This is a genomic window from Capnocytophaga sp. CM59, assembly GCF_000293175.1.
Classification (GTDB): domain Bacteria; phylum Bacteroidota; class Bacteroidia; order Flavobacteriales; family Flavobacteriaceae; genus Capnocytophaga; species Capnocytophaga granulosa.
In genome coordinates, this window is record NZ_ALNN01000023.1 from 1 (window position 1) to 57,671 (window position 57,671).

Annotated in this window: 51 protein-coding genes (1 of these 51 running past the window's edge); 24 read left to right on the plus strand and 27 right to left on the minus strand. The window is 42.9% G+C overall.

The window, feature by feature from the left end:
* Positions 1-501: 501 nt before the first annotated feature.
* The 8 genes from HMPREF1154_RS06410 to HMPREF1154_RS06445 all read left to right on the plus strand — a co-directional run bounded on the left by HMPREF1154_RS06410 (position 502) and on the right by HMPREF1154_RS06445 (position 6,410).
* Positions 502-858 (plus strand): SPOR domain-containing protein, encoded by a 357-nt coding sequence (locus HMPREF1154_RS06410; RefSeq protein ID WP_009641832.1) that lies wholly within the window; start codon positions 502-504, stop codon positions 856-858.
* 100 nt (positions 859-958) lie between these two features.
* A complete protein-coding gene (locus HMPREF1154_RS06415) occupies positions 959-1,618 on the plus strand; it encodes a phosphatidylserine decarboxylase family protein (protein ID WP_009641769.1) in 660 nt (219 codons plus the stop codon).
* 2 nt (positions 1,619-1,620) lie between these two features.
* Positions 1,621-2,661 (plus strand): A/G-specific adenine glycosylase, encoded by a 1,041-nt coding sequence (mutY, locus tag HMPREF1154_RS06420; protein ID WP_009641787.1) that lies wholly within the window; start codon positions 1,621-1,623, stop codon positions 2,659-2,661.
* 33 nt (positions 2,662-2,694) lie between these two features.
* A complete protein-coding gene (locus HMPREF1154_RS06425) occupies positions 2,695-3,153 on the plus strand; it encodes a single-stranded DNA-binding protein (protein ID WP_034567030.1) in 459 nt (152 codons plus the stop codon).
* Positions 3,154-3,204: 51 nt separating this feature from the next.
* Positions 3,205-4,500 carry a gliding motility-associated protein GldE gene (gldE, locus tag HMPREF1154_RS06430; RefSeq protein WP_050999705.1) on the plus strand — a complete coding sequence of 432 codons (1,296 nt, stop codon included), beginning with the start codon at positions 3,205-3,207 and terminating at the stop codon, positions 4,498-4,500.
* Positions 4,497-5,051 (plus strand): gliding motility lipoprotein GldD, encoded by a 555-nt coding sequence (gene gldD, locus HMPREF1154_RS06435; RefSeq protein WP_009641820.1) that lies wholly within the window; start codon positions 4,497-4,499, stop codon positions 5,049-5,051. Before gldE ends, gldD begins: the two co-directional genes overlap by 4 nt.
* Positions 5,052-5,090: 39 nt before the next feature.
* The gene (locus HMPREF1154_RS06440) at positions 5,091-5,486 is read left to right on the plus strand and encodes a hypothetical protein (protein ID WP_232211980.1); all 396 of its coding nucleotides are present in this window, start codon (positions 5,091-5,093) and stop codon (positions 5,484-5,486) included.
* Positions 5,487-6,410 carry a DUF6427 family protein gene (locus HMPREF1154_RS06445; protein WP_009641812.1) on the plus strand — a complete coding sequence of 308 codons (924 nt, stop codon included), beginning with the start codon at positions 5,487-5,489 and terminating at the stop codon, positions 6,408-6,410. It abuts the gene before it with no gap.
* Here HMPREF1154_RS06445 and rseP read toward each other — a convergent pair.
* Complete coding sequence (rseP, locus tag HMPREF1154_RS06450) at positions 6,407-7,726, minus strand: RIP metalloprotease RseP (protein ID WP_009641818.1); 1,320 nt, start codon at positions 7,724-7,726, stop codon at positions 6,407-6,409. The two genes, HMPREF1154_RS06445 and rseP, sit on opposite strands and share 4 nt — an antisense overlap.
* 185 nt (positions 7,727-7,911) lie before the next feature.
* On the opposite strand from rseP, the gene HMPREF1154_RS06455 reads away from it, so the two are divergent.
* Positions 7,912-8,565: a cell envelope integrity protein TolA gene (locus HMPREF1154_RS06455; protein WP_009641816.1), complete on the plus strand. Its 654-nt coding sequence runs from the start codon at positions 7,912-7,914 to the stop codon at positions 8,563-8,565.
* An 85-nt stretch (positions 8,566-8,650) separates the two neighbouring features.
* On the opposite strand, the gene HMPREF1154_RS06460 is transcribed toward HMPREF1154_RS06455, so the two are convergent.
* The 8 genes from HMPREF1154_RS06460 to HMPREF1154_RS06495 all read right to left on the minus strand — a co-directional run bounded on the left by HMPREF1154_RS06460 (position 8,651) and on the right by HMPREF1154_RS06495 (position 14,292).
* Positions 8,651-9,145: a DUF4878 domain-containing protein gene (locus HMPREF1154_RS06460; protein ID WP_009641821.1), complete on the minus strand. Its 495-nt coding sequence runs from the start codon at positions 9,143-9,145 to the stop codon at positions 8,651-8,653.
* A 20-nt stretch (positions 9,146-9,165) separates the two neighbouring features.
* On the minus strand, positions 9,166-10,365 hold the full coding sequence (locus tag HMPREF1154_RS06465) for an acetate/propionate family kinase (protein ID WP_009641814.1): 1,200 nt from the start codon (positions 10,363-10,365) through the stop codon (positions 9,166-9,168).
* Positions 10,366-10,395: 30 nt separating this feature from the next.
* Positions 10,396-10,824 (minus strand): DUF3127 domain-containing protein, encoded by a 429-nt coding sequence (locus tag HMPREF1154_RS06470; RefSeq protein WP_009641772.1) that lies wholly within the window; start codon positions 10,822-10,824, stop codon positions 10,396-10,398.
* A gap of 109 nt (positions 10,825-10,933) precedes the next feature.
* Positions 10,934-11,503, minus strand: a complete 570-nt coding sequence (locus HMPREF1154_RS06475; protein WP_009641827.1) for a threonine/serine exporter family protein — start codon at positions 11,501-11,503, stop codon at positions 10,934-10,936.
* Entirely contained in the window at positions 11,490-12,263 is a 774-nt protein-coding gene (locus HMPREF1154_RS06480; protein ID WP_009641840.1) for a threonine/serine exporter family protein, read from the minus strand. The genes HMPREF1154_RS06475 and HMPREF1154_RS06480 overlap by 14 nt, the downstream gene beginning before the upstream one ends.
* 33 nt (positions 12,264-12,296) lie before the next feature.
* Positions 12,297-13,595 carry a tyrosine--tRNA ligase gene (gene tyrS / locus HMPREF1154_RS06485; protein WP_009641768.1) on the minus strand — a complete coding sequence of 433 codons (1,299 nt, stop codon included), beginning with the start codon at positions 13,593-13,595 and terminating at the stop codon, positions 12,297-12,299.
* Between the two features lie 83 nt (positions 13,596-13,678).
* Entirely contained in the window at positions 13,679-14,086 is a 408-nt protein-coding gene (locus HMPREF1154_RS06490) for a hypothetical protein (RefSeq protein ID WP_009641835.1), read from the minus strand.
* Positions 14,053-14,292 (minus strand): hypothetical protein, encoded by a 240-nt coding sequence (locus HMPREF1154_RS06495; protein ID WP_034567034.1) that lies wholly within the window; start codon positions 14,290-14,292, stop codon positions 14,053-14,055. Before HMPREF1154_RS06495 ends, HMPREF1154_RS06490 begins: the two co-directional genes overlap by 34 nt.
* Before the next feature lie 248 nt (positions 14,293-14,540).
* Here HMPREF1154_RS06495 and HMPREF1154_RS06500 point away from each other — a divergent pair, with 248 nt between their 5' ends.
* Positions 14,541-14,921 (plus strand): hypothetical protein, encoded by a 381-nt coding sequence (locus HMPREF1154_RS06500; protein ID WP_009641815.1) that lies wholly within the window; start codon positions 14,541-14,543, stop codon positions 14,919-14,921.
* Positions 14,922-14,955: 34 nt separating this feature from the next.
* On the plus strand, positions 14,956-16,197 hold the full coding sequence (gene pepT, locus HMPREF1154_RS06505; protein WP_009641804.1) for a peptidase T: 1,242 nt from the start codon (positions 14,956-14,958) through the stop codon (positions 16,195-16,197).
* Between the two features lie 69 nt (positions 16,198-16,266).
* Here pepT and HMPREF1154_RS06510 read toward each other — a convergent pair whose 3' ends face one another.
* Positions 16,267-17,103 carry an OmpA/MotB family protein gene (locus HMPREF1154_RS06510; RefSeq protein WP_009641809.1) on the minus strand — a complete coding sequence of 279 codons (837 nt, stop codon included), beginning with the start codon at positions 17,101-17,103 and terminating at the stop codon, positions 16,267-16,269.
* A gap of 428 nt (positions 17,104-17,531) precedes the next feature.
* Here HMPREF1154_RS06510 and HMPREF1154_RS06515 point away from each other — a divergent pair, with 428 nt between their 5' ends.
* Positions 17,532-20,459 (plus strand): M16 family metallopeptidase, encoded by a 2,928-nt coding sequence (locus HMPREF1154_RS06515; RefSeq protein WP_009641841.1) that lies wholly within the window; start codon positions 17,532-17,534, stop codon positions 20,457-20,459.
* Between the two features lie 69 nt (positions 20,460-20,528).
* Here HMPREF1154_RS06515 and HMPREF1154_RS06520 read toward each other — a convergent pair whose 3' ends face one another.
* Positions 20,529-21,755, minus strand: a complete 1,227-nt coding sequence (locus HMPREF1154_RS06520; protein ID WP_009641777.1) for an MFS transporter — start codon at positions 21,753-21,755, stop codon at positions 20,529-20,531.
* A 130-nt stretch (positions 21,756-21,885) separates the two neighbouring features.
* On the opposite strand from HMPREF1154_RS06520, the gene HMPREF1154_RS06525 reads away from it, so the two are divergent.
* The 8 genes from HMPREF1154_RS06525 (at position 21,886) to hisS (ending at position 39,301) form a co-directional block, all read left to right on the plus strand.
* A complete protein-coding gene (locus HMPREF1154_RS06525; protein WP_009641829.1) occupies positions 21,886-22,479 on the plus strand; it encodes an outer membrane beta-barrel protein in 594 nt (197 codons plus the stop codon).
* 83 nt (positions 22,480-22,562) lie between these two features.
* Entirely contained in the window at positions 22,563-24,089 is a 1,527-nt protein-coding gene (gene guaA, locus HMPREF1154_RS06530; protein WP_009641786.1) for a glutamine-hydrolyzing GMP synthase, read from the plus strand.
* Between the two features lie 120 nt (positions 24,090-24,209).
* Positions 24,210-25,595 (plus strand): dipeptidase, encoded by a 1,386-nt coding sequence (locus HMPREF1154_RS06535; protein WP_009641800.1) that lies wholly within the window; start codon positions 24,210-24,212, stop codon positions 25,593-25,595.
* A 144-nt stretch (positions 25,596-25,739) separates the two neighbouring features.
* Positions 25,740-25,988: a hypothetical protein gene (locus HMPREF1154_RS06540; protein ID WP_009641783.1), complete on the plus strand. Its 249-nt coding sequence runs from the start codon at positions 25,740-25,742 to the stop codon at positions 25,986-25,988.
* Complete coding sequence (locus HMPREF1154_RS06545; protein WP_009641774.1) at positions 25,978-26,301, plus strand: type II toxin-antitoxin system YafQ family toxin; 324 nt, start codon at positions 25,978-25,980, stop codon at positions 26,299-26,301. Before HMPREF1154_RS06540 ends, HMPREF1154_RS06545 begins: the two co-directional genes overlap by 11 nt.
* A gap of 253 nt (positions 26,302-26,554) precedes the next feature.
* The gene (locus tag HMPREF1154_RS06550; protein WP_034567046.1) at positions 26,555-35,536 is read left to right on the plus strand and encodes a gliding motility-associated C-terminal domain-containing protein; all 8,982 of its coding nucleotides are present in this window, start codon (positions 26,555-26,557) and stop codon (positions 35,534-35,536) included.
* A 401-nt stretch (positions 35,537-35,937) separates the two neighbouring features.
* The gene (gene ftsZ / locus HMPREF1154_RS06555) at positions 35,938-37,848 is read left to right on the plus strand and encodes a cell division protein FtsZ (RefSeq protein ID WP_009641780.1); all 1,911 of its coding nucleotides are present in this window, start codon (positions 35,938-35,940) and stop codon (positions 37,846-37,848) included.
* A gap of 79 nt (positions 37,849-37,927) precedes the next feature.
* Positions 37,928-39,301, plus strand: coding sequence for a histidine--tRNA ligase (gene hisS, locus HMPREF1154_RS06560; protein WP_009641797.1), 1,374 nt, complete (start codon positions 37,928-37,930; stop codon positions 39,299-39,301).
* Between the two features lie 71 nt (positions 39,302-39,372).
* Here the strand turns inward: hisS and HMPREF1154_RS06565 are convergent, their stop codons facing one another.
* From HMPREF1154_RS06565 to HMPREF1154_RS06575, 3 genes are all read right to left on the minus strand, one after another.
* Positions 39,373-40,422 carry an NAD(P)/FAD-dependent oxidoreductase gene (locus tag HMPREF1154_RS06565; protein ID WP_009641838.1) on the minus strand — a complete coding sequence of 350 codons (1,050 nt, stop codon included), beginning with the start codon at positions 40,420-40,422 and terminating at the stop codon, positions 39,373-39,375.
* Between the two features lie 98 nt (positions 40,423-40,520).
* Complete coding sequence (locus HMPREF1154_RS06570) at positions 40,521-41,729, minus strand: WG repeat-containing protein (protein ID WP_009641824.1); 1,209 nt, start codon at positions 41,727-41,729, stop codon at positions 40,521-40,523.
* 11 nt (positions 41,730-41,740) lie between these two features.
* Positions 41,741-42,472 (minus strand): biotin--[acetyl-CoA-carboxylase] ligase, encoded by a 732-nt coding sequence (locus tag HMPREF1154_RS06575; RefSeq protein ID WP_009641833.1) that lies wholly within the window; start codon positions 42,470-42,472, stop codon positions 41,741-41,743.
* 47 nt (positions 42,473-42,519) lie between these two features.
* On the opposite strand from HMPREF1154_RS06575, the gene rsfS reads away from it, so the two are divergent.
* Together rsfS and ftsH are read left to right on the plus strand one after the other, a co-directional pair.
* Complete coding sequence (gene rsfS / locus HMPREF1154_RS06580; RefSeq protein WP_009641776.1) at positions 42,520-42,876, plus strand: ribosome silencing factor; 357 nt, start codon at positions 42,520-42,522, stop codon at positions 42,874-42,876.
* A gap of 2 nt (positions 42,877-42,878) precedes the next feature.
* Positions 42,879-44,792 carry an ATP-dependent zinc metalloprotease FtsH gene (gene ftsH, locus HMPREF1154_RS06585; protein ID WP_009641790.1) on the plus strand — a complete coding sequence of 638 codons (1,914 nt, stop codon included), beginning with the start codon at positions 42,879-42,881 and terminating at the stop codon, positions 44,790-44,792.
* Between the two features lie 193 nt (positions 44,793-44,985).
* On the opposite strand, the gene HMPREF1154_RS06590 is transcribed toward ftsH, so the two are convergent.
* The 10 genes from HMPREF1154_RS06590 to bioA form a co-directional block, all read right to left on the minus strand.
* Positions 44,986-45,891, minus strand: coding sequence for a DUF3078 domain-containing protein (locus HMPREF1154_RS06590; RefSeq protein WP_034567037.1), 906 nt, complete (start codon positions 45,889-45,891; stop codon positions 44,986-44,988).
* 160 nt (positions 45,892-46,051) lie between these two features.
* On the minus strand, positions 46,052-47,371 hold the full coding sequence (locus HMPREF1154_RS06595; protein WP_009641834.1) for an NAD(P)/FAD-dependent oxidoreductase: 1,320 nt from the start codon (positions 47,369-47,371) through the stop codon (positions 46,052-46,054).
* A 21-nt stretch (positions 47,372-47,392) separates the two neighbouring features.
* Positions 47,393-47,749, minus strand: coding sequence for an arsenate reductase family protein (locus HMPREF1154_RS06600; RefSeq protein ID WP_034567040.1), 357 nt, complete (start codon positions 47,747-47,749; stop codon positions 47,393-47,395).
* A complete protein-coding gene (locus HMPREF1154_RS06605; RefSeq protein ID WP_009641803.1) occupies positions 47,746-48,525 on the minus strand; it encodes a DUF3298 and DUF4163 domain-containing protein in 780 nt (259 codons plus the stop codon). Before HMPREF1154_RS06605 ends, HMPREF1154_RS06600 begins: the two co-directional genes overlap by 4 nt.
* Before the next feature lie 63 nt (positions 48,526-48,588).
* Positions 48,589-49,245: a metal-dependent transcriptional regulator gene (locus HMPREF1154_RS06610; RefSeq protein ID WP_009641836.1), complete on the minus strand. Its 657-nt coding sequence runs from the start codon at positions 49,243-49,245 to the stop codon at positions 48,589-48,591.
* Positions 49,242-50,081: an orotidine-5'-phosphate decarboxylase gene (gene pyrF / locus HMPREF1154_RS06615; protein WP_009641781.1), complete on the minus strand. Its 840-nt coding sequence runs from the start codon at positions 50,079-50,081 to the stop codon at positions 49,242-49,244. The genes HMPREF1154_RS06610 and pyrF overlap by 4 nt, the downstream gene beginning before the upstream one ends.
* A gap of 39 nt (positions 50,082-50,120) precedes the next feature.
* On the minus strand, positions 50,121-50,657 hold the full coding sequence (locus tag HMPREF1154_RS06620) for a GDYXXLXY domain-containing protein (RefSeq protein ID WP_009641771.1): 537 nt from the start codon (positions 50,655-50,657) through the stop codon (positions 50,121-50,123).
* Positions 50,650-51,864, minus strand: coding sequence for a DUF2157 domain-containing protein (locus tag HMPREF1154_RS06625; protein ID WP_009641819.1), 1,215 nt, complete (start codon positions 51,862-51,864; stop codon positions 50,650-50,652). The genes HMPREF1154_RS06620 and HMPREF1154_RS06625 overlap by 8 nt, the downstream gene beginning before the upstream one ends.
* Before the next feature lie 4 nt (positions 51,865-51,868).
* Entirely contained in the window at positions 51,869-52,579 is a 711-nt protein-coding gene (locus HMPREF1154_RS06630) for an SMUG2 DNA glycosylase family protein (RefSeq protein WP_009641822.1), read from the minus strand.
* A complete protein-coding gene (bioA, locus tag HMPREF1154_RS06635; RefSeq protein ID WP_009641828.1) occupies positions 52,580-53,869 on the minus strand; it encodes an adenosylmethionine--8-amino-7-oxononanoate transaminase in 1,290 nt (429 codons plus the stop codon).
* 209 nt (positions 53,870-54,078) lie between these two features.
* Between bioA and pyrH the strand changes: the two genes are divergently transcribed.
* Positions 54,079-54,786: a UMP kinase gene (gene pyrH / locus HMPREF1154_RS06640; protein WP_009641831.1), complete on the plus strand. Its 708-nt coding sequence runs from the start codon at positions 54,079-54,081 to the stop codon at positions 54,784-54,786.
* An 85-nt stretch (positions 54,787-54,871) separates the two neighbouring features.
* Positions 54,872-55,819, plus strand: a complete 948-nt coding sequence (locus HMPREF1154_RS06645) for a cation diffusion facilitator family transporter (RefSeq protein WP_034567041.1) — start codon at positions 54,872-54,874, stop codon at positions 55,817-55,819.
* A 51-nt stretch (positions 55,820-55,870) separates the two neighbouring features.
* Here HMPREF1154_RS06645 and tpx read toward each other — a convergent pair whose 3' ends face one another.
* From tpx to queA, 3 genes are all read right to left on the minus strand, one after another.
* Positions 55,871-56,368 (minus strand): thiol peroxidase, encoded by a 498-nt coding sequence (gene tpx, locus HMPREF1154_RS06650; RefSeq protein ID WP_009641801.1) that lies wholly within the window; start codon positions 56,366-56,368, stop codon positions 55,871-55,873.
* 75 nt (positions 56,369-56,443) lie between these two features.
* On the minus strand, positions 56,444-56,956 hold the full coding sequence (locus HMPREF1154_RS06655) for a thioredoxin family protein (RefSeq protein WP_009641782.1): 513 nt from the start codon (positions 56,954-56,956) through the stop codon (positions 56,444-56,446).
* Between the two features lie 128 nt (positions 56,957-57,084).
* Positions 57,085-57,671, minus strand: partial view of a tRNA preQ1(34) S-adenosylmethionine ribosyltransferase-isomerase QueA gene (gene queA / locus HMPREF1154_RS06660; RefSeq protein WP_016421146.1) — the 3' portion only. The gene runs 463 nt beyond the window's last position; the window shows 587 of its 1,050 coding nt (coding positions 464-1,050); the start codon falls outside the window, past its right edge — the gene reads right to left on this strand; its stop codon occupies positions 57,085-57,087.

The following is a 57,671-nucleotide window of genomic DNA, read 5'->3' on the forward strand; positions in this document are numbered from 1 at the left end:
AAGACGCAATAAATTGCGTCTCTACCCTAACGCTGGCTAAGACAACTCCTGATGAGCGTAGTCATCCGTAGAGACGCAATTTATTGCGTCTTAATGAATTGGACTATACAATCATTTTTTACTATTGATTGGCATTTGTAGTTTCTTTATAAAGAGCCAAAGGCTCTAATCATAATAGGCACGAGCTGCAAGCTCGCGCCAGCAAAGGGAGGATCCGTGGTCAGACGTTAGTGGTCAGTTTTCAGTCTATTGCGACTAATGGCTGATTACTGACATCAGACGTCTGACCACTGAATAACGCTGTAAAATTACAACATTTCGGTTGGGAAGTCAAGAAAACGCATAGTGAGAAGTAAGAATTTATACAATAAAAAATGGTGTTAAGTATTTAACAGTAGGCAGAGGTCAGCAGCCAGAGCTCAGCAGTTGAAAAAAAATAGAAAAATGTAAAGAGGGTGTTTGAGAAAAAAGTTGTATATTTGCCCCTAAAAATCTTAGTTAATGAAAAGGACTTGTTTTATAGCAACTATAGGCCTACTCCTTTTTGGGCAGTATGCCGTAGGGCAACAGATGAAAATCAATCAAAGCCAGCAGATTAAAGACCTTATGGAGGTCAAAAAAGAATTTGGTCAACAGGAAAAAACCTACCAAATCCAGATATATAACGGCACTATCAACGAGGCAAATGAGGAGATCAAGCGTGCCTCTGGAAAGTACTCTTATCCATGTTTTTTGGCCTTTGAAACCCCTAACTACAAGGTGCGTATGGGGCAATTCCGTACCCGTTTGGAAGCGGAAAAAGCCCTTACTAAGGTCAAAAATATGTATCCAGCAGCATTTGTGATAGCACCTTACTAATGATTAATGCCAATAATGATTAATGCCAGCAATAATGCCATTAATCATTAATCATTAATCATTTAATCATTAACCATTAATCATTTAATCATTAATAAAAATGTTTTACAAAGCCCATAGAGAAGGAGCGAAGATTATATTGGTAAGTACCATTATAGTGGCGTTACTTTTCATACTTATAGACCAGTTTGTTCTAATAGAATGGCTTAGAATCGCCCTTATGCTGGTGGTTTTGGTCTTTTTTATTCTTATCCTACAGTTCTTTAGGAATCCAAAGCGTCAGGCGTCTGTGAACCCTAATCATATCCTTTCCTCGGTAGATGGGAAGGTGGTGGTCATAGAGGAAGTAGAAGAGAATGAGTACTTTAAGGACAAGCGCCGAATGATCTCGGTGTTCATGTCGCCCCTGAATGTACATGTTACCCGCTATCCTATGAGTGGGCGAGTGGTCTATAGCAAATATCACCCAGGGAAGTACTTGGTGGCATGGCACCCTAAGGCCTCCGAAGAGAATGAACGTACCACAGTGGTGATTGAAAATGAGCAGTTTGGAAAAGTACTCTACCGACAAATAGCGGGCGCCTTGGCCAAACGCATTGTCAACTATGCCAAGGAAGGCGATATGGCTGTACAAGGCGCAGATGCAGGCTTTATCAAGTTTGGCTCACGTGTGGATATCTATCTGCCGCTGTCGGCTAAGGTGAAGGTTACCCTTGGGCAGAAAGTGAAGGGAGCCATAGACATTATAGCAGAGGTATAGCCTTGGAAGAAGCACCATTTGCCGATTTCTCACAGATTCTCTGTCGTTGGTATACTGCCCATAAGCGAGATTTGCCATGGCGTGGAGAGCCGAACCCTTATTATGTGTGGCTTTCTGAGATCATCTTGCAACAGACTAGGGTCAGTCAAGGGCTACCATATTACCTGAACTTTGTTGAACAGTTTCCTACTGTTGCCGATTTGGCCAATGCCCCTGAAGAGCAGGTTCTTAAGGTATGGCAAGGCTTGGGCTACTATTCGAGAGCAAGGAATCTACAACAGGCAGCCCAGTATATCATGCGAGAGCTTGGGGGCGTATTCCCAACTACCTATGAGGGCTTGCTTGCACTCAAGGGAGTAGGTGACTATACTGCCAGTGCTGTAGCCTCTATCTGCTATAATGAAGCCAAGGCTGTGGTAGATGGCAATGTATATAGGGTGCTAAGTCGTATTTTTGATATAGAAACACCTATCAATACCACTGAAGGGGTAAAGTACTTTAGGGAGCTAGCCTACCAGCTGTTAGACAAAGAGCGGGCAGGGGAGTACAACCAAGCGATAATGGAGTTTGGCGCTCTCCAGTGCAAGCCACAATCGCCTGATTGTATGAGCTGTGTGATGCAAGCCAAGTGCCTAGCCTACCACAGAGGCAAGGTGGAGCAGCTACCTGTAAAGCTACCCAAGGTGAAGATACGCCAACGCTATTTTCACTATTGTGTACTCTCCGATACACGCGGATATACACGAGTGCAAAGGCGCGGAGAGGGAGATATATGGCACGGACTTTATGAATTTCCATTGGTGGAAACTCAGACCGCTCTATCACAGGAGGAAGTTTGGGCTTTGCTCAAAGAGAAGTACCCCCAAGCAGCGACTATTGCCTACCCCAAGCAAACCTATATGCACAAGCTCACCCATCAGCATTTGCATGTGTCGTTTTGGCATATAACCTTGGCTGAAAATCTTACAGAGGGAATCCCTTTTGTGGACTTGAAACAGTACCCAATGCCTGTAGTGATACAAAAATACATTGATAATTGTTGATTGTCAATGGTTAATACTATTAATTATTGTAAAATGAACGGAACTTTAAATAAAGTCATGCTGATCGGTCGCTTAGGAAGTGATGTAAAACTCACTTACTTTGAGAAGGATAGCTGTGTGGGGCAGGTATCTTTGGCTACCGATGAGTCCTATACTGATAAGGCTACCCAGCAGAAGGTGGAAAACACCCAATGGCATAATATAGTGCTATATAACAAGTTGGCCGAACGTGTAGAAAAATATGCCAAGAAAGGGGACTTGATCTATGTAGAGGGGAGATTGCGTACCCGACAATATCAGGCACAGGACGGCTCTACGCGCTATGTGACAGAGGTGGTAGCGCAGGATACCAGCTTTCTTTCTTCTAAGAGAAATACCCCGCAAGAGGGAACAGCTACAACTCAAGGAACAGTTAGCACCCCTCAAAAGGCAGCTGAAACGCCTGAAAAACTGACGGATACCTCCTCACAAGTGGGCGATGTACCCTTCTAAAAGAGAAAAGGACACTCGTGAAGTCCTTATTGTATAACGAAACATTTAATTTTGGACACAGAATCGTCGATACTCCAATCATTAACCCCCTCTACGGTGGATTTGCTCATCAGAGCGCTTATTTTTATACTACTTTTAGCTTGTTCTGCCCTTATATCGGGATCAGAAACAGCTTTGTTTTCGCTGTCTTCGACCGAGGTGGAAGATGAAGAGCAGCAGGACAGTAGTTCACTCATAGTACAACTACTCAAACGACCACAGAAACTATTGGCTACTTTGCTTATAGCCAATAACTTGGTCAATTTGTCTATCGTTTTGGTCTTTGACCCCTTGGGAGATTTCCTTTTTGGAGGTATGAACGAGTGGGTAAGGGCGATCTTTGAGGTAGGTATCCTTACTTTTGTCATACTTCTTTGCGGGGAAATCTTGCCTAAGATATACGCTAGTCGCAATAATCTTATCTTTGCCCGACACGTAGCCCCCATTATTAAGGTTATGGATCTATGCTTGACCCCAGTGAGTGCTATTATGACCCTCTTTACCTCGTTTGTCAATAATAAGCTCCGCAAGAGTTCTTCTATTTCGGTAGGGCAACTCTCTCAAGCACTGGAGCTTACCTCGCAGGAGGACACCACTCGTGAGGAGCATAAAATTCTCTCAGGCATTGTTTCCTTTGGTAATACCGATATACGAGCCGTCATGCACCCTCGTATAGATATCTCGGCTATAGATGAGACAATGACTTACCCAGAAGTATTGGCTTTTATCCAAGAAAATGGTTATTCCAGAGTACCTGTATATCAGGATAATATAGATAATATCACAGGGATTATTTACGCCAAAGACCTCTTGCCTTATCTCAATGAAAAGGATTTTGACTGGAAGCGAATCAAGCGCAAGGCCTTTTTCGTGCCTGATAACAAGAAGCTCGATGACCTCTTGGCAGAATTTCAACAGAAGAAAATCCACTTAGCCATAGTGGTAGATGAGTATGGAGGCACTCTAGGCGTGGTAACCCTTGAAGATGTCATAGAGGAGATCGTAGGGGAAATCAGCGATGAGTACGATGCAGAAGATGCCTTCTATACCAAGTTGGACGAGAATAACTTCCTTTTTGACGGCAAGACTTCCCTAAAGGATTTCTACCGCGTACTTGCCGTACCAGAGGATGTAGAGGAGCATTTTGAGAAGATACGAGGGGAAAGTGAGACCTTAGCAGGCTTCCTCTTGGAGCTTATTGAGGCTTTCCCAGAGAAAAAACAGGTAATACCCTTTGAAAACTACACCTTTACCATAGAGGATATAGATAAAAAACGAATCAAACAGCTAAAAGTAACCATCAAATGAGGATCAAATTACTAATGAGTTGTTGTATAGGGCTGCTTTTGGTAGCCTGTGGAGGTGATTTACAGCCTAAACCCAAGGCCTTTCTGCGTTTGGATTATCCAGAGGCACAGTATGATACCCTCAAGGGGGAAACGCCTTTTTCGTTTGAGAAAAACACCTATGCCAAAGTAAGCACCAAGCAGAGGTATAGTCTTAATCTGGACTATCCCGCCATGCGAGCCACTATATATATTACCTATAAGCCCGTGAAGGACAACCTTGTAAAGCTGCTCAAGGATGCTCAGAACCTTACCTATGAGCATACAATCAAGGCTACCAATATAGTGGAGCAACCTTACCTAAATACCAAAGACAAGGTGTATGGCATGTTCTATGAAGTAGATGGCAATGCGGCCTCGCAATCCCAATTCTATATTACCGATAGCACGCGGCACTTTCTCACAGGCTCTATCTACTTTAGGGTGCGTCCCAACTATGACTCTATCTACCCGGCAGCGATGTATTTGAAGAAGGATATACGCCGTATTATGGAAACCACTCATTGGAAATAAGAGATGTATAGAAAAGCATTATTCATATTTGTCATAGTCATGCAACTATGTAGTTGCCAGCGAGAGCACTATCAGCGGAATCCCTTTTTGCAAGAAGCCAGATTCAGCTGTTGGCTGAATATGCGCCTGCCAGAGTATATCAAGCTTCGTCTTCCGGGGAGGAGTGCGGTTTTGGTTGATAATGTAGGACTTAGGGGGATCGTGGTAGCCCATATAGGTGAGCAGTATATGGCTTGGGATAGGGCTTGTCCCTCGCAAGTGCTTTCTGCTTGTAGTCAAATGACTCTTGAGAGCGACCATACCTTCATGCGCTGTCCCTGTACGGGGGTGAAGTATAACCTGCTCAATGGCCAACCTCAGTCAGGAGCGAGTACTTATCCTATGCTTAACTATCAAGTGGAAAAGCAAGGCGATGTCTTAATAATATCCAATTAGATGCTTTATAACTTTCTCCAAACCAACAAAAACAGCCATTTTTTTCTGCTCTATGGGCTGGGTGTCTTGCAGATGATACTCTATAGGTATCTGCTGCTGGAGCTACCTATAACACCATTTTCCATAGCAGAAACCCTACTGATGTGCTTGCTGCTTTTGGTTAATACCTCTACTATAAGCTTTATAATTAGAAAAAACCAACTCAGTGAGGGCAATCTCTTAGTCTTGTTTTTTTGGTTAGCTCTGAGTATGCTTTTCCCAGAACTGTATAAGGATAGTATGGTTATGCTGGCCAACACCTGTATTCTACTGGTTATTCTCCAAATTATGCAGTCACATAGTATTGCGGATGGCAGACAGGCTTTTTTTGATATTTCGGTACTGATTTTCTTAGCCAGTTTGTTCTTTTTGCCGTCCTTGTTGGCCTTATTGCTACTTTGGATACAGATACTTACCTCTGGAGGGAAGAAGTTTCGTAATTTTCTGATTCCTTTGGTTGTTTTTGCGATGCTTTTTGTCATTCTTTTGGCAGCAGCACTTCTTTTGGGCTGGCAAAATGAGTTGTTTTTACGTTTTTATTACCTACCTACCTTTGATGTTTTTTCATTTTTACAATACAAATATGTACCACTCTTAGGGATTCTTTTGTTCAATCTCTTTTTTACCTCATGGCTACTGAAGAAGACCTATAAGCGCTATTATGCCACTTTCTTTATCAGTTTAGTTTTGGTAGGTATCGTAGGGGTAGTGCTATATGAAAACAAAAATGCTGTAGGATGGCTTTATTTTACCTTTCCTACAGCACTTTCGGCTATGATGCTCATAGAAGGCCTTAGGCGACCTTGGCTTAGAGAATCCTTGTTGTGGTTCTTTGTCTTATTACAAGTGGCCGCTGTTATGATAGGCCGCCCTTATTTGCTCTAATGACCGCCTGTAATCCACCGGTAGATATCGTTACCATTGGCATAGAGTAGTAAGGCCAAAAGGATAAAGAAGCCTACCATTTGGGCATATTCCAAGACCTTTTCGCTGGGCTTTCTGCCTGTAATCATCTCATAAATGAGGAAAACAATATGCCCCCCATCAAGGGCAGGGATAGGGAGTATGTTCATGAATGCCAATATAATAGAAATCAGCGCTGTACTCTCCCAGAAGCGTTGCCAATCCCAAGAGATGTCAAACATCTTGGCCATGGAAGCAAAGCCCCCTACTTGGTTAGCGCCTTTCTTGGTGAAGATATACTTGAACTGTACGGCATAATCATGTAGTGTCCAGTAACCATAGCTAATCCCCTCGGAGATAGAGGAGAAGAAGGAGTAATCCACATGGGTTGTTTTGTTGTCATAGTATTGTGTGGCTATAACCCCTAAGATTCCCTCTTTAGGTGTGATGGTAAGGTCTTTGAGCTGGCTACCACGAAGGATTTGCAAGGTGTTCTCTCCTTCCTTGATAAGCGGCTTGAGCTGGTCAAAGAAGGCAATTTTCAGCCCATTGATCATCACGATATGGTCGCCCTTTTCAAGTCCTGCTTTGCTTGCAGGAGAGTTTACCAGAACACTATCAATCTCGGTCGTACGGCGCTTTATGAAGGGCAAAGGCACCTTATCGGAGTGGAAAACCTGCATGCCGAGACTATCAGGTACTGCAATGGTCTGCACGGAGCCATCGGCTTTCTGTACGGTGATGTTCTCTATATGGCGGGTGAGGATCATACGATTGATAGCGAAAGTGTTGGTAAGGTCTTTCCCATTAACTTTTAGGGGAATATCCCCATCCGAGAAGCCATAGGACTTCATAGTTTGGCTTACTTCATACCCATTGGGTACATCGGAAGGGCGGATTTCGTCTTTGCCCCATACGCTGAAGATCATGGCGTAGAGAAGGATACCCAAGATAAGGTTCACCGTAACCCCACCGATCATAATAATCAAGCGTTGCCATGCGGGTTTGCTACGGAACTCCCAAGGCTGGGCGGGTTGCGCCATTTGTTCCTTATCCATACTCTCGTCAATCATGCCAGCTATCTTCACATAGCCTCCTAAGGGTAACCAACCGATACCATAGACTGTTTCCCCTATTTTCTTCTTAAATAAGGCAAACTTGACATCAAAGAACAAGAAGAACTTCTCTACCCTTGTTTTAAATAATTTGGCGGGTATGAAGTGCCCTAACTCGTGGAGAATCACTAAGATAGATAAACATAACAGTAGCTGACCTGCACGAATAAAAAATGCTTCCATTAGTATTATTTTTAGGCTGCAAAAATAGGAATTAATTAGCTAATTAGCAAAATAATTTGACAATGAGTCAATGAGCTAATTAGAAAATTGATAAATCAATCAAATTCTTGTTAATTAACAATTCGCGATTAATCATTAACAAATAAACTTTGTACTTTTGTCCCGAAAATTTAAAGATTAATATGATGAAGAAAATTACATTATTATTATTTTTGGCAGTAGGTTCTTTTGCCTCTGCACAGTCTTTGGACACTCTAAAATTGGATACAACTAACGAACAAAGATTAGAAGATCTTAAAGCAAAAGCAGACGCAGAAAAACAACAATTAGAAGCTCAAAAGGAAGCAGAAAAGGTTGCAAAAGCACAGCAAAAACAAGCTGAGAAAGAGCAAAAGCTCAAAGAAAAACAACTAAAAGAAGCTGAAAAAGCAGCAAAAGAGCAAAGAAAACAAGCTGAAAAAGAGCAAAAGCTCAAAGAAAGACAGCAAAAAGAAGCTGAAAAGGCTGCAAAAGAGCAAAGAAAACAAGCTGAAAGAGAGCAAAAAGCCAAAGAAAAAGAACAGAAAGCAGCAGAAAAGGCTGCAAAAGAGCAACAAAAACGTGCAGAGAAAAAACAGAAAGCACAAGACAAGCTCGCTAAGGCGAAATTAAAGGTTAGCAAAGTACAAGCTGAGTACGACAAGCAAGACTTAAAAATAAAAGAGCAATCAGCAAAAGGTAAGCTCTCCGCTGAAAAAGAGTTAAAGCTACGTACTAAACTATTGAAAACAAAGTCTAAACTCATCGACGCTCAATCTAAAGTAAATGACTTAGAGATAGAAGTACAAAGACTTAATTAGTGACTAATGACAAGTGACTAATAATCACTAAAAACTAAAAGGTTGCCTGAAGTGGGCAACCTTTTTTAGTACATGTTTTTAAGTTCTATTGTGCAGCAGGAATACTATCTTGAGCTTCAGGTGCATCGTCAGGAGTAGTGTCGTCCTCTTCAGGGATATTTGTCTCATCTTCATCATGGTCATGCATACCACCGCCTTGCTCTTTGCCTCCTTGTTCTTTGTCGATAGAGACAAGCCATTTGCCATCTACCTTCTTTAGATCAAGCGAAGTCTCTTTCTCAGATTCCTTTGTTTTGTAATATACCTTTGCCTTGTCACCATTTTCCTCTACTTTGGTAATAATAAAATCGTCATCATGGGCATTGGCTTTTGCTTTATCAGCTTCCTCACCTTTGGAAAAGCTTTCCATAAGGGAGAGGAGATCCTGAGTGTCCTTGTCACAATATTTCTTTGCTTCTTTAAAATCAAGTTTGTTGACTGCTTTTAGGAATTTCCCGGCCACTGCTTTAGGGTTGTTACTTGAACAAGAGACCAAGAAAAGCCCTAAGAGAAGCGAAAATGTTAAAAGAATTTTTCTCATGTTTATAAGGGATTAAAGGGTTATACAAGAGAGAGGACATCGCGAGCGATTTGGATTTCCTCATTGGTAGCTACTACTACAATTTTCACTTTGCTATCGGCAGCTTCTATTTCTACAATATCGCTTGGGTGATTGAGTTTTACGTTTTTCTCTTTATCCACTTTGATACCGAAATACTCTAAGCCTTCGCATACAGCCTCGCGGATCATAGCAGAGTTTTCACCCACTCCAGCGGTGAAGATAAGTGAATCCAAGCCTCCGAGTGCCATAACATAAGCACCGATGAATTTTTTGATACGGTAAGCATACATATCCAAGCAGAGCTTTCCTTTTGGATCTCCTTGATTGACAAGCGTTTCGAGATCACGTGCGTCAGGGCTACCGATAAGGCCTTTCATACCACTTTCGCTATTGACAATCTTAGAAATCTCTTGGGTAGAGAGTCCTTTTTCGCCAAGGAAAAAGATCACAGTACTATCTATATTTCCCGCACGGGTACCCATGATAAGTCCGTCACCAGGGCCGAATCCCATAGAGGTATCTATACAGTGGCCTTCTTCGTTCACAGCAGCCATACTTGCTCCATTACCAAGGTGAAGGGTGATGTTTCTCATCTTAGGGTTGTTAAAGTGGCGACGTGTACGCGCATCTACATACTTGTGGCTGATGCCATGGAACCCATATACACGGATTTTGTCTTCTGTATAGTAGTGGTTAGGAATGGCGTAGCGGAACGCCTTTTCAGGCATGGTTTGGTGAAAGGCGGTGTCAAATACAGTGAAGTGCTCTGTTTCCTTAGGGAATATCTTCTGAGCGGCTTCTATACCGATGATACTAGCAGGGTTGTGCAAGGGAGCCAAAGGAATCACTTTGCGAAGTTCTTCAATCACCTCAGGAGTTACTCGTACAGGTGCGGTGAATTTACCCCCGTGTACCACTCTGTGACCGATGTATTTTACCTCGCTAGTGGATTTGATCACCCCGAATTCTTTATCGGTAAGATACTGAGCAATTACTTTGAAGGCTTCTTCATGGGTAGGGAAGTGTGTTTCTTTGCTGATCTTATGCTTTTCTCCTTTTTCCCAGTATTCGTGTGTAATTTTACTTTGTTCTAAGCCAATACGTTCGGCAAGCCCTTTAGCTAATACCGTTTCGGTGTCCATTTCGATAAGTTGGTATTTGAAAGAAGAGCTACCGCCGTTGATAATAAGTACTTTCATTGGTTTTATGTTAATTAATCAGTTGTTGTATTAGAAAGGAAGGTCATCATCATTTAAATCATTTCCTTGAGGCGCAGGTGCAGGAGCCTTAGGGGCAAAAGTAGTGGCTGGCTGAGGTGCAGGCGCAGGTATAGGTTGTGGGGGAGGTACTTGTCCTTGTGTAGGGGCAGCTTGTGCAGCAGTATCTACATTGACAATACGCCAAGCCACTAGGGAGTTAAAATACTTTACCTCTCCCTGAGGGTTAGTCCATTCGCGCCCACGAATATCAAAGGTAACTTTGACCACTTGCCCTATTTGATAGCCATTGAGCAACTCGCAGTTGCCTTGGGTGAAATCAATAGAGATGGTCTGTGGATATTGTTCTTCAGTAACAATAATAAGCTCTCTCTTTTGAAAGCCATTAGCTCCAAAGGTTTGCACAGGAGTAATCACTTTTATGCGTCCTTGTAATTCCATGTGTTATGATGTTATTTTAAAAATCAGAGATAAAAAAAGTAAATATGCGACAAAGGTAATAAAAAAAGTGGAATAAGTAGGGGTTTTGTCCAAAAATATTTATCAAACGCTATTCAACAGGGGCTTCTTCCCTTTTGATACGCTTTTTGATACGCTTGAATTTCTTGACAATAAACTTATTCAAATCCTTGTCCTTAATGGTATAAGTGTTTAGCAGCAGCACAGGGGCAATTACTCCAAAGGCAAGGCCTAAGGTGATAAAGCCTGTCTGTAGACCCAGCTTTAGGGTTTCAAAAATAGTCTCCAAGGAGCGGTCGTGCTCATGGGTGATGGTAACCATTTTGATCAGTCCCATCATGAACTCGTAGCCTGACTTGCCTGGAATCATGTTAATCACCGCAGGAATGGTAAATACCATAGGTGGGGTATGTACTCTATGGGCAAAATACATGCCTAAAAAGCCTACCAAGCAGGCACCTACGAAGGAAGCAATCACCACTTGGTCTGGGATAATGGTCTTGATAAGCAAGAACTTAATACTCCAGCCTACTGCACCCAGTAGTGCTGTAGCCCAGAGTGCCCTACGAGGGGTATTGAACAATAAGGCAAAGCCCACCGATACCCACATAGACCAAAATATACGTTCGGCCAATAGTACAAAAGCATCAAAGAAGTTCATAACCAAAGATAAATAAAGAGAGATAGAAACCTATAGAAATCATAAAGATAAGTCCCAAGGCATAGGCAAGCTTGGCCATGCCTGATACCATATAACCTGTGAGCATATCTATAAAACCATTGATAAGGGGCACCCCTGGGATAAGCCACAGCACGCAAGCGGCCAAGGCGTTCTTGTATTCTTCCACTCCCATAAGGCGAAAGGCATTCACTACACTGACCGAAACAAAAGCCGCCCACGCCCAGCAGATAAAAACATTGAACTTTCTCAGTTGCAATAAGCGCCGGCCAGTAAGCCCTGTTAGAGTCGCCAAGAAAGAGATGCCCATCTCAAGGTAACTATTGTGGTTATCCCCCCCGAATATATACGCCAGAGAGCCCCCCGCCAAGGAGACAAAGAACCACATCAGGTACATATTGTAGTGGGACTTTTGCTTGATATAAGCCACTTCCCGCTCTATCACCTCTATAGGAGGTTTCCTTTCTAAGACCCGCCAAGAGAGGATACTGATGTCTGAGATTGCATTGAAATTGACCCCATGATAAGGAATACTCTTAACGATGGTCTCTTTTTCTTTGGTAGCATTGTCATAGACGGTGATGATAATAGCCGAATACGAGTAAAAAATATCGCAGTGATAGTTCAAGGCCTCGGCTATGCGGGTGGTGTTTCTCAGCACCCTACGTGTATTAGCACCCCCTGTGATGAGGACAAAGTTGATTTCGGCCAAGAGCTGTGCCACCCGTTCTATTGTTCTCATGATTATACAGATTAGTTCTAATTATCTTTAGTATTACTTATTTACTATAATCAAGAAATAGTTTTTCTTTCCACGTTGCAAGAGGATGAAACGCTCATTGAGCAGGTCTTTTTCTCCAAGGAGATGGCCGTCAGCTACCTTCTCCTTATTCACTGAAATAGAGTTCTCGCCTATGGCACGGCGCGCTTCGGAGTTACTCTTGATAAAACCTGTTTTAGCAGAAAGCGCCCCGATAAGGTCAAGACCCCCCTTGAGGTCGGCTAAGGAAATTTCCGCTTGTGGTACCCCGTCAAATACCTCAAGGAAGGTCTTAGCATCGAGCTTTTTGAGATCTTCAGAGGTAGAGTTGCCAAAGAGAATTTGGGAGGCTTGTACGGCCTTTTCCCATTCCTGTTGTCCATGCACTAAGAGGGTCAGTTCTTCGGCCAATTTACTCTGTAGAATTCTTAGGTGGGGAGCCTCGCGGTGAGCAGCGATAAGGCTTTCTATCTCCTCCTTAGGGAGCATGGTAAAGATCTTGATATAGCGCTCGGCATCAGCATCGGAAGTGTTGATCCAATATTGGTAGAATTTGTAAGGAGAAGTCTTTTCAGGGTCTAGCCATACGTTGCCTCCTTCGGATTTGCCAAACTTAGTACCATCGGCTTTGGTGATCAGAGGACAAGTAAGGGCAAAGGCTTTTCCACCTACTTTGCGGCGAATCAGTTCGGTACCAGTGGTGATATTGCCCCATTGGTCGGAGCCTCCCATCTGTAGGGTTACATTTTTTTCTTGGTAGAGATGCAGAAAGTCATAGCCTTGTAGCAGTTGGTAAGAGAATTCGGTGAAGGACATACCCTCGGTATTCTCATTGGGGTCAAAGCGTTTTTTTACCGAATCTTTAGCCATCATATAATTCACAGTGATATGCTTGCCAATATCACGAATAAAGGAGAGAAAAGAAAAGCCCTTCATCCAGTCGTAGTTATTAACCAGTTCGGCACGATTGGAGGCGGTACTTTCAAAATCAAGGAATTTGGCCAATTGTTTTTTGATACCCTGTATATTGTGAGCCAAGGCCTCTTCGGTAAGGAGGTTTCTTTCAGCAGATTTGCCAGAGGGGTCACCTATCATACCTGTAGCCCCACCCACCAATGCATAAGGCTTATGGCCGCAGTTTTGGAAATGGCGGAGCATCATTACTCCCACCAAGTGTCCTATATGTAATGAGTCCGCAGTAGGGTCTATCCCTACATAAGCGGCACGAAGGCCTTCCATAAGGTGCTGTTCGGTCTCAGGCATGATGTCCTGAATCATACCACGCCAACGTAATTCTTCTACGAAATTTTTCATTTTCTTTCTTTAGTTGTTAAGTAATTAGTGGTTAGTTGTTAGAGACTAATTTTTGCTTTGCAAAGGGATATGAATAAACAATATTACTTGGCATTTACTTTTCTTAGAAAAGCAGATACAATGGATAAGATAATTCCTCCTGCAAAAATAGTTCCTATAACAGTTTGTCCTATGTATATGAGAAATCCAGAGAAAAACATTCCTAAAACAACGATAATAAAGGAAAAGATAATACCTAATTTGCTAATCTGTCTTATTCCTCTTTCAGTGTCTTCTGCGATTTTTAATTTCTTAGCAAAGGCTTGATGTCGGAATTCTTGTTCTTTTTCAGCAGTCTGTTTAAGCCATTCCAATATGTTGTTGTCTATTCTATGGAGTTTTTCTATTTCAGTCGCATCAGGAAGTAGATTGTCATCTAAAACCTCTTCAATTAGGAGTCCTTGTCCTTGTTGATTTTTTACAACTTGTTGCTTTTTCTGTTGTTTTGCCATTGATTGTCTTTGTATTTCTTAAAACTCTCTTTAAAGTCATTAGTAATAATAGCTCTGTCTGAAACAAGAGCTTTTCTGTCATCGGCAAAAGTGGGAATCTCTAAGTTTTCTATTTCCTTAGCAATTTCCTGATAATAGGAGGAAGAAGTTACCAAGTGTGCAGTATTCCCACTGATTGTACTTAGTAGTATATTGATGATATTCATATTTTTTAGTTGTTAGTTTTTGCTTTGCAAAGGTAAGAAATAAAACTAAGATAGCAATGAAAAAAGAGAGAAAAAAAACACTAAGATTGTTTGTAACTCATAGAGAAAATTCGTATTTTTGCGTGATATAAACACATAATCCTATGAAAACACAATTTATTACTTCTTCTACCTCTAGGCAAGTTTTGTGCATGCTCTTGTTGGTAGGACTATCGCTGACATCTTGCCAAAACTAACCAAAATCGGCTGTGGAGGAGGCTACTGCTGCCAAGGTACAGGAGTCTCAAAAAGAAACACCTAATGCCGCTATAGGGGATACCACAGAAAAGCTCCTTAGCGAAGATGAGGTAGTAGATTTGGTACTGGCCTTGCCTATCACCCAAAGAGCTAATAAACAAATCAATGAAGCGACCAAGGGGCAAAAAGGAGTCTCTGTTATGGTAGAGCCAGAGGAGACTATAGAGCATGGGCAAAAGTACTATGTGGTAAGGATAGGTTATAATGGGAATGAGCGTTACGAAACCTATCATCTGCTCTATGTAAATAAGCAAGATAGGAGTGATATTCGTATAGAAGATCCTATAGAAGGGACAATTATTCCACTTGCTCAATGGGAAGAAGAGAATTAGTTTTAAATAAAGAGTTTTTGTTAAATTTTTACACATGCAAGAGAAAAAAATTATAGATCGCTTTATCCGCTATGTAAAAGTGGATTCGCAATCCGATCCTGAGAGTACCACTACTCCAAGTACTCAAAAACAATGGGATATTATTCACCTTTTGGTGGATGAGCTAAAGGAAATAGGCCTTTCAGAGGTCAGTGTAGATGAGTATGGCTATATTATGGCTACACTTCCCTCCAATGTGTCGCATGAGGTGCCTACCATAGGCTTTATTGCACACTATGATACATCGCCTGACTTTTCTGGGGCGAATGTAAATCCTCAGTTTGTACATAACTATGATGGGGGAGATATAGTGCTCAATGAGAAGGAGAACATTGTGCTATCTTCCTCTTACTTCTCTGATCTGAAGAAATATGTAGGGCAGACGATCATCACCACCGATGGGCTTTCACTCTTAGGAGCCGATGACAAGGCGGGGGTAGCGGAAATCGTATCGGCTATGGAGTACCTTTTGCAACACCCTGAGGTACAGCATGGGAAAATCCGTATTGCCTTCACTCCTGATGAGGAGATAGGTAAGGGACCGCATAAGTTTGATGTAGAGAAGTTTGGTGCTCAGTGGGCTTATACTATGGACGGTAGCCATATAGGGGAGTTGGAGTATGAGAGCTTCAATGCTGCTGGGGCTAAGATACATATCAAAGGTAAGGGCGTACACCCAGGCACAGCCAAGGGGCGTATGGTCAATGCCATTCTTATTGCCAGCGAGCTGATAGAAGCACTTCCAGAGAATGAAATTCCAGAACGTACCGAAGGCCGTGAGGGCTTTTTCCATGTGATGAACATCAAGGGAGATGTGGAAGATGTGTATATCAATATGATTATCCGTGACCATGACCGCAATAAGTTCAATGCACGTAAGGAGTTGCTACACACAGTAGTAAAAGACTTACAAAAGCTCCACAAAGATGCTGTCTTTGAGTTAGAGGTGGAAGACCAATACTACAACATGCGTGAGAAGATAGAGCCTGTGATTCATATCGTAGAGATAGCCGAGCAGGCAATGAAGGAATTGGGTATTACTCCTGTAGTACAAGCCATTCGTGGAGGTACCGATGGAGCACAACTTAGCTTCAAAGGCTTGCCTTGTCCCAACATCTTTGCAGGAGGGGTTAATTTTCACGGTAAGTACGAATATCTGCCAGTACCGAGCCTACTCAAGGCGGTAGATGTGATTGTCAAAATTGCGGAAATAACAGCTGATAAAGGTAAAAAGTAATAAGGAGAAAAAAGTAAAAGGTAAAAAGTGGTTTGTCACTTTTTACCTTTTACTTTTTATTTTTATTTTTTAGTTTATTTTCGGGTCTTTCATACCTTGTTCGATCATATTGTAGAATTGGTCGAGCTTAGGCAATACCACAATACGGGTCCGGCGGTTGATAGCACGTCCTTCAGGAGTTGAGTTGGAGGTAACAGGTACATATTCTCCACGTCCAGCGGCAGTCATACGCGAAGGAGATACCCCAAAATCGTTTTGGAGGATATTCACTACGGCAGTAGCCCTTAGCACGCTCAAGTCCCAGTTGTTCTTGATACAAGTATTCTTGATAGGCACATTGTCGGTGTGTCCCTCTACCATGAACTCAAAATCAGGCTTGTTATTGACAACTTTAGCTACTTTACCAAGTACTTCACGGGCACGAGGGGTTACGTTGTAGCTACCACTGCTAAAGAGCATTTTGTCGGAGATAGAGACATATACCACACCTTTGTCCACCTGTACAGTGATATCCTCATCGTCCAAGTTGCCTAATACCCCTTTAAGGCTCTGTACAAGGGCTAGATTGATAGAGTCACGACGGGTAACAGCATCACGCAAGTTCTTGATAGTGAGGTCTTTTTCCTTGATACTTTCCAAGGAGCGTTCGAGGTTATCGGCTCCTTTTTGAGTAAGCATGGTCATATTGCCAAGGTTGGTAAGCAATCCCTCATTGTTCTTGCGAAGCAGTTCGTTGTTGGATTGCAGAAGCTCTCGGTCTTTTAAGCAGCTGTTGAGCTTTACAGTAGCGGTATTGAGCAAGTCCTCAGTGCTCTTGAGCTGGTCTTGTAAGGCTCGGAATTTCTTGTTGGAGACACAAGAGGTCAAAGCCAATCCGCCTAATAAAATAAGTACAAATTTTTTCATACGTGAAATTTTTAAGTATTTTATGGGGCAAAAGTACGATTTCTTCGTTAAAATTATCCCTTATGAAAGGATATTTAAAAGTTAAAACTCAGGTGTTGTAGGGGTAAAGTCCGCCAAAGCGGAGTATGTGAACTGTTTGCCCCCGCTAGCGCGAGCTTGTAGCTCGTGCTTATCATTGTAGCGCTTGTAGCTCTCTCATAAGGAGCCAAAGGCTCTACTTTATTGTAGGCACGAGCTGCAAGCTCTCACCAGCAAAGGGTAGACACGAGCTGCAAGCTCGCGCCAGCAAAGGGAATTGCCATTAACATGTGAGGGCGAATTGCCATTCGCTCCTACACAGGTCTGTGCTAGCAGGGGAACTAAAAACGAAAAATTCATTTGGTAGATTGCGGAAAATTTATTAATTTTGTGGTCTAAATGATTTTACTATGTTGAAAAGGAATTTATTTTTAGGCATTTCTGCAATTGCCTCTTCCTTGTCAGCTTTTGGACAAAACTATCAGTGGAAGGAAGCAGAAAGTGCAGGTTACACCTATAAGTATGTAACCAATGACCCAACCAATGCAAGGTTCTATACGCTAAAGAATGGACTTACGGTGATTCTTAGCCCTACTAATAAGGAACCGCGTATTCAGTGTTATGTGGCCGTAAGAGCAGGAAGCAAGACTGACCCTGCTACCAACACAGGGCTGGCGCACTACCTAGAGCATTTGCTCTTTAAGGGAACTGATAAGTATGGTTCTTTGGACTGGGACAAGGAAAAAGTAGAGCTAGAAAAGATCGATGCCCTATATGAGAAGTACAACCAAACCAAAGATCCTGCCCAGCGCAAGGAAATCTACAAGGAGATAGATAGGGTCTCAGGTATTGCTAGTAAGTATGCTATTGCCAATGAGTACGACAAAATGCTCTCGGCTATGGGAGCACAAGGCACGAATGCCTTTACCTCTTTTGAACAAACAGTTTATACGGATGATGTCCCTGCCAATGCCTTGGATAAGTATATAGCGGTACAAGCAGAGCGTTTCCGTAACCCTGTACTACGTCTCTTCCATACAGAATTGGAGGCAGTGTACGAAGAGAAAAACCGCTCCTTGGACAGTGATGGTAGCTTGGTATTTGAAACCCTTTTGTCTAATTTGTTCAAGAAACATAACTATGGTCAGCAGACCACTATAGGTACAGTAGAACACCTCAAGAACCCTTCGCTCAAGGAGATTCGCAAGTACTTCAATACTTATTATGTGCCTAATAATATGGCGGTGATTCTCTCTGGTGATTTCAATCCTGATACTGCTATTGCTAAGATAGACAAGGCTTTCTCTTATATGAAATACAAGGAAGTGCCCAAGTACACCTTTGAGAAGGAAGACCCTATCACCGCTCCTATCATTAAGGAAGTAGTAGGCCCTGATGCAGAGAGTGTTACCATGGCCTATCGCTTGCCAAGTACACAAGAGAAGGACGCTCTTTTGGCTAACCTTATTGGTTCTATCCTTACCAATGGCAAAGCTGGACTTATTGACCTAAATTTGGTTAAAAAACAAAAACTCTTGCGTGCAGGTGCTTTCCCTTACCTATTGGTAGATTATGGCTTGCTCTATATCTCGGCATCACCTTCCCAAGGACAGTCTTTGGATGAGGTGAGAAAATTGATTGTCAATGAAATAGATAATCTTAAGAAAGGAAATTTTGACGATGACCTATTGCCCTCTATCGTAAATAACTTCAAGAAGGATGCCATCCAAGAGGCAGAAACCTATGGAGGACGTGCTAACCTATTGATGCAAGCCTTCACAGGAAAGATAGACTGGAGAGACCAAGTGGCTTATGTAAATGATGTTCAGAAGATTACTAAAGCCGATGTGGTAGCTTTTGCTAACAAATACTTAGGAGACAACTATGTGGCTGTCTATAAGAAAAAAGGAGAACGTACCAATGTAGAGAAGATAGAAAAACCTGCTATTACCCCAGTGGAGACCAATGCTGACAAGCAATCGGCTTTTGTGAAGATGATTAACGATATGCCAAGCACTCCTGTGGAGCCTCTCTTCTTGGATTACAATAAGGATATACAGAAATCTAAATTGGGCAAGGCTGAAGTACTCGCTGTACAGAACAAGGACAATGACCTTTTCCGATTGAGTTTCCGTTACAAAATAGGAACGCTCAACGATTTGAAAATGGGCTTAGCCGCTCAGTATATCCAGTTCTTAGGAACCGATAAGAAATCAGCAGAGCAAATCTCTAAAGAGTTCTACAAAATAGCCTCTAGCTTTAGGGTATCTACAGGTGAGGACTATACTTATGTAAATATAGAAGGCTTGCAGGAGAATTTTGCCGCTGCAGTAGCCCTTTATGAAGACTTGGTAAGCCATGTCAAATTGGACGAAGAAGCGCTTAAATCACTTAAGGCACGTATAGCTAAGTATCGTACAGATGTAAAGGCCAACCGAAACCAAATCATGCAGGCACTGACCAGCTATGCGCTCTATGGGCCAAAGAACAAGTACAACCATGCTCTTTCTAATGCTGAGTTGGAAGCTACTTCTGCAGCTGAGTTGGTAGATAGACTTAAGAAACTCAACGATGTAGAGCAAACTATTATCTATTACGGTCCTGCCTCTATCTCTGAGCTAACCAAGCAGCTCGGCAAGCTCCACAAGGTACCAGCTAAGTTTGCTAAAGTGCCTCAAGCACAGCAGTTTAAGCAAGAGACACAGACTAAGAACACAGTACTCTTTACCGATTACGAAATGGTACAGGCCGAAACTCGTTGGGTTAGAAATACAGATACTTACAACCCAGCAGAAACTACTACTATCAGGGTATTCAATAACTATTTTGGCGGTAGTATGGGATCTTTGGTATTCCAAACCATTCGTGAAAGTAAAGCCTTGGCTTACAGTACTTATGGTTTTTACAAAATCCCAACAAAGAAAGAGGATAAGTACTATATGCTATCCTATGTAGGAGCACAGGCTGATAAGTTCCAGGAAGCAGTGGCAGCTATGAATGAGCTACTTACCACTATGCCAGAGCTACCTGCCAACTTCGAATTGGCCAAAGAACAACTTAGAAAGGATATACAGACCGAGCGTATTACGCAAGATGATATCATCTATAGCTATTTGAATGCACAGCAATTAGGGCTTAAGGAAGATATCAGAAAGTCAGTTTATCAGAATGTAGATAAGATCACCTTCAAGGATATACAGGCTTTCCATGACAAATACCTCTCTAAGAAGCCTTATACCTATGTTATCTTAGCCTCTGAGAAGAAACTCCCTCAAGCAGAACTCCAAAAAATAGGTGAGTTCAAGAAAGTAAGCCTTGAGGAACTGTTTGGATTCTAAGAAGTGAAGAGTGAAAAGTGAAGAGTGAAAAGTGACGTTATCCGTTCGCTTTTCACTCTTCACTTTTCGTTATTCACTTAATTTTGTTTTTACTTTCCTTAGGTTAGGTAAGAAATAGGCGGTCAGTCCCATAAGGGGGAGGAAGGAACAGACCTTATAGACGAAGGTAATACTGGTCATATCAATGAGTTTGCCTAATACAGCGGAGCCTAAGCCAGCCATACCAAAGGCAAATCCGTAGAAAACACCCGAAATCATACCGATCTTCTTAGGCAGCAGCTCTTGGGCATAGACCAAAATAGAAGCAAAGGCAGAGGAGATGATAAAGCCAATGAGCACTACTAAAACCGCTGTCGTTTTGGCATCGGCATAGGGGAGCCATAGGGCAAAAGGTGCGGCTCCTAAGATAGAAAACCAAATGATAAACTTCCTGCCTACTCTGTCTCCGAAAAAGCCGCCAATAAGCGTGCCTGCTGCCGCTGCCCCTAGGTAATAAAAGAGGTAGAGCTGTGCCTCGGCATTGGTAAATCCAAAGGTCTTGATGGTATAGAACTGGAAGTAATTACTGATGCCTGCGGTATAGAAGTTCTTGGAGAAAACAAGGAACATGAGGATGATCACCGAGTTGCGCACTTGTGCATGGGTAAGGTCGGGTAGGGGAATCTCTCGCTTTTTGAGTGTCTGCGCTTGCTTGAGGAGCTTTTCGCGCCAAGCGCCTATAAAAAGTAGGATCACAATAGCAAGGGCAGGGAAGAGGACAAACCATAACAGACGTTCCAAATGACTCTCTTCCACTAGCTGGCCTTCTACTATTTTCTTGGTAAAGACAACTATAATCACCAGAAGAGGTGCCAAGGCCGTACCTGCATTGCCGCCCAGCTGGAAGACCGCTTGGGTGAAAGACCGCTTGCCTCCAGAGGCTAAGAAGGCAATACGCGAAGCCTCAGGATGAAAGATAGAGGAGCCTATCCCCACAAAAATCACCGAGAGCAGCACCAGTGCATAGCTATTCACCCATGAGAGTAGCCCAATGCCTAAGGCACTGAAGGCCATACCTACCACCTGGGCATAAGGCTTGGGGTGCTTATCCGTATAAGCCCCCACCAAGGGTTGCAAAATGGAGGCAGACACCTGATAGCAGAAGGTAATCAGTCCCACCTGCGCCATAGAAAGGGCAAACTCTTGTTTCAGAGCAGGATAGATAGAGGGCAAGATACCTTGTAATAGGTCGTTCAGACCATGGGAGAGGGAGATGAGTATGATGATCAGATAGTTGGTGGTTTGCTTGGTTTCCATGCAGATATAATTTTGAAGATGCAAAAATACGAATTATCTGACTTTCTTCTCTCTTACTGAAAAGATTTTTTATAAACTATTTTTATTTGTCACATAATATTGCTATCTTTGCCACTTATAAGAGTTTGCTATGAGGCAGGTGATTTTGTCTTTTTTATGTTTGTGTTCTCTGTATCTATGGGGTCAGGAGCGGGAGAGCAATGTGCGGATAGGTGCCAAAGCGGGCTTATCCTTAGCCACCTTTTCTCGTGGCTTCTTCTACCAGCGGGAGGATTTTAGCTATGTACCCAGCTTCTATGCAGGGGCGACCCTTTCGGTGCTTACGGATCGCAATATCAGTGGGAAACTGGAACTACTCTATTCAGGACAGGGAGCTCGCTATAGGGAAACCTATGAGGCAGCCTATGCAGGGAGCTATACCACGGGCTATCTCTCCTTGGGCTATATCATTCATTTTCGCCTTTTTGAACACCTATATTTGGATGCGGGGTTGACCACTGACCTCTTAATCAAAAAAGACAGCAAAGTACCTTCGCCCAGAACCTTTGATGTGGCAGGACTCGTAGGGGTGGAAGTGCCCATATTTTCTTTCCTAAGCCTTGAGGCGCGCGCCAAATCGGGTAGGGGAGGGATCAACAACTATACAGATTATTATGGAGGTGCCCCCTTCAATACAGAACTCAATAACTTGGTGCTGCAAGTGGGGGCGGTATACTATTTTTAAAGTTTTGAGTTTTGAGTTCTTAGTTTTTAGTTAGTTTGGAACTCAAAACTCAAAACTCAAAACTCAAAACTCAAAGCTTGTAAATGGATAAAGTACTTATTTTAGATTTTGGTTCCCAATATACACAGCTTATTGCCCGTAGGGTGAGAGAGCTTAGTGTGTATTGTGAGATACACCCTTACAATCATTTGCCTGAGGAGGTAGAGACCTTCTCGGCGGTGATTCTTTCAGGTTCGCCCTATTCGGTGCGTGCCAGCGACGCCCCTCACCTTGATTTGTCGCTCTTTAGGGGCAAAAAACCAATCTTGGCCGTTTGCTATGGGGCGCAATACTTAGCTCACTTCTTTGGAGGTGAAGTAGCCCCTTCCGATGTACGTGAGTACGGCCGTGCACACTTGGTTTATCTCAAGGAAAACGAACCTTTCTTAGCCGATATTCCTGCCAATAGCCAAGTATGGATGAGCCATAGTGATACCATCAAAGCACTACCCACCGGAGGGGTACGCCTAGCCAGCACTCCCGATGTGGAGAATGCGGCCTATCGTATAGAGGGTGAACCAACTTACGCCATACAGTTCCACCCCGAAGTGTATCACTCCACCGACGGTAAACAGTTCTTGGCCAACTTCCTCTTCAAGATAGCGGGGCTTACCCCCTCTTGGACAGCGGACAACTTTATCGAGACTACTGTGGCGTCGCTCAAGGCGCAGATAGGTGCGGAGAAAGTGGTCTTAGGCCTTTCGGGAGGAGTAGATTCCACCGTGGCAGCTGTGCTCCTAAACAGAGCTATTGGTAGCCAGCTGCATTGTATCTTTGTCAATAATGGACTATTGCGCAAAGGTGAGTTTCAAAGTGTTTTGGAACAATACAAGGGTATGGGACTCAATATCAAAGGCGTAGATGCTTCAGCGGAGTTTCTTTCCGCTTTGGCTGGGGTTACAGACCCAGAGGTCAAGCGCAAGACTATAGGGCGTGTCTTTATAGAAGTATTTGACAAGGAAGCCCACCAAATCACCGATGTTACCTACTTGGCACAAGGGACTATTTACCCCGATGTGATAGAGTCAGTCTCTGTCAAAGGGCCATCGGCCACCATTAAGAGCCACCACAATGTAGGAGGCTTGCCCGATTATATGAAGCTGAAGATCGTAGAGCCTTTACGTACCCTCTTCAAGGACGAGGTACGCCGCGTAGGTGCCTCTTTGGGGATTCCAGCGGAGCTACTGGGGCGACACCCTTTCCCAGGCCCAGGCTTGGCCATACGTATCTTAGGTGACATCACCCCAGAGAAAGTGGCAACCCTTCAGGAGGTAGATGCGATATTTATCAATGCTCTCAAGGACAATAACTTATATGACAAAGTATGGCAAGCAGGAGCGATTCTATTGCCTATCAACAGTGTAGGCGTAATGGGAGACGAGCGTACTTATGAGAAGTGTGTTGCCTTACGAGCTGTGGAAAGTACTGATGGTATGACGGCCGACTGGGTACATTTGCCCTATAGCTTCCTGCAAAAGGTCTCCAATGAGATTATTAATAAGGTAAAAGGCGTAAATCGCGTGGTGTATGACATCAGCTCCAAGCCGCCTGCAACCATAGAGTGGGAGTAGATAATTGTTAATTGTTAATTGTTAATTATCAATGACTGCTGATGGCTAACAACTAACAACTAACAACTAAATACCACAGGAGATAACAATTAACAATTGATAATTAACAATTAAAAAGACGTGGATATAAAAACTTACATTGAGCAGAACAAAGACCGCTTCCTAAGCGAGTTGTTCGAGCTATTGCGTATGCCTTCCATTAGTGCGGATTCAGCATACAAATCTTCTATAGAGGCCACTGCACAGTGGGTAAAAGAATCTCTTCTGAAGGCAGGTTGCGACAAAGCAGAAATCTGCCCTACCGAGGGTAACCCTGTAGTATATGGGGAAAAACACGTAGGGGATAACTTGCCTACGGTATTGGTATATGGGCACTATGATGTACAGCCTGCGGTGCCTTTGGAATTGTGGGATACCGACCCCTTCGAGCCTGTAATCAAAAAGACTGAAACACACCCCGATGGTGCGATTTTTGCTCGTGGTGCTTGTGATGACAAAGGACAGATGTTCATGCACGTAAAAGCACTTGAATATATGGTTAAGGAAGGCAAACTTCCTTGCAATGTGAAGTTTATGATCGAGGGAGAAGAGGAAGTAGGCTCTAAGAATCTTGGCGCATTTGTACATGCCAACCGAGAAAAACTCAAGAACGACATTATCCTTATCTCCGATACCAGTATCATCGCCAATGATGTGCCTTCGGTAACCCTAAGATTGCGAGGACTTAGCTACGTAGAAGTAGAGCTGACAGGCCCTAACCGCGATCTACACTCCGGGGTGTATGGAGGAGCCGTACTGAATCCTGTCACAGTACTTAGCCAGATGATAGCTAAGCTCTATGACGAGAAGAATCGTATCACAATCCCTCATTTCTATGATAAGGTGAAGGAACTCTTGCCAGAGGAACGCCACATGTTTGCCCAAACGCCTTTCTCTTTGGAGGCTTATAACAAGGACTTAGGTATAGCCGAGGCCAAGCATGAAGAGGGGTATTCTGTTTTGGAGAGTGCCACTATTCGTCCAGCCTTGGATGTCAATGGTATCTGGGGAGGTTACACAGGCGAGGGTGCGAAGACCATTATCCCAAGCAAGGCCTATGCCAAGATATCCATGCGATTGGTACCAGACCAAGACAGCAAGGAAGTGGTAAGCCTATTTACTCAATATTTTGAGCAGATCGCTCCTAAAGGGGTAACAGTCAAGGTAAAAGACCTAAGCGGAGGCCCTGCTTATGCTATGGATATAGAGAATAAAGGCTACAAGGCCGCAGAGAAAGCTATGGAAAAGACCTTTGGTAAGGCCCCTATCCCAGCAGCCGAAGGCGGTAGTATCCCGATTGTAGCCCTCTTCGAGAAGGAACTCGGCACCAAGTCTATCCTTATGGGCTTTGGTTTGGATTCCGACCTTATCCACTCACCCAACGAACACTACGGTCTGTTTAACTTCTTCAAAGGCATAGAAACTATTCCATACTTCTATGAGTACTATGTGAAAAGTGAAAAGTGAAGAGTGAAAAGTGAAGAGTGAAGAGTGAAAAGTGAAGAGTGAAGAGTGAAAAGTGAAAAGTGTGTTTTTCACTCTTCACTCTTCGTTTTTTACTAAAACTGGTATGATTTTTGAGGCTTATAATTCCTAATAAAATATTATATTATGAATACAACTGCATTAGAAGTTTTTATCAATGAGGTAGATATGCCTATATTTCAGGCGTTATTTGATAAATTTAAAATAAAGACAAAGGTACTAAAAAAGGATTCTCCGAAGAAATTGCCTATAGAAAAAGCGCTTCCTAACGAGGAAACTCATCAGGCCTTTATGGAGGTAAAGGAGAAAGGACATCTCTTGAAAAGGTATAAAAACGCTAGAGAACTATTTGAAGACATTGATAATGAAGACTGAAGAAAAGGAAGAAGCAATATTATTTGAAATAGCAGTAACTTCCTCTTTTAAAAAGGACAAGAAGAAGCTGGCTAATAATCCTCTAAAAATAGAAAAGCTACTATCTCTGATAGATATATTACAGACAAAAGGAAGTGAAGGGGTTCCTGCCTATATGAAACCTCATCAGTTAATAGGACAATACAATGGTTGTTTAGAGTGTCATATAGAGTCAGATTTGTTACTGATATGGATACAAAATGATGAAGAAAAAGTAATATATTTGATGAGATTAGGTTCTCATTCTGAACTATTTGGCAAGAAAAAAAGATGAAATATTAACAATCAGTGACCAGTGACCAGTGACTAATTCTCACACAAAGATTATTCACTGGTCATTTGTCACTAATCACTAATCACTAACCACTCTTATGTAATTCAAAGAATAAAGATAAAAACAAAAATTACTTAAATTTTTGTTGTCAAATATTGATAACTTTTTCTCATGAAAAGATGGTAAATATATGAAAAATATATTATTTTTGCGCCCAATTTATTAAACAATGTTTTCTTAAATCATGAAAGAAATGAGAAAAAGAACAACTTCTTTTGTTAGACTGTTAATTTTCACGCTGTTAACCCTCTCCACGGGAGCTGTATGGGGGCAGGTAACTATTAATAGTGTAATAGCTCAGTCGCCGGTAGATTTTGCTGGAAATAGTGATTTCTCTATAGGGGAGCTTACTGTTTCCTTTAATATGCCTACGGGGAAAACTTCGGGAGAGCTGCAAGTAAACTTGGCAGCAGGAATTGAGTATATGTATGGTACAGTAACTGCTACTGGGGCTACTGTATCCCTCAAAACGGGTTCTACCGATGCCAATAAGCCTGTCTTCACCCTTACAGGGGCTTCAGGCAGTGTAACAGTGAAGTTCAAGCGTAAGGCGACTAAGGCAGTGCTTACCAACCCTGCCCTTGCTTCAGGCTTACAAGATGAGGCTGTCCTTACCGTACAAGGGCTATCACCCAGTCCAGCGGTTAAGAATGTAGTCCCCTATGAACTGAAACGCCCTACTTTGGCAGTACAGCTACCAACCACTCAGACTGATGTGTTGGGAGCACGTACTGAAACTTTTGATATTCGCAATACAGGGAATGGTATAGTGAAAGATGTATATTTCTCTATTGCCTATCCTGCCGATGTAGTGGGTAATAGTGTGTCCTACAACGGATCTACGCTTACTGCGGTAGGGACAGTACCTACAGGACTACCTAATGCAGGGAAGCCTATCTATAAAATTGCTAATGCCAACTTGGCAAATAACGGAGTAGTTACTATTACCGAAAAATATACCGTAAACAAATGTACCACAGGTAGGCAAAACACCTATTATGCTTATTGGGGAAGTGGTATTGCAAATAGTAATGATATTTTTGAAACTAATTCTAATACTAGAAACATCAGTGTGAGTACTGGTATACCTATTATTAGACACAGCGATAATAGTGCCTTCAACTATTTTAAATGGCAAGATGGCTTTTGTGGAAATATTTTAGGTACTTATTATGTGCGTTTTAATAATGAAACCGCCGATCCTAAAGGGACTGCCTATAACGTAGAGGTAAAACTTTTTGATGGTGATCCTACTATAGGTTTTAGTTTTTTTGAACCTATTAATATTCGCTTAGTAGCTACCGATGGAACTGAAATTCCTATTTCAGCTACAGGTACTGGTGATACTCGTATCATTAATTTTACCGATTTAGCAGCTGTATCTAATGCTTCTTTAGGCTCAAGAGATGTAGGATTTACTGATGAAGATGGTGATGGTTTTAAAGATGACCTTAAAAAAGATGCCTATTTTCAAATAGCTTTTGATTTAAAGAGAAAACAATCCTTTCAGTGTCTACAGCCAGGAAAAGGTCCAAAGAACTATTTCAGTTTGCAGCCAAGGGCTTATGTTCTCTATGATAATGTATGTAAGGGTAAACGTGATTCCTCCGACTTACGTCTGATAGATTATGGCACTATGCGTATCTATTTCAATGGGGTAAATGATGCTTCTAAACTTCCTGCCCAATTGGTAGAAAATGTACCTTCTGCAGGCTATATAGCACCTGGAATGAACTGGCCTTCTCTTGGCATTCACCAAAGAACAAAAAATACTACCTTGGCAGATAATGAGCGTCAGTTCAAGTATGTAATAACCACTCCTGCAGGGATAAAGCTGCAGAATGTAAAGCTCTACCGCAAAACGAATATTTTTGGGGCTTCACCAACAACTCCTGTCAATCAGCCTGATATAGAAGCAGGTACTACGGTAACTATCACCACTAGCAATACACCTGCTGACAGAGATAATACTTCTGGTTATCTTAGTTTTGATGCTCTTTTACAAAGCTGTAATGGAGCTACTGCACCTATTACCTATTCGGTATATTTGATGGTTAAGAATGGAGATGGTACTTATTGTGATATTCCTTTGGTTTGCAATCAAGTTACTAATATACCTACTATTTGCTCCACATCTTGCACCATACAAGGACCGCGTATGCTCAGCACTAAGGTAGAGCGTGCCGATAATTCGTATGGTTGGAAGGACTATACGATGGCTGTTAGACAAACCCGTGCTAATGTATCGTCTATAGAGCGTATGCGAGCTCTCTACTTGGATGATATAGAGTTTATCTCCGAAGGGCAGCAGCACACTGGCAAGGCGGCTACCAATCTTTTCTATTATGCAAAGGTAGAAAATACAGCCAAGTTAGAACCTAAGAAGATAACCTTAAAGGTAAATGGTGGAGCAGAACAGACCTTTACTGCTACTCCTAATAACCCTATGAGAGGTACCAATGCTGCAGGTAAGAATTATTTTCGTTGGAATCTGACTTCGTTATTGCCAGCAGGTACACTTCCCGCAGGGGTTACTTTTACAGCTGTGGCCACCTACCAAGTAAAGAATAGCAATCCCACTAATAGTAATGACCGTACTATGGATATACAGTCGGGTATAGAATCATTTTTCTATACGCTTGATAATCCTGCTACTGATGTTACTATTAGTACAGAGGGCTATCATACCGCTGAAAAGCACTGCGGAGAGAACCTAACGCCTATATTCTATATAGCCGAAACACAATCTATGTTGGCTACAAATGAATACAAAGAGTTTTCAGGTTGTAATATAGTAGAATTAGGAGGTAATCTTATTTATGCGGCACGTAGGTTCAAGCCCGGAGGAACTTATTTTTCACAAGAGTTCCGCCCTGCTCGTCTTACCAAAAAGATAACAATCAAGATGCCAAGTGCTTACAGGATTAACAATATTAAGTATACTTATACTTATAAAATAGCAGAGGCTGCTAAAGAGGCAACAGTAGATATGAGTAGATTGACCGTAATTGATGATGGCACTTGGAAAACCTATACCTACATAAATCCTCCTAAAGGTACTACAGGGCATTTACCACCGGGGATGATAACGGTAGTGAATGACTATAATGAGTATCTAAAAGTTTTTATACAACCTTCTTGTAAGGCTAAAACAGTAGATGGGAATAAAACATATTGGGATCAAGGTCTTGATGCTAAAGCAATGAATGAGATGGTAAGCTCTAATATAGAGTATGAAGACTATTATTATCACTATGCCGAAACAGGCAATAGTGCCATTGCTATTGATAAGTTAAATGACCGCCCTATACTTTTTGCAGAAAGTAAAAAGCCAGAGATTACCATAGAGCCTATATCGCAATTAACCGTAAAAGCTAATAAGCGCGTGATGGAGGCTACTTTCAAGCTTAAGAATATTAAGGAATACGATGCTCCTTTCGGCTGGATCTCTGTTCCTGATGTAGCAGGTATTGAGGTACTCTCCTTAGAAGAGACTACCCCAGGTAATACGTATACTTATATCGCTAAAAATACTATTACAGGAGAAAAAATGTTCTTTCTTAGTGATAAGGGGAATGATGGTAAGATACTCAAGAATAGCGAGCGCCAGTTTAACCTCAAGTATAAGATTACCAACTGTGCTGCGGCCATTCAGCTCAAGGTTTATGCTGGTTGGAATTGTAATGGGAACCCTACTACGGGCTATCGCAACACTTGTAGTGATAAGTTCATTACCTATAATATAACAGTAGCCCAGAGCAAAAAAGAAATCAGGGCGGATGCTACTAACCCAGGGGAGAGTAATCCTGACAAGAAAGGAAGTATCCCTATGTGTGTGGCTACTCCTTATAGCTATGAGATCAATAGTGCTGATGAGGGAGACCTCTATGATACTAAACTTATAGTGAACCAGGGAAATGGAATCACTTTCTCTGATGTGGAAATAGAATATCCTCTCGGTAGTGGTACCAAATATTATGAAAATACAGGCGTTAAAAGAATCCTCCATACAACCCAGGGCAACAAACATATCTATGACTTGAGTAATGTACTGCCAGGAGGTACCTTGCCTGGTTCTATCTCAGAGCCTGTAAATGGTAATAAACGCAAGTTCAAACTGACCTTTAAGGTAAAACCTGACTGTGAATTCTCTGCAGGTTCGTCCTTTGATATAGATATAGAGGGTAATAACCTTTGTAGCACCTCTGCTGCAGGAGATAAGACCCGTGCTATTATTGCGGGTATTGCTGGAGTGAATATCAATGACTATACTATTACATTGGATCCGCTGACCTATGTAAGTGGTAATGGAACCCTATGTGGCGGTGGTGTTGTTTATAAAACGCGTGTAACGGTAAATAGTAGTAACTCAACTTTCCAAATGGGGCCTAATGCACGTCTAAGATTTACCATTCCGGAGGGCTATGAGTTAGCATCTTCGTATGCACACTACTATGGTAGAACACCATATGGGCCTGGGGCGCTTTGGTCAACTCCTGTGAGAAAACAGGCAGAAGAGAAAACATTGGTCTCTGGTAGTGAGTTGGTTATGGAGATTCCTGCAGGAATGACCAATGGACAGTTCTTTGAGTTTGGTATACATATAATACAGAAATCAAATGCTTTGATAGATTGCACCACACCTAAGGAACTTAAGGTGATTGCTACCGATGCCAAAACGGGAGTGATGTGTGGTGGAACAGCTTGTCCTCCTATGACGGTAAGTACTTCCAAAGAAGAAAAGGTAGCGATTAAGAACGAACGTCCAAAACTGTCTCTTAAAGATGTCTCTGCTACCTCCACTGCACAAGCAGGTAAGGAAAATCTCACTATCAAGTATAAGATAGAGAATGGCACGGGAACGGATGTTGCTGCTCTTACTAATGGAACCGTAAAGGCCGCTCTCTATTATGATGCTAATCATAATAATATAGTGGATACAGGAGATATCGAGCTCTCTACCCATACCACTACCGCACTTAATTTGGCTAAAGGAGCTACTTCAGCTGAACAAAGTTTTACTTTTGTGGTGGATCAAGATAAGGTATGTCGCTTGCTCTTAGTGCTTAAGAACGAAGATAACGTATGTCTCTGTGGGGATGTAGTGGCACCACTTACAGCACCAGAGAAGATTACAGGCTTGGTGGACAACCTTACCGTTTGTGAGAGCCAAACCAAGAAAGTAGCCTATAGCGCTGCTGGAGTTTCCTATGACCAATATACTTGGACAGGTAAAACCGCTAATGATAAGCTTGATTACCTATCTACCGCAAATGTGAAGGAACCAAACTTCCATTATAATGGTACTAAGCTCACCGCCACTCAGACCTTTACCTATATACTTACAGTAAAGCGTACCAATGGTTGTGAAGCGACTCAAGAGGTAAAGGTAACTGTACAGCCTGCGCCAAGTATTTCTACCCAGCCTATAGCACCTGCTGCTTATTGTCAGGGAGTAACCGCTACGGCACTTACTGTAACAGCCAATACCCATGGGATAACAGGAACACTCTCCTATCAGTGGTATAGTAATACCAGCAATAGCACTACAGGAGGAACTCCAGTAGGCACCAATGCCAATAGCTATGTACCACTAACTACTACAGCAGGAACTTTGTACTATTATGTAAAGATAACCAATAGTACTTGTGGAGAGGTACTCAGTGATGTTGTAAAAGTAGAGGTGAAACCTACACCTGACAAACCAACAATTGACCTTACCGCGGAAAGCTGTACTGCTGCCACTGTGGCTAAGATCAGCAATTATGTGTCAAGTGGTGTAACTTATACCTTTACTAAGGCCGATGGTACACCTGTAACAGGGGTAACTATAGCTACTGATGGGGTACTTTCAGGTCTTGCCGCAGGCACTTACAAGGTAAAAGCAGAAAAAGATGGTTGTACCTCTGATTTTTCTGATAACTTTGAAATCAAAGCACAGAAAGCAGTACCAGCTCAACCAACGGTAACCCTTACCGCTGAAAGTTGTACTGCACCTACCAAGGCTGTGATTAGTAACTATGTACCAGGACAAACCTACTGGAATGGAGCCACACAACTTACTGTGGATAACACCAGCCATGAGATTACAGGTCTTGCTGTAGGTACTTATACCATTATGGCTAAGAATAATGACAATTGTGAGTCTGTAGCTTCCGATAGCTTTGAAATCAAAGCTCAGAAGGCAGTACCAGCCCAACCAACGGTAACCCTTACTGCGGAAAGCTGTGCTGCCCCTACCAAGGCTGTGATTAGTAACTATGTACCAGGACAAACCTACTGGAATGGAGCCACACAACTTACTGTGGATAACACCAGCCATGAGATTACAGGTCTTGCCGCGGGTACTTATACCATTACGGCTAAGAATAATGACAATTGTGAGTCTGTAGCTTCCGATAGTTTTGTGATCAAAGCTCAGAAGGCAGCTACTATCATAGGGGCTAACCCACAAAGTGCTGTTTATGTGAAGGATGATGCGTCTGCTACACCACTTACAGCAGCAGCAACAGGAGAGGGAACCCTTACCTATAAGTGGTATAAGAATACTACTAATAGCTATACAGGTGGTACTGAAGTAGGAGGAAATAACACCTACACTCCAGCCACTGACACAGTAGGAAGTCTCTTCTACTGGGCAGAGATAACAGGCGAATGTGGTACTGAAAAGACCTCAATTGCTGAAATCAAGGTAGTAGAAACAGTACCAGTTATTGAGGCTGTAGATGATGTAGCCATTAGCCCAAGAGGTGGTCAGGTGGATGTACTCCACAATGATAAGGTAGGAGGTAATCCTGCTACACTAACTAATGTAGCTATTGCCATTGTTACAGACGGAGGACTTACAGGTGTAACTGTAGATCCTACCACAGGTAAGCTCGTAGTGCCAAACACAGCAACGCCTGACACTTACGATGTAACCTATAAGATATGTCTGTTAAGCGATCCTAATACTTGTGATACAGCTGTAGCTAAGATCACAGTAACCTCTGATACCAACCATACAATAGAGGCTAATGATGATCCTGAAACACAAGTAGCCAAAGGAGGAGAGGTGGATGTACTCCACAATGATAAGGTAGATGGTAACCCTGCTACCCCAACCAATGTGGATATCACCATCCCAATTGATGGAGGTCTTACTGGTATAACTATAAATCCTGCCACTGGCAAGATTAAGATACCAACAGATGCTACTCCAGGAGCTTATGATATTACTTACCAAATCTGTGTAAGAGGAGCGACAGCTCCTTGTGATACCGCTAAGGTGAGAATCATAGTAACCGAAGATGTAGTACCAACACCTACTATCAATGCCAACGATGACCCTGAAACACAGGTAGCCAAAGGAGGAGAGGTGGATGTCTTAAGTAACGACCGTGTAAATGGAGATCCAGCCACTGCTGCCAATGTGGATATTACTATCGCCAATGACGGAGGCCTTACAGGTGTAACCGCAGATCCTGCCACTGGTAAGATTAAGGTGCCAGACAATGCTACACCAGCAACTTACGAAGTAGAATACAGAATCTGTGTCAAAGGAGCAACTTCTCCTTGTGATACCGCTAAGGCGACGATAACTGTAACCCCTGATACGACACCAAGCCGTGCTATCAAGGCCGTAGATGATGACTTTGGTAAGGTACCTAATACAGTGGATTACACCACTACCAATACGGTATTCTCAACTGGTGTAGATACTTTGGAAGGTGTGCCAGGTATCCTTTCTCCAGAGACTGATGTGATCCTCCACAAGAGAGCGGTAACACGCCAGGATGGTACAGCTGTTCAGGCAGGTACTATCACTATGAATGACAACGGAAGCATTACTGTAAAACAAGGTACTCCAGTAGGTGTTTATACCTATACTTACTCTATCTGTGAGAAGGCTGTACCTACCAACTGTAGTGAAGAAGCAAAAGCAACCTTTGAGGTAGTAGATAATACGATCTTAGCCAAAGATGATGAGTTCGAAATGGGTACTTCAGGAGGTCTTACTCCAAGTGTCCTCAACAACGATATATTCGTAGGCAAAGTAGGTCTTACTACCAACGAGGTGATCATAGAACCTACTTTAACTGAACGTAATGATGATCCTAAATTAAAAATGGGATTTGTTGATGGTCGTGTGGATGTTGAAAAAGGTATTGCCCCAGGTATCCATAAGTACTACTATACAATAAGCGATAAGAATGATAAGACCAAGAATTCTTCTGCTGTAGTAACGATAAGGGTAGTTACTTTTACTGCTGGAGATGACGAACATGAGTTGCCTAATAACAATGATACAAAGCAATATATAGATAAAAGTAAAGGTATCTTTGCTAATGATGAGGTAGATGGCAAGCGTCCAGAACCAGGAAAGAATGTGACATTTAGATCAAACCCAGTGAAGAATAAAGACGGTAATGAGGTGCCAGGTATTGTGATTAACCAAGAGGATGGTTCCATTACTATAGAGCCTAATACCCCAGACGGAGTCTATACTTATAGCTATACAATCTGTAAGATAGCAGCTCCTAATGAATGTAAGACGGCTAAGGGCGTACTTAAGCTTCTTCCAGCTCTTAAGGCAGTGGATGACCTTGACTTTAAACCAGTGAATACCACTAAGGGAGCTGTAAACGTAGGTAATGTCTTAGCAAATGATGAATATGCAGGCAAGAATGCCCTTGATCATTTAGATAAGGTGACTGCTAAAATAGAGGATAATAATGGAGGTATTTCAGGTGCTTATATAGACGAGCAAGGTAACTTGATAATTCCTCAAGGTACCCCAGTAGGTGTTTATGATTTAGAGTATAATCTCTGTATGAAGGAACACCCAGGCGTATGTAAGACAGCTAAGGTAAGAGTGGAAGTGATCAAAGACAAACCGCTCACTATCTACAATGGGGTATCAGCCGATGGAGATGGACACAATGACTATTTCAAGATAGACGGTATAGAGTACTATCCTAAGAATAATCTCAAGATATTCAACCGTTGGGGCGTACTGGTCTATGAAAAGGATGGTTATGGTAACGAAGCGCCATTTGACGGTCATTCTAACGGACGTGCGACTATAAGTGCAGATAGCAAGCTCCCACAAGGAACTTACTACTATATCTTAGAGTATGAAGACTCCGATGATCAACCCCATACCGAAAAAGGTTGGTTGTACCTTAAGTACTAATTAGTCTGTTATAGAGGTTAGTGGTTAGTTATTAGTGGTTAGTCATAAAAAAAGGCTAACCACTAACAACTGACCACTAATCACTTTTTACTTTAATAGGCTAATTCTTAATCATTTTTCTTATTTAAAATAAAAGTGGAGTGCTTTAAAATATTGTCAAAGAAATATCTTAATTGTATGAATATTAATTAATTATTTTAACAGGAGAAAAGTTATAAACAAATTTCGTTTTTTGGTTGATAACTAAGAAAAAAAGCAATAATTTTGCCACGAAACCAATAATGAGAAATGTCGTTAATGAGTAATGATTAAAGCTATTGATAATTAATTGTTTAAGGCTAACCACTAATCATTAACCACTAACCACAAATCGACGAAATAATAAAAAACAGCAAAAAAATATGGCGATAGAATTTGACAATGCGACATTTGATCTTCCAAAAAGCACAGGAAATCTAATCAAGGTAATAGGTGTAGGAGGAGGTGGTGGAAACGCCGTAAACTACATGTACAGACAGGACATCCGCGGGGTGGATTACATCATTTGTAATACCGACCGTCAGGCCTTAGACAAAAGTCCAATCGTAAATAAAATCTACTTAGGTGTGGAACTTACCGAGGGCTTAGGGGCTGGATCCAACCCTGAGGTAGGAGAACAATCCGCTATGGAAAGCATAGAGGAAATAAAGGCCATGCTGGGAGACAATACCAAGATGGCGTTCATTACCGCAGGTATGGGTGGTGGTACTGGTACAGGTGCTGCTCCTATTATCGCTAAGATATGTAAGGACATGGGGATCCTTACCGTGGGAATCGTAACCAGTCCTTTCAAGTTCGAAGGGGAAATACGCCTTGCCCAAGCCCAAAAGGGAATTGAGAACTTGCGCAAGCAGTTGGATTCTTTGATTGTAATCAATAATAATAAGTTACGTGATACTTATGGCAACCTAGGTATCAAGACAGGTTTTGCCAAAGCTGATGAGGTGCTTACCATTGCTGCCAAAGGGATTGCGGAGGTGATTACCAAGGAGTTTGAAGTGAATATCGACCTTCGTGATGCGCATACTGTGCTCTCCAATAGCGGTACCGCTATCATGGGTACAGGTTATGGTACAGGAGAGACCCGCGCCCTAGATGCTGTCAAAGGAGCTTTGGAATCCCCGCTGCTTAATGATAATCGTATCACAGGAGCTAAGAATGTATTGCTTTTGATCCTCTACGGAAATGATGAAATCACCATGGATGAAGTAGGAGAAATCAACGAATACATACAGCGTGAGGCAGGACATGGAATAGAATTGGCCACAGGCTATAAGACCAATATCATCATGGGTATGGGTGAGGAACCTGCCCTTGAGGATAAAATCATGGTGACAGTGGTGGCTACAGGCTTCTCTACCGAGCAACAACATGAGATTATTGATGCTGAACCTAAAAAAATAGTCCATTCCTTGGATGATAATGCCCAATTTGTACAAGAATTGGATACAACATCTTCTTTTACCGATATTTCTTTTGAAAATTCGCTAAAGAAAAAGGAAAAAGTGGTTTATCAGTTCGATGAGACCCCAGAGCAAGCACCAGTGGTAGATGCAACTGCCAAAAGTAGCATGGGTATCACCCTACATACAGCCCCTGAAAAGAAAATAAAGCCCCTAAAGGTAGATGAGAGCCTATACCATATTCCTGTCCATTTTGATATAGTGGAACGTGTAGTGCCTATCCAGCAGGAGGATTTTGTGATATACCAAGAAAAAAAAACAACCGCCCCTAAGGTAACCACTCCCGCTCCACAAAGACCGCAAGTAGCAGAGCGTAAAGTGGTCTATTTCGAGCAAGAAAAACCCCAAGCAGCCCCTATGATGCAAGCAGCGGCAGCGGCTCCCGCTCAGGAAAATGGCAAGATCATACACACCCTTGAGAACTACCTCGAAGTAGAGGAAATGCTCACCCAAGCACGCTCTCCACAGCGAGATACAGAGGAGGAAGAGTTCAAGGCGGAACTGAGAATCAAAGAACCAGCTAAGACGACCCAACCGAAGGAGACCAACCAAAATGCTTATCTTTCAGCACTTAAGGAAAATGCGGCTAACCGTAAAACGACTTTTAAGAATATGAGCTATCAGTTCTCTTCCCAGACCAATTATAAGATAGAGGACTTAGAGAATACCCCTGCTTATATGCGAAAGAATGTGGATATTTCTTCCACGACTATGACGCCATCAGTTTCTCGTAGCTCTATTAGCTTGGATTCTAATAATATAGCTCAGATACGTGAGAATAATAGCTATCTGCACGACAATGTGGATTAGTCATTAGATTAAAATCAAATACCAAATAAAAAACAGTTAATGAAAATTAGCTGTTTTTTATTACAATAACCAGAATACAATGCAAAAACCCAGTATACCCAAAGGAACGCGTGATTTCTCCCCAGAGGAAGTCGCCAAGCGCAATTATATCATTCAGACCATTCGCCAAGCCTTCGAGCGCTATGGCTTCCAACCTATTGAGACCCCCAGCTTCGAGAAGACAGAAACACTCATGGGCAAATATGGAGAGGAAGGAGATAGGTTGATTTTCAGAATTTTGGATGCAGGAGATTTCCTCTCGGAAGTACCTGCAGAGGTATATGAGCAGCATAGTAGTGCTAAGCTGGCCACTTATATCAGTGGGAAGGCACTGCGCTATGACCTTACGGTGCCTTTTGCGCGCTATGTGGTACAACACCAGAACGACCTTAGTTTTCCCTTCAAGCGTTACCAGATTCAGCCCGTATGGCGTGCCGATCGTCCACAGAAAGGGCGCTATCGTGAGTTCTATCAATGTGATGCCGATGTGGTAGGGGCTAAGGGACTCTGGCAGGAAGTGGAGTTTGTACAACTCTACGACAGTGTCTTTACCGCTCTACAAGTCAAAGGGGTTACAGTCAAGATGAATCACCGCAAGATCCTCTCTGGCTTTGCCGAGATTATTGGGGCGCCTGATAAGTTAATTGACTTTACCATGGCTTTGGACAAGCTCGATAAGATAGGAAAGGAGAAGGTAGAGGAGGAGATGCTCCAAAGGGGTATTACCCCTGAGGCCATAGCCAAAATCCAACCTGTGTTCTCCCTAGAGGGGGATTTTTTCCAGAAGATTACAAGACTCAAGGACTTACTTGCATCTTCTCCTACAGGACTGGAAGGAGTAGCCGACTTGGAGTTTATCTATGCGCAAACCCAACAGTTGGGCTTACAGACGGCTTCTTTAGAGCTGGAGGTAACCTTAGCGCGCGGACTAAATTACTATACAGGAGCTATTTTTGAAGTAGCAGCACCCCGTGAAGTTGCCTTAGGCTCTATAGGTGGGGGCGGACGTTATGACGAACTTACCGAGATATTTGGCCTTAAGGGCATGAGTGGGGTTGGCATCTCCTTCGGCTTGGACAGAATCTATCTTGTTTTAGAACAATTGAATTTGTTCCCCAAGACTTTAGAGCACACCTTGGATGTATTGTGTGTTAATTTTGGAGATAAGGAGGCTTTGGCTTCTTTTGGCGTGATACAACAATTGCGAGCCCAAGGCTATAGAGTAGAACTCTACCCTGAAGCCGCCAAACTCAAAAAACAATTGGCCTATGCCGACAGCCGTAAGGTAAGGTATGTAGTACTCATCGGAGAGACCGAACTGGCCGAAGGTACTGCCATTCTTAAGCATATGCAAACAGGAGAACAAGCCTCTTACCCCATAGGAGAAATAGGGAAAGTAATTAGTGAAAAGTGATTAGTGAAGAATGAAGAGTGAAAAGTGCAAGCACGCAATGTGTTATTCACTTTTCACTCTTCATTTTTCACTTAAATGGACTGGATGACTGCTTTTTCTGCTTCTTTGCGGGAGCCGTCAAAGCCATCAACGCCTGCAACGGTAGTGTATTTCAGTACATACTTCTTGGTAGGGTAGAGGCGGTTATAGACCCCTTGACACATAAGGGTAGCTTCATGGAACCCACAGAGAATAAGTTTGAGCTTGCCAGGGTAGGTATTCACATCGCCTATGGCATAGACACCTTCTATATTGGTTTGATAATCAAGAGCGTTATTGACCTTGATGGCATTGCGCTCTATCTCCAATCCCCAATCGGCAATAGGCCCTAGCTTAGGGGTGAGACCAAAGAGCGGAATAAAGTAGTCGGTAGGTAGTTCCTCCTGTACTCCTTCTTTTTCAAGGACAACAGCGGAGAGCTGCCCCTCTCCCTTGAGAGCAACTACCTCTGCGGGGGTGATAAGGTTGATTTTGCCTGCTGCCTTGAGCGCCTTAACTTTCTCTACCGAATCCAAGGCCGCACGAAACTCATTGCGACGATGTACCAGTGTAACCGACTGGGCGACATTGGACAAGAAAATACTCCAGTCAAGAGCAGAATCGCCGCCACCGGCTATAACTACACGCTTACCAGCGAAGCGTTCGGGCTTGCGTACAAAGTATTCTACGCCCTTATCTTCATAATCAGCAAGGTTACTTATCTCAGGCTTACGTGGTTCAAAGGTACCTAAGCCTCCTGCGATAGCTACGGCCTTGCCTTTGACTTGGGTGCCCTTGTCAGTGGTAACAACAAAGGTGTTATCAGCTTGTTTTTCAAGGGTTACAGCGGTCTCCGAAAGGGTAAATTCGGGTTGGAACTGCTTGATTTGTTCCATAAGGTTATCTACCAGCTCAGCGGCTCCTACACTAGGATAACCAGGGATATCAAAGATAGGTTTCTTAGGGTAGAGTTCAGTGAGCTGTCCCCCAGGTTGGGGAAGGGTATCTATCAGGTGGCACTTAAGGCGCAAAAGGCCTGCTTCAAAAACGGCAAAAAGCCCTGTAGGCCCTGCCCCTATGATGATGATATCTGTTTCTTTCATGAAAGTTAGTTTGATTGTGCAAAAATACGAAAATAGTGGCAAATCACAAATAGTTATTTATTTCTAATCACTAATCATTAGTCACTAGTCATTGGTCACTAATCATTGGTCATTGGTGCTGGCTTATAGTACTGTCCTTGGTACTCGGCGACGCCTTCAAGTTTGTCCAAGAAGATATCAATACCCTTTACCTTAGTAGGGACGGCCTGGTGAACAACACCTTTGCGATCTATCAGTAGGAGTTTATCGCCACTATGAACCACGGCAAATGCTTTGGTGGTAGAGGGAAAATCTATTTGGGTATAGACCGCAGGGATAAACCGCGCATATTGCCCTCCATATCTGAAAAAGCCTACTTTATCTCCCTTGATAAGGGTATAACCATAATCATTTTTCTCGATACGATCGTAGATAATAGCCAGTTTTTCTTTGCCATCTATGCCAATAAAGCCCCATAGGCTATCTTTTTGGGCTAAGAGCACACCTGGCCAATTGTATTCTAAGTATTTGTATTGTACAGGGGTGAGCTGTTCCCCCTTGAGGGAAAATATACCACTGAGACTGTCCTTTTGGACCAAGAAGAAAGGAGGTTTACTCCATTTCTCGTAGGTAATTTGATTGTATATAGGGGGAATGACTTCCCTGCCCAAGGTATCAATCACTCCCCAAGCGTACTCCTTTCGCACGCGGGCTACTCCATTCTCAAACCAACTCAACTCATCATATAGGGGAGCGGTCAGGGTATCTTTATTTGTCCTAATACCATAACGTCCTTGGTCAAAATAGACCATAGGTTGCTCGGTATGAGCTACTGTCCTAAAGCGACCATCTCCATAATAGGGATCATAGGCATAGCCAAAGCCCCCTACAAAGAACCAACGGCTTCCCTTTTCGGTAAAATCAATATTTTGCTTGTCATCTACTTTGAAATAATAGCGCTGCATATCCCAGCCAAAGAAAATGGGTACAAGGGGCGAGATAAGCCAGCGGGATTGGTACCTGAATCCTTTTCTGCGCCAAAGCCCCCAATAGCGCTTGGTATGGGTGGTGAGCCGTCCATTTTCTACCTTATCGTAGGTTACATACAGGTAGTTGCCCTTGGGCTGTAGCTGGAAATGGAGGTATTTGTAAGGTTGCTCCCAAGCATCTTTGGGTAGGAGCGGAAAGGGACTTTCTCGATACGTACCATTGCTTAATGAATAGGCATAGAAATGCTCCCCTGAAAGTGCTTCCATGGCTACTTTTTGGGATTGACAACCGCTAAGGATAAGGGCAAGGAGCGTGAGGGTACTGAAAAAATATTTCATAAGATAAGGGGTTAGTAAAGTAATTTGACTTCTTTAAGTGAAAAAGAACTCATCAGGGCATCTTCCTGTTCTACTTGGAGTTGGCCGTTATGACTAACTCCCCTGATATAGCCCATAAAGCGCTGTCCGTCGGGGTACTCAAAGGTGGAGGGCTTGTCCTTGCGAAATAGGTGCGTGTGATACTCGTCCAATACCTCCTCAAAGCGGGTAGGGGAGAGGCTCAAGAGGGCAGTCTCTAGCTCATGGAGGATTAGAAGCAAGACCTCCTCTAGGTCAAAGGGGTGTCCCATGATTTTCTGTAGGGAAGAGACATTGGGCAAATCATTGAAAAAAAGTTGATTTACATTTAGTCCTATTCCAATCACAGAGGCTGTGATATACTCCTTATGGAGCGTGTTTTCTATCAGTATCCCACAGATCTTCTTTTTGGCTGACAAAATGTCATTAGCCCACTTGACAGCTAAGTCTGGTATATATAATTTTTTTAAGGCACGGAAAATAGCTAGCGATACTTCCATATTCAGCAAGAAGTGATACTCGGAAGGGAGCTGGTCAAATTTTTTAAAAACGCTGAAAGTAAGGTTCTTGCCTGGTTCAGCTACCCAGCTAGCGCCCTGTTGTCCTCGCCCTTGGGTCTGTGAAAGTGCCCATACACAACTAAGGTCGGCTATGGGTTTTTCCTTAATAAGATTTTTAAGATAAGTATTGGTAGAATTTGTGGCATTAAGTTTGATAATTTCCATAAAATGTTATACCTTTGTCGCTTTGCAAAAGTAATTAAAAAAATTGAATGACAGAAAAAAATAACACAGAACAAATCCTCTCTTCTGTACTAGAAGGGATTCAAAAAGTAAAGGGACAGGACATCACCATTTTAGACCTCAGAGGTATAGAGAATGCCGTATGTAGCTACTTTGTCATCTGTACAGGGGGCTCCAATACGCAGGTGGTGGCCATATCGGGCGCTGTACAAAGGCAGACCCCACAGAAGCCTTGGCATGTAGAAGGAGAACAAAACGCCGAGTGGGTATTGCTTGACTATGTGGATGTGGTGGTACATATCTTCCAAAAGCATGTACGCGAATATTATGATATAGAGGGCTTATGGGGAGATGCCCAGATAACCCATATAAAAACAAATGAATAGTTATGAACGAGAACAAGCCATCGCGATTTTCTGCTTTTTGGTTCTATGCAGGACTCGCGCTTATTCTATTTTTTATCCTTAATCCGCTCTCTAGTGCGGGCTTATGGAAACAACCTGAGGAAATCCCTCAGACAGAATTTGAAAAATTCCTCCAAGATGGAGATATCTCCAAAGTGGTAGTGGTCAATAAGCACCAAGCACGTATCTATCTCTTCCCAGAGGCTATGGATAAGCCAGACCATAAGAAGGTGCGTGCCGAAAGCCCTTTGTTCAAAACAGGGGAGGATTCCGATGTGCCTCAGTATAGAATGGAAATAGGCGTTTTAGAGAATTTTGAAAACAGATTCAATAAGATCGTAGCCGAAAACAATCTCTCCAATACCCAACTGGTATACCGTACCGAACAGAATTTTGTAGGAGACCTGCTCATCACGGTAGTATTGCCGCTGGTACTCTTTGTTGGTCTTTGGATATTTTTAATGCGCCGTGCAGGAGGCGGCTTTGGGGGAGGACAGTTCTTCAATATAGGTCGCTCCCGTGCCAAGCTCTTCGACGGAGAGAAGGATAAGAAAATCACTTTCCAAGATGTAGCAGGGCTCGAAGGCGCCAAGGAAGAGGTACAGGAGATAGTGGATTTTCTCAAGAATCCTGAAAAATATACCTCCTTAGGAGGGAAAATTCCAAAGGGAGCGCTGCTTGTAGGCCCTCCTGGGACAGGGAAAACGCTTCTTGCCAAGGCTGTAGCAGGTGAGGCACAGGTACCTTTCTTCTCCCTTTCAGGATCGGACTTTGTAGAGATGTTCGTAGGAGTGGGTGCCTCTCGTGTGCGGGATTTGTTCCGACAGGCTAAAGAGAAATCGCCCTCTATCATCTTTATAGACGAGATAGATGCTATAGGTAGAGCCAGAGGCAAAAATAACCTGACCAATGCCAATGATGAAAGAGAAAACACCCTCAATCAGTTACTTACAGAGATGGACGGTTTTGGTACCAATACCAATGTGATTGTTCTGGCAGCCACTAACCGTGCTGATATTTTGGACAAGGCACTACTGAGAGCAGGACGTTTTGACCGACAGATCTATGTGGACTTGCCTGACTTGAACGAGCGTAAAGAGATTTTCAAAGTGCACTTGCGCCCTATCAAAGTAACCGAGGACTTAGATGTAGAGTTCTTAGCCAAACAAACCCCTGGTTTCTCAGGAGCGGATATAGCCAATGTGTGTAATGAGGCCGCACTGATTGCAGCCCGTCGTGGCAAAACATCGGTGGATAAGCAAGATTTCTTGGATGCCGTGGATAGAATCATCGGAGGCTTGGAGAAGAAGAACAAGATTATCACTCCTGAGGAGAAAAAGGCGATTGCTTATCATGAAGCGGGGCATGCTACCGTGAGTTGGCTCTTGGAGCATGCAGCTCCTTTGGTCAAGGTAACTATAGTTCCTCGTGGGCGTTCGCTTGGGGCGGCTTGGTACCTACCTGAAGAGCGACAAATTGTACGCACCGACCAGATTCAAGATGAGATGTGTGCTGCCCTAGGTGGTCGTGCAGCCGAAGAGATTACCTTTGGGAAAATCTCCACAGGGGCACTCAGTGACCTAGAAAAGGTAACCAAACAGGCTCGTGCTATGGTAACTATTTATGGGCTTAATGATAAGATAGGGAACTTAACCTATTACGATCCTACAGGTGAGGAATACGGATTTACCAAACCTTATAGTGAGAAAACCGCTCAGGTAATTGATGAGGAAATAAGAGAGATTATAGAACAACAATACCAGCGCGCCCTTGATATCCTTAGAACCAATAGGGAAAAGCTCACCACTTTAGCCGAATTGCTTTTAGAACGCGAGGTGATCTTCAAGGAAGATTTGGAACATATCTTCGGGAAACGCCCACATGATAATGATAAGTGAAGAGTGAAAAATGAAGAGTGAAAAATGAAGAGTGAAAAATGAAGAGTGAAAAATGAAGAGTGAAAAATGAAGAGTGAAAAATGAAGAGTGAAAAATGAAGAGTGAAAAATGTCTCCAATGATAGTAATGAGTAAAATAATAAAAGGTAAAAGAGGAAAAATCTTTTACCTTTTACTTTTTATCTTTTATCTTGTTAGAACTTATAGGTGAATCCAGCACCGAAGGCTTCTCTTATCTGGAAGGCTTTTGCAGCGTCATCATCGTAGATGGCCTGGAAGGTAAGGTTGGCTGAAAGGAAGTCATTTACCTTCATCAGTACATTGAGCGTATAGTCTATATCTACATTTTGGGGTTTGTCCAAATAGTTGCTATAGAGGCTAAGCGTATTCTCAAGGGTTACATTCTTTACCAAGTTGTCAAACTTCGCATATCCATTTACGGCCGCACCGAACTCAAAGCGAGAGGTTTCTCCTTGTTTTACCCCGAAGTGAGGGGCAGCCTCAGTGAACTTCTTATCAGTGAAGATGAATCTTGCAGTAGCAGGAGAGATATTAACTTTTAGGTTATCGCTCTTTTTCCACAACATACCAGGTCCGAAGGAGAAGTAAGCAGGCGCTAAGAAGTTAGTTGTTTCGGTACGGATTTGTTTTCCAGTGTTATCAGTGTCATACTTATACCCTTTGGCCAATTGGGTTTGGAAATTGGCAAAGAAAGAAACAAACCAAGTATCGGATACTTGTCGTCCTACAAGAGAAGTAAGGGCGAAACGGTCATTAGATTTCTTAGAGAAAGCATCGCCATCTACTTTGGTAAGACCGTAATCCACAAGGAGTTTGTTATCCCATGTCCAAGCACCTTTTTTATAGTTGGCATCGTAGGAAAGGTTGAGGTTTCCTCCGTAGTTATTGGTACCCCCCCCAGTCCAATCATGGTTAAAAGCTGTTTGGTTGAACATCAGGGAGATAAGTCCCGCACGAGTCCATGTCTTTTCAGAGGCCGCAGAAGGCTCTGGAGCCGACATAGAGGGGGCAGTAGTTTCTTCTTGAGCAAAAGCAGCAAAACTCCAGAGAGTAAGTGCTGAGAGAATCATTTTTTTCATCGTTTGATAATTTAGATAATTAATAATGATATTTGTAAAATCGGGGGCAAAGGTAATTATATTTTTTGAATAAGCAAGATATACTGCCAATTTTTTACTTTGAATTAAAAAAAGCTACCTCACATACGGGGTAGCTCTTAATGGAAGAAAAATGAAAAGTTTATGGTTTGAGGGCTTGTTCTTGTTCCCTCTCATAAGCCGATTTGTAGGGGCGGATAATAAGGCGTACCCCTTTGTTGTATTGGAAGTACTGCACAATCCAGTTGGCCAAGGCCACCATTTTGTTGCGGAAGCCCACCAAGAAAGCCAAGTGTACGACCATCCAGAGAATCCAAGCAAACCAGCCTGAAAAGCGCATACCTGCAATCTCTACCACGGCCTTATTACGACCGACAGTAGCCATAGCGCCTTTGTCAAAATAGCTGAAAGGTACTAAGTTCTTTTTGCCAGCAATTTTTCTCTTGAGGTTTTTGCCCAATTGCTTTCCTTGTTGGATCGCAGGTTGTGCCACCATGGGGTGTCCTTTGGGGTATTTGTCACTGATCATACAGGCTATATCGCCAATGGCATAGATATCCTTACAACCTTTTATCTCACTAAACTCATTGACCACATAGCGGCCGAACTGTATGCTCTCCTGAGGGATTCCCTCTATAGTGCTACCCTTGACCCCAGCAGTCCAGATAAGAGTGCGGGTCTCAAAGTTATGCGTGTTGGTTACCACATTGGTACCATCATAATCCTTGACAAAGGTGTTGAACCAAATGGTAACACCCATTTTTTCCAAGTATTCTTTGGCTTTTTGGCTGGATTTCTCTCCCATACCCACTAGCAAGCGAGGATCGGCCTGAATCAGGTTGACATTCATCTTGCGAATGTCCAAGTCGGGGTAGTCAGTGGGGAGGATATGGCTTTTAAGTTCGGCAAAGGCACCGGCTAGTTCCACTCCTGTGGGGCCTCCTCCGACGATGACAAAGTTCATCAAGCTATTGCGCTCTTCAAGGTCATTGGTCAGAATGGCCGCCTCCAAGTTTTGGATAATAAGGCTACGCATATCTATCGCTTCAGGGACGGTCTTCATAGGCATGGCATACTTTTGGATATTGGCATTGCCGTAGAAGTTGGTCTGTGAACCTGTAGCTATCACAAGGTAGTCGTAGGAGAGATCCCCTAGGTCGGTATAAATACACTTCTTTTCGGGATCTATCTGTTTTACTTCAGTGATGCGGAAGTGGAAGGTCTTTTCTTTCTTAAAGATAGAGCGCACGGAGTGTGCAATAGAGTCGGGTTCCAGTCCCGCGGTTGCCACCTGATAGAGTAGTGGCTGGAAGGTGTGGTAATTGGTCTTATTGATCAGAACCACTTGCATTTTGGAAAAATCCAATTGCTTTACGATATTGATACCACCAAAACCAGCCCCAATAACAACAATACGGGGGAGGTTGGTGGTAGGGATATTCAGTTGAGTGATTGTACTCATAGAGTTCAGAAAGGAATGATATTATAAGTGTTTGCGTGTTTCTTTTATAATTTTGGTAGCATTCCCCAGTACGACATGGTCGTCAATGATTAATATAGGTCGTTTCAGGAAGGTATAATGTTCCAAAATAAGGTCTTTGTAATCATTCTCCGTCAGGTCTTTTTCGTTGAGTTGGCGTTCTTTGTAGAGTTTAGAGCGCTTGTTGAACAAGAGTTCATACTTTCCAGTAACATTCTTGAGCTGTTCGAGATCAGTCTCGCAGATAGGCTCTTCTTTTACATCTTGAAAGGTGAAATCCTCCAATACTTTGAGTTCATGGAGAATGCGTTGGCAGGTATCGCAACTGCTAAGGTAGTAAACTTTCCGTGTGGGTGTCATTTTCTTTTTGGGTCATTAAGGTTAAATGAAAGCCAAGGATTTACTTCGGAGAGAGGGATTTTTACCTCCAAAACTCCGGTGCTATAAGGGGCTATTTCATATGGGTTATACAATAAAATGAGGTGGTTTTGATCAAAACCAATGTTTTTAGGCAAGGCAAAGATATCATTCTGGAACATAAAGCCGTTTTTACTAAGTTCTTCCTCTTCGGAGAGATTGAAAGTCTCTCTGAAGTGCTTTTCGGCTACCTCCAAGATCTTGTCCTTATTGGTAAAGAGAGCTGCTTGAGGGAGGGGAGTACCATCGGAAGCCTTGAAGTTCATATAGCTGATCCAGTTGATAGGGTGGGCACCTCCTAAGTACTCATATCCTGAGCGCTGGAGGGAGATAAGGGCGTCATTCTCCAAGAGAATGGTGTCTACAATTTGTATCTGATAAGGGGAGATGCCTTCGAACTGCTCTTTGTCGGCTTTGTACTGAGAAAGGAACAGCTCGCCAGCTTCCTTAACCCCCATGACAGTATCCTTTGCGGTGAGGATTCTGACCAATTGTCGCTGTATAGTGTCGTTAAACGCTTGAGCAAAAGCACTAGGTTTTTTGCAAAGCATGTAATTGATGGAGACTTCAGCACAATCTTCGTCTCCATCTCCGCAATCGTCGAGTATAATTTCTTGGTTTTCAAACTTATACTTGCCAGAAGGGAAGAATAGGAAGTAACCAACTACCCCAAGGGCAATCACACCAAGAGTGATGAAAAAGTATTTTTTACGTAACATTTTTATTGAGAATGTGAGGGCAAAAATAATCTATTTTTCAGAAACAAAAAAGAAAAATAAGACTTATTTGTTTTTTTTAACATATATGTTTTCTGCTATCATGGAGGAAATGTTGATAGTTCGGCTATCTAGTTGAATTTCAATAGAATTGTCGAAGGAATGTATCTCCAAAATCTTAATTTCTTTTCCGATAGAAATGTCTATCTTATTGAGATATTGCAAAAATTCTTTAGAAGTGTTCTTCACTCCTACACATTGGGCAACTTCGTTGGGCTTCATTTGGCTCAACAGCTCACTTTTGAGAGAGGGCATGTGGCCAAACTTATCGGGGATGGGATCGCCATGGGGGTCTTTTTCGGGGTAGAGCAGGAGCTTGTCCAATTCCTCGATGAGCTTATCGGACTGTATATGCTCTAGCTGCTCGGCAACTTCATGGACTTCGTCCCAAGAGAAATGGAGCTTTTCCACGAGAAAGACCTCCCAAAGGCGGTGCTTTCGGATGACAAAGAGGGCGTTTTTCTCTCCTTCTTTGGTAAGGGAGACACCTTGGTATTTCTTATGTTCCACCCAGCCCTTTTCATGTAGCTTCTTGATCATATCGGTAACTGATGAGGCCTTGGTCTGCATGGCATCGGCTATGGCATTGGTCGTTACTTCCTCTAGGCGTTCTTGGCCGAGATGGTAGATGATTTTCAGGTAGTTTTCTTCAGAAAAGGTCATAGTGTAGGGAATTGGGTGTGAAGGATAGCAGCCATTTCTTGTTGGAGGGCATGGGCGGCTTCCCCTGCTTTTGAGGCGAAGTCTTCCCCCTGGGAGGCATAGATGACGGCACGAGAGGCGTTGATAATTAGCCCTACCGAGTCATTGAGTCCGTACTTGCATACCTCCTTTAGATCACCTCCTTGGGCACCTACACCAGGTACCAATAAGAAGGAATGGGGTATTATACGGCGAATTTCAGCTAAGTATTCTGCCTTGGTAGCGCCCACTACATACATGAGATTCTGGGCGTTGTGCCACTGCTGGGAACGGGTGAGTACCTGCTGGTAGAGAGGTATCCCCTCGGTGGAGAGCGTCTGGAAATCAAAAGCTCCCTTGTTGGAGGTCAGTGCCAAAAGAATAGTAGCCTTGTCCTTGAAAGCCAAGAAAGGCTCTACGGAATCCTGTCCCATATAGGGGGCTACCGTTACGCTGTCGAATTGTAAGTCTTCAAAGAAAGCCTTGGCATACATGGTAGCTGTATTGCCTATATCGCCCCGCTTGGCATCGGCTATGGTAAAGATACGAGGGTGCTGCTCATTGAGGTAGTCAATGGTCTTTCTTAGCGACTGCCAGCCCCGCTCCCCGTAGGCTTCATAGAAAGCAATATTGGGCTTATAGGCAATGGTATAAGGGTGGGTGGCATCGATAATTGCCTTGTTAAAGGCAAAAATAGGATCTTCTTCCTTGAGTAGGAAAGGAGGGATTTTGCTTATATCCACGTCTAAGCCTACACAGAGGAAGGATTTTTTGGAGAATATTTCTTGCTTGAGTGTTTCTAAGGAGAAATTTTTCATATAATAAAGTGTATTTTTATAAGATTTGTCTTCTGCTAATTAGTCAAGATATTTTTCTATAGGCATGCCATTAACCAGGATACCCTTGAGTACTACTTGTCCCTTATAGACAACGATTTGAGCATAGGCCTCATTGAGCAGTCTTTCGGCTCTTGGGGCTTTGTTTTCGTTCATATAATAGCGATAGGGGAGGTCTAACCATATTTCATCATCATCATAAGAAAAGCCATAGGATTCGGTCTCTTCCCTGATATAGCTATTGGTATCGGTGGGCGGTTGTAGGGTTACTTGGTCATAGACAAGCATTCCATGTTCGTCCTTTTTCACTGTGATATAGAGTTCTTTGAGGTCTTCCATATGCTGAAATTTTCTAGGCATGGGTACCTCTCTGTCCTCGTAGCTGATCATCACATAGCGTCCGCGGAAGGCATCGTAAGGGTCAAGGGGGGCAATCTTCATCAGGAAGGTTTCGCCCCGTAAGAGAATCAATTCCCTATCAAAAATCATTTTTAGAGGGAAAGCTAGCTGTACCAGTACCATACAGGCAAAGGCTATGAGGAGGTATTTCTTACGCATTTTTCTTTTGTTTTAGAATGAAATAATTGGCTACAAAAAAGCCTATACCTAAGAGGATAAAGACAATTCCTTTGATAATAAAAGGGTAGTAACTATCAAAAAATCGTATAGCAATCTCAACAGAGATGACCGAAAGGCCATAATTGACCACTAAACTACGTTCGCTCTTAAATCCTTTCCAAATATAGTAAGCACCAAAGGCTAAAATAACTAAATCATATAGGTAAAGGCGCACTAAATAGATAGAAAATATATACAACAGAGGAAAAACTAATACAAGATCCAGTATTTTTTCTTTTTTATCTATATAATAATACTTTGCAATAAGTAAAAAATAGAAAAGTACTATAGCAATGGTCGTATATAGGGTGTAATTATTAAAAGAAGGAAAATCTTCTATAAAGAAACAAATAGGAATACACAGAAGGGCAGCTACCTTATAAGCATTGTAATAAATACTTGTTTGTAGATACTTTCCAATCATAAGATAAATAGCAGAGAGTAAGACAAACCAAAGAATAGCGCCATCATCTCTTATATTTGCAGAGAGGATAAACAAAGCTATTCCGGAAAAGACTACAGTAAGCCAGTGAAAGGCATAAGTAATCGCACTATTTGCCTTATACCTTATGTGCCAGATGTAAAAAGGCAAGATAAGCGTAAAGGTAACCAAAGAAGTATAGTAAGTAGGCCATTCTCTATACCCCAATATACAGAGAGCCCCTATACCTATATAATAGAGTACGGCTGTCGCCCGTGAGCGCATAAGGTAGAGGGTAGGCAAGGCTAAAATAAGCCAGAGAGTGAGGAAGCTAGCAAAGGAGCTATCGGGCAGGTTATATACCTGATGTACCATAGCAATCGTAGCCCCTATGGTCAAAGCGGTAAAGGCAGCGGCAGCTTCCCCCCTCCAAGAGGTGAGTCCCTTTTTGAAAAGCAGGTAGCCACAAGCCGCCTGCCCTGCCAATAGGGGAAGGAAGGAGAAAAAGGTCTTTATCCAGCGGGGTAGCTCGTCCCAGTTATGTGCCAAAAGGACAATAACTCCCAAAGCAATAAGAATCGCCCCCAGTGCTCCGAAGACGGTCAGAAGCCTATGGGAGGAGTTACTCTGGGTGCGCTGCTCGGCATAGTGGCGAATACGCTCGGCCACTTCGGGGGAGATGACCTCGGCGGCGGTGAGTTCGTCTAGTTCCTTTAGGATTTTCATATAATTAGGTTTTTAATAGGGTGATAAACTTGTCTATATACAGTTGTTTTTCCTTGGACTTGTATTGTTCTATATAGCGAGGGTGCTCCAGAACGACCATTTTCTTGAACAAAGAAGCCTCTTTGTTGAGCTTTTCCAAGAAAGTAGCGTTTTTCTTACCTAAAATATAGACTTCATTGGTGTCAAGGCCTAGGGCTATATGTTTTTTGAGGGTCTCTATCATATACTCACGGGTCAAAGCAAAAAGCTCAGGGTCATCATAATAGTTGGCATTGAGCCAGTTGCCCTGTGCATTCTTGCGGACAATAGCCAAGGGGAAGGGTGAGTTGATATAGTAATCCTTGTAAAAGGCAGCTACCCCTCCATACTGGGCAATCATATCATAGACGAATACCGAGGAGACCTCGTGGGTACGAGCCGAAAACATGGGGATACCACAATCGTTTTCCAAGTGCTTGGTATCGGTAAAAGGCACTCCTGTAACCCCTGCCCCATGTCGGCTGGGATTGATGCCGATGATAAACTTGCGGGGCACCAGGTCATTATAATATTTGTCATAAAAAGAGGTCATCACCTGTAGCGTCTCAGGGTTATCCAAGTAAGGGTTTAGCACGGCAAAGCCCTCAGGGAGTTTGCCCGTATACTGTAAGCTCTTGTTAAAGGCAATGATACGCTGCCCTATGGTAAGGGCAGCGTTGGGTGTGTGGTTGCTCATCTATATAAGTCCTTTTTGGCTTAGGTATGCTATACTCTCTTCCACCACCTGGTAGACCCTATCGAGCTGTTTGTCGGTGATGATATAGGGAGGTAATATATATATGGTATGATATACAGGGCGCAAGATCACTCCATGACTGATGTAAAAACGATAGAGTTCGTTGCGAATGGCTCCATAATACTCTCCTGTATCAGGTACTTTCAAGTCCAAGGCGACAATCACGCCAAGGGTACGGGTACGGGCTACCTTAGGATGTTTGTCCATTTTAGCGGCAAAGGCCACATGTCTTGCGTGAATACGCTTAAGGTTGGCCTGCATTTCTTCTTCAGCCAATATCTTTAGGCTCTCCAAGGCAATGGCACAGCCTGTAGGATTGGCCATAAAGGTATGTCCGTGGAAGAGTGCTTTGCTAATGTCATCACTATAGAAAGCCTCGTAAATAGCCTCGGTAGTAGTGGTTGCCGAAAGCGGAATGGTACCCCCAGTAAGGGCCTTGGATAGGCAAATCATGTCAGGCATTTGCTTGAGATAATCACAAGCGAAGGTCTTTCCTGTCTTCCCGAAGCCCGTCATCACCTCATCGGCTATGGTAAGTACTTGGTGTTCACGGCATATTTGGATCAGTTCGTCCAAGACTTCTGGAGCGTACATACGCATACCCGCTGCTCCGAGGACTAAGGGTTCAAAGATAAAGGCCGCACACTTCTCTTGGGCAATCACCTCTAAGAGGCGCTGCTTGCAAGCCTCTTCCTGTCCCTTTTCAGGGATAGGTATACGTACCACCTTGAGCAATTGATCCTGAAAAGCGGTAGTATAGAGTGAAATACCAGATACGGCCATAGCAGCAAAAGTGTCCCCATGGAAAGCCTCTTCAAAGGCGATGAAGGTAGTGCGCTTCTCCCCGCGGTTATAGTAATATTGTAAGGCGATTTTTACAGCCACCTCCACTGCGGTAGAGCCATTGTCCGAGAAGAACACTTTGCTTTGGTTCTTAGGCAGGATCTTAAGGAGTACCTCAGCCAAGTCGCAAGCAGGCTGGTGTGTAAAGCCTCCGAAAAGTACATGTTCTAAAGAGGTTAGTTGCTCGTAAGCCCTTCGAGCTAAGCGTTCGTTACTATGTCCGTACGGATTAACCCACCAAGAGGCGATGGCATCAATATACGTATTGCCGTTTTCGTCCCATAGGAGGGCATCTTTCCCTTTTACAATAGCGATAGGGGTATCGCTGGTTTTGTGTTGTGTATAGGCGTGCCAGAGGTATCGCTGGTCTTTTTCAGAAAGTGTCATCTTTTTTGTGGCAAAAGTACGAATTAATTTGATAATTTGCTAATGGGTTGATAAGTCAAATTGGCTAATTGGAGAATTGACAAATTGGCTTATATTTTTTTGGTAATCTTGTGAAGATATCGTACCTTTGTCCCGATGAGTGAAAAATGAAAAATAGAGTGTGAAAGCACACTATACACTCATCATATTGCCTGAAAAAGATAAACCAAATGAAATACAAGAGAATCCTCCTTAAGCTAAGTGGAGAAGCCCTTATGGGAGACCGTCAGCATGGGATAGACCCAGCACGATTAAAGGAATATGCCATAGAGATCAAGCAAGTTGTGGAACAAGGTGCCGAGGTGGCGATAGTCATTGGGGGCGGGAACATCTTCCGTGGACTTGCAGGCGCTAGCAATGGTATGGACAGGGTACAGGGCGACTATATGGGTATGCTCGCTACGGTGATTAACGCCTTAGCACTGCAAAGTGCCTTAGAGAGCGAGGGGGTACTCACCCGCTTACAAACGGCCATTACAATGGAGGCCATTGCAGAGCCTTTTATCCGCCGTAGGGCGGTACGCCACTTGGAAAAAGGGCGCGTGGTCATCTTCGGGGCAGGTACAGGGAACCCATACTTTACTACCGATTCGGCAGCGGTACTCCGCGCGATAGAAATCAATGCCGATGTGATTCTCAAAGGTACCCGTGTAGATGGTATCTATACGGCTGACCCAGAGAAAGATCCACAAGCTACCAAGTATGAACATCTTACCTTTGTGGAGGCTATAGACAAAAATCTTAAAGTAATGGATATGACTGCCTTCACCCTTAGTCAAGAAAACCACTTGCCCATTATTGTTTTTGATATGAACAAAAAAGGCAATCTGGCCAAAGTAGTGGCAGGGGAAGCAGTAGGAACAATCGTTAATGAGTGAAAAGTGAAGAGTGAAAAGTGAAAAACTTTTTACCCAACACTATTTCATTATTCGTTTTTCACTTTTCATTATTCACTATATAATTATGGAACATCATGATCACGACCATCATGGTCACCATCATCACCATGTGCCAGATTTGAAACGTATCAATCAGGCATTTTATGTAGGGATAGGGGCAAATGCGCTCTATACCATTATAGAGTTTGTGGTAGGGATACGCATCAACTCCTTAGCCCTGATCTCTGATGCCAGCCATAACCTGAGCGATGTGGCAACCCTTATTATCTCGCTCTTGGGAATGAAGTTGGCACAAAAGGGAGCGACCGCGCTTTATACCTATGGGTATAAAAAGGCTTCTATATTGGCCTCGTTTGTCAATGCTGTAATTCTTTGCCTTATTGTTATCAAGATAGGAGTGGAGAGTATCGAGCGCTTCTCACATCCGCCCCAGATGCAGGGAGTGATGATTATCATCACCGCGCTGATAGGCATCTTTATCAATGGGCTTTCGGCTTTTCTCTTCTACAAGGGACAGAAAGACGATATCAATATCAAGGGTGCTTTCTTGCACCTGATGGTAGATGCTTTGGTCTCTCTTGGGGTGATTGTCTCAGGGGGCTTGATTGCGCTGACAGGCTGGAATATCATAGACCCCATCATTAGTTTTGTGATTGCTTTTGTCATTCTCTTTTCCACTTGGGCGCTGCTCAAGGAGAGTGTTAAGCTCATTTTGGACGGTGTACCTCATCAGCTCTCCAATGAAGAGATACAACAATTACTGCTTAATCACCCCTGTATCACCTCCATTCATCACTTACATATCTGGGCGCTAAGTAGTTCGGAGAATGCCTTGACGGCACACTTGGTGGTGAGGGAAGGTGTCAGCTTAGAAGATATTATGCAGATGAAAAAAGAACTCAAGCATTCTCTCTATCATCATGGGGTACAACATGCCACTCTTGAGGTAGATATCAGCGGTTTCCGCTGTGGGGATACCACTTGTAGTTGTTATCATCAGCATGAAGAGTAAAATAGGGAGCGAAAGGTCGCTCCCTATTTTCTTATCTTAAAGCCTTATTTTTTATTTTAAGGCCTTGAGTGCGGCCTCATAATCAGGTTCATTAGTGATTTCTTCTACTTGTTCGGTATAAATCACTCTTTCTTCTTCGTCCAAGACGATGACAGCACGAGAGAGGAGTCCCTTAAGAGGGGTGTCTACAAGTTCCAAAGGATATTTCTTAGAGAAATCGCCACGGAAATCGGAGAGTACCACTACATTGTTCAGACCTTCAGCTCCGCAGAAACGAGCCATAGCGAAAGGCAAGTCCTTGGAGATACACAATACTTTGGTATTGGGAAGGTTGGCAGCTTCTTTGTTGAAACGTCTTACAGAAGCGGCACATACGCCTGTATCTACGCTGGGGAATATGTTGAGCACCACACGTTGTCCTTTGTAATCAGAAAGAGAAATCTCTTTCAAATCACTACCAACGGCTACGAAATTAGCCGCAATAGTACCTACTTTAGGTAGTTCACCTGCAGTGGAAGCAGGCTCATTGTGAAATGTAATATTTGCCATAAAAACTTTATTTTAGAGGGTACAAAATTAATGAATAATCGTGAAATAAAATACTTTTTTGTCTTTAAATAAAAGTTAAAGTTGGCCGTTTAAGTCTAGGCGACCTAACAGGAATTTTTTGACCTTTTCCTTGTTATATCCTTTGTTTTCTTCCATATCTTCCGTCTTGCGAGTGGAGAGGATATTGCCTTTTTTGTCAAGGATTAGAAAAGCAGGATAGCCGTATTTCTCACCTGGGTTTCCGTATTTGGCAAAGGCCTTTTCGTTTTTGTTCTCAGGCGAGTAGTTCAGGTGGTAGTATAGGTACTTCTTGTCCAAGATTTTTTTCAGTTCGGGGTCGGTGGTAACCAAGTGGTTAAAGCGCAAGCACCATATACACCAATTACCTCCTATTTGGATAAGGAGTTTCTTGTTTTTCTTCTTGGCCTGCTTGAGCAATTCATTGATTTTCTCAAGTCCGTCCTCCTCTGGGTTATAGGGCTTAGCCAAGGTTGCTTTCTCTTGCGCTACCTCACTAGGAGTATTCTGCGCAAATACGATAGGTTGCCCTATACAGAGTAGGGCTATAAGGAATAAACGACTTATCAATTGTTAATTATTAATTGTTAATTGTTAATTACTAGTGTTGCATTATTGGGAATCATCTTAAATTGTCAATAGTTAGGTTGTCATTGATAACAATTAACAATTAACCATTGACAATTAACCATTGACTATTATATGATTAGCATAGCATCTCCGTAAGAAAAGAATTTGTATTTTTCTTTTACGGCCTCCTCATAGGCATCCATGATGAGTTCGTGGCCAGCAAAGGCAGAAACCATCATCAGTAGGGTGGATTTAGGAGTATGGAAGTTGGTAATCATCGCATTGGCTACGCCGAAATCGTAAGGAGGGAAGATGAACTTATTAGTCCAACCCACAAAAGGATTCAGTGTATTGTGAGAGGATACCGAGCTTTCCATGGCGCGCATCACGGTTGTTCCCACAGCACATACACGCTTGCCTGCTTCCTTGGCCTTATTGACCTTGTCGCAAGCCTCTTGAGGAATGATGATCTCCTCGCTATCCATTTTGTGCTTGGAGAGGTCTTCTACCTCTACAGGGTTGAAGGTACCCAAGCCTACATGTAGGGTGAGTTCGGCAAAACTAATGCCCTTGATCTCCAAGCGCTTCATGAGCTGTTTGGAGAAGTGTAACCCAGCCGTAGGAGCAGCTACAGCCCCCTCGTACTTGGCATAGATTGTTTGGTAACGCTCTTCGTCCTCAGGCTCTACAGGGCGGGTGATATACTTAGGCAGCG

Bases quoted from the DNA above. Each gene is read 5' to 3' on its own strand.
- HMPREF1154_RS06600 (WP_034567040.1), bottom strand. From the start codon at position 47,749: ATGACACCCACACGGAAAGTTTACTACCTTAGCAGTTGCGATACCTGC.
- HMPREF1154_RS06625 (WP_009641819.1), bottom strand. From the start codon at position 51,864: ATGAAAATCCTAAAGGAACTAGACGAACTCACCGCCGCCGAGGTCATC.
- HMPREF1154_RS06630 (WP_009641822.1), bottom strand. From the start codon at position 52,579: ATGAGCAACCACACACCCAACGCTGCCCTTACCATAGGGCAGCGTATC.
- HMPREF1154_RS06540 (WP_009641783.1), top strand. From the start codon at position 25,740: ATGAATACAACTGCATTAGAAGTTTTTATCAATGAGGTAGATATGCCT.
- HMPREF1154_RS06610 (WP_009641836.1), bottom strand. From the start codon at position 49,245: ATGACCTTTTCTGAAGAAAACTACCTGAAAATCATCTACCATCTCGGC.
- HMPREF1154_RS06575 (WP_009641833.1), bottom strand. From the start codon at position 42,472: ATGGAAATTATCAAACTTAATGCCACAAATTCTACCAATACTTATCTT.
- HMPREF1154_RS06440 (WP_232211980.1), top strand. From the start codon at position 5,091: ATGCAACTATGTAGTTGCCAGCGAGAGCACTATCAGCGGAATCCCTTT.
- HMPREF1154_RS06455 (WP_009641816.1), top strand. From the start codon at position 7,912: ATGAAGAAAATTACATTATTATTATTTTTGGCAGTAGGTTCTTTTGCC.
- HMPREF1154_RS06465 (WP_009641814.1), bottom strand. From the start codon at position 10,365: ATGAAAGTACTTATTATCAACGGCGGTAGCTCTTCTTTCAAATACCAA.
- HMPREF1154_RS06550 (WP_034567046.1), top strand. From the start codon at position 26,555: ATGAGAAAAAGAACAACTTCTTTTGTTAGACTGTTAATTTTCACGCTG.
- ftsZ (WP_009641780.1), top strand. From the start codon at position 35,938: ATGGCGATAGAATTTGACAATGCGACATTTGATCTTCCAAAAAGCACA.
- pepT (WP_009641804.1), top strand. From the start codon at position 14,956: ATGCAAGAGAAAAAAATTATAGATCGCTTTATCCGCTATGTAAAAGTG.
- HMPREF1154_RS06510 (WP_009641809.1), bottom strand. From the start codon at position 17,103: ATGAAAAAATTTGTACTTATTTTATTAGGCGGATTGGCTTTGACCTCT.
- hisS (WP_009641797.1), top strand. From the start codon at position 37,928: ATGCAAAAACCCAGTATACCCAAAGGAACGCGTGATTTCTCCCCAGAG.
- bioA (WP_009641828.1), bottom strand. From the start codon at position 53,869: ATGACACTTTCTGAAAAAGACCAGCGATACCTCTGGCACGCCTATACA.
- HMPREF1154_RS06515 (WP_009641841.1), top strand. From the start codon at position 17,532: ATGTTGAAAAGGAATTTATTTTTAGGCATTTCTGCAATTGCCTCTTCC.
- HMPREF1154_RS06525 (WP_009641829.1), top strand. From the start codon at position 21,886: ATGAGGCAGGTGATTTTGTCTTTTTTATGTTTGTGTTCTCTGTATCTA.
- tyrS (WP_009641768.1), bottom strand. From the start codon at position 13,595: ATGAAAAATTTCGTAGAAGAATTACGTTGGCGTGGTATGATTCAGGAC.
- HMPREF1154_RS06490 (WP_009641835.1), bottom strand. From the start codon at position 14,086: ATGGCAAAACAACAGAAAAAGCAACAAGTTGTAAAAAATCAACAAGGA.
- rsfS (WP_009641776.1), top strand. From the start codon at position 42,520: ATGACAGAAAAAAATAACACAGAACAAATCCTCTCTTCTGTACTAGAA.
- HMPREF1154_RS06620 (WP_009641771.1), bottom strand. From the start codon at position 50,657: ATGCGTAAGAAATACCTCCTCATAGCCTTTGCCTGTATGGTACTGGTA.
- gldD (WP_009641820.1), top strand. From the start codon at position 4,497: ATGAGGATCAAATTACTAATGAGTTGTTGTATAGGGCTGCTTTTGGTA.
- pyrF (WP_009641781.1), bottom strand. From the start codon at position 50,081: ATGAAAAATTTCTCCTTAGAAACACTCAAGCAAGAAATATTCTCCAAA.
- HMPREF1154_RS06425 (WP_034567030.1), top strand. From the start codon at position 2,695: ATGAACGGAACTTTAAATAAAGTCATGCTGATCGGTCGCTTAGGAAGT.
- pyrH (WP_009641831.1), top strand. From the start codon at position 54,079: ATGAAATACAAGAGAATCCTCCTTAAGCTAAGTGGAGAAGCCCTTATG.
- HMPREF1154_RS06410 (WP_009641832.1), top strand. From the start codon at position 502: ATGAAAAGGACTTGTTTTATAGCAACTATAGGCCTACTCCTTTTTGGG.
- HMPREF1154_RS06565 (WP_009641838.1), bottom strand. From the start codon at position 40,422: ATGAAAGAAACAGATATCATCATCATAGGGGCAGGGCCTACAGGGCTT.
- HMPREF1154_RS06415 (WP_009641769.1), top strand. From the start codon at position 959: ATGTTTTACAAAGCCCATAGAGAAGGAGCGAAGATTATATTGGTAAGT.
- HMPREF1154_RS06545 (WP_009641774.1), top strand. From the start codon at position 25,978: ATGAAGACTGAAGAAAAGGAAGAAGCAATATTATTTGAAATAGCAGTA.
- HMPREF1154_RS06645 (WP_034567041.1), top strand. From the start codon at position 54,872: ATGGAACATCATGATCACGACCATCATGGTCACCATCATCACCATGTG.
- rseP (WP_009641818.1), bottom strand. From the start codon at position 7,726: ATGGAAGCATTTTTTATTCGTGCAGGTCAGCTACTGTTATGTTTATCT.
- HMPREF1154_RS06480 (WP_009641840.1), bottom strand. From the start codon at position 12,263: ATGAGAACAATAGAACGGGTGGCACAGCTCTTGGCCGAAATCAACTTT.
- HMPREF1154_RS06460 (WP_009641821.1), bottom strand. From the start codon at position 9,145: ATGAGAAAAATTCTTTTAACATTTTCGCTTCTCTTAGGGCTTTTCTTG.
- HMPREF1154_RS06470 (WP_009641772.1), bottom strand. From the start codon at position 10,824: ATGGAATTACAAGGACGCATAAAAGTGATTACTCCTGTGCAAACCTTT.
- guaA (WP_009641786.1), top strand. From the start codon at position 22,563: ATGGATAAAGTACTTATTTTAGATTTTGGTTCCCAATATACACAGCTT.
- HMPREF1154_RS06595 (WP_009641834.1), bottom strand. From the start codon at position 47,371: ATGAGTACAATCACTCAACTGAATATCCCTACCACCAACCTCCCCCGT.
- tpx (WP_009641801.1), bottom strand. From the start codon at position 56,368: ATGGCAAATATTACATTTCACAATGAGCCTGCTTCCACTGCAGGTGAA.
- ftsH (WP_009641790.1), top strand. From the start codon at position 42,879: ATGAACGAGAACAAGCCATCGCGATTTTCTGCTTTTTGGTTCTATGCA.
- HMPREF1154_RS06445 (WP_009641812.1), top strand. From the start codon at position 5,487: ATGCTTTATAACTTTCTCCAAACCAACAAAAACAGCCATTTTTTTCTG.
- HMPREF1154_RS06590 (WP_034567037.1), bottom strand. From the start codon at position 45,891: ATGAAAAAAATGATTCTCTCAGCACTTACTCTCTGGAGTTTTGCTGCT.
- HMPREF1154_RS06495 (WP_034567034.1), bottom strand. From the start codon at position 14,292: ATGAATATCATCAATATACTACTAAGTACAATCAGTGGGAATACTGCA.
- HMPREF1154_RS06475 (WP_009641827.1), bottom strand. From the start codon at position 11,503: ATGAACTTCTTTGATGCTTTTGTACTATTGGCCGAACGTATATTTTGG.
- HMPREF1154_RS06605 (WP_009641803.1), bottom strand. From the start codon at position 48,525: ATGTTACGTAAAAAATACTTTTTCATCACTCTTGGTGTGATTGCCCTT.
- HMPREF1154_RS06520 (WP_009641777.1), bottom strand. From the start codon at position 21,755: ATGGAAACCAAGCAAACCACCAACTATCTGATCATCATACTCATCTCC.
- HMPREF1154_RS06570 (WP_009641824.1), bottom strand. From the start codon at position 41,729: ATGAAATATTTTTTCAGTACCCTCACGCTCCTTGCCCTTATCCTTAGC.